This window comes from Nostoc sp. 106C, from assembly GCF_002154725.1.
Taxonomy (GTDB): Bacteria; Cyanobacteriota; Cyanobacteriia; order Cyanobacteriales; family Nostocaceae; genus Aulosira.
In genome coordinates, this window is the sequence record NZ_MTAW01000053.1 from 1 (window position 1) to 57,671 (window position 57,671).

General features: G+C 40.7%; 43 protein-coding genes and 1 pseudogene. 18 read left to right on the forward strand and 26 right to left on the reverse strand.

Going from position 1 to position 57,671, the window contains the following annotated elements; all coding sequences use genetic code 11:
* Positions 1-278: 278 nt before the first annotated feature.
* The 3 genes and pseudogenes from BV375_RS04510 to BV375_RS04520 form a co-directional block, all read left to right on the forward strand.
* Positions 279-797, forward strand: a pseudogene (locus tag BV375_RS04510) (DUF6745 domain-containing protein); the annotation flags it as partial.
* A gap of 231 nt (positions 798-1,028) precedes the next feature.
* Positions 1,029-1,340 carry an RNA-binding protein gene (locus BV375_RS04515; RefSeq protein ID WP_086757719.1) on the forward strand — a complete coding sequence of 104 codons (312 nt, stop codon included), beginning with the start codon at positions 1,029-1,031 and terminating at the stop codon, positions 1,338-1,340.
* A 406-nt stretch (positions 1,341-1,746) separates the two neighbouring features.
* Positions 1,747-3,309 carry an NAD(P)H-quinone oxidoreductase subunit N gene (locus BV375_RS04520; RefSeq protein ID WP_086757721.1) on the forward strand — a complete coding sequence of 521 codons (1,563 nt, stop codon included), beginning with the start codon at positions 1,747-1,749 and terminating at the stop codon, positions 3,307-3,309.
* Between the two features lie 35 nt (positions 3,310-3,344).
* On the opposite strand, the gene BV375_RS04525 is transcribed toward BV375_RS04520, so the two are convergent.
* From BV375_RS04525 to BV375_RS38995, 3 genes are all read right to left on the reverse strand, one after another.
* Positions 3,345-4,637 carry a response regulator gene (locus BV375_RS04525; RefSeq protein WP_086757723.1) on the reverse strand — a complete coding sequence of 431 codons (1,293 nt, stop codon included), beginning with the start codon at positions 4,635-4,637 and terminating at the stop codon, positions 3,345-3,347.
* Between the two features lie 8 nt (positions 4,638-4,645).
* A complete protein-coding gene (locus tag BV375_RS36520; protein ID WP_347812724.1) occupies positions 4,646-5,041 on the reverse strand; it encodes a HAMP domain-containing protein in 396 nt (131 codons plus the stop codon).
* Between the two features lie 150 nt (positions 5,042-5,191).
* Positions 5,192-5,290: a histidine kinase dimerization/phospho-acceptor domain-containing protein gene (locus BV375_RS38995; protein ID WP_347812723.1), complete on the reverse strand. Its 99-nt coding sequence runs from the start codon at positions 5,288-5,290 to the stop codon at positions 5,192-5,194.
* Positions 5,291-6,967: 1,677 nt separating this feature from the next.
* Here BV375_RS38995 and BV375_RS04535 point away from each other — a divergent pair.
* The 4 genes from BV375_RS04535 to BV375_RS04550 all read left to right on the forward strand — a co-directional run bounded on the left by BV375_RS04535 (position 6,968) and on the right by BV375_RS04550 (position 11,968).
* Positions 6,968-7,702: a hypothetical protein gene (locus BV375_RS04535; RefSeq protein WP_339376839.1), complete on the forward strand. Its 735-nt coding sequence runs from the start codon at positions 6,968-6,970 to the stop codon at positions 7,700-7,702.
* A 67-nt stretch (positions 7,703-7,769) separates the two neighbouring features.
* Entirely contained in the window at positions 7,770-9,434 is a 1,665-nt protein-coding gene (locus BV375_RS04540; RefSeq protein ID WP_086757727.1) for a tryptophan halogenase family protein, read from the forward strand.
* A 195-nt stretch (positions 9,435-9,629) separates the two neighbouring features.
* Positions 9,630-11,171, forward strand: coding sequence for an NAD(P)-binding domain-containing protein (locus BV375_RS04545; protein ID WP_086757730.1), 1,542 nt, complete (start codon positions 9,630-9,632; stop codon positions 11,169-11,171).
* Between the two features lie 32 nt (positions 11,172-11,203).
* Positions 11,204-11,968 carry a glucose 1-dehydrogenase gene (locus BV375_RS04550; protein WP_086757732.1) on the forward strand — a complete coding sequence of 255 codons (765 nt, stop codon included), beginning with the start codon at positions 11,204-11,206 and terminating at the stop codon, positions 11,966-11,968.
* Between the two features lie 11 nt (positions 11,969-11,979).
* Here the strand turns inward: BV375_RS04550 and BV375_RS04555 are convergent, their stop codons facing one another.
* Positions 11,980-17,598 (reverse strand): ATP-binding sensor histidine kinase, encoded by a 5,619-nt coding sequence (locus BV375_RS04555; protein ID WP_086757734.1) that lies wholly within the window; start codon positions 17,596-17,598, stop codon positions 11,980-11,982.
* A gap of 469 nt (positions 17,599-18,067) precedes the next feature.
* Positions 18,068-18,703, reverse strand: a complete 636-nt coding sequence (locus BV375_RS04560) for a response regulator (protein WP_086757736.1) — start codon at positions 18,701-18,703, stop codon at positions 18,068-18,070.
* A 246-nt stretch (positions 18,704-18,949) separates the two neighbouring features.
* Here BV375_RS04560 and lipA point away from each other — a divergent pair, with 246 nt between their 5' ends.
* Together lipA and BV375_RS04570 are read left to right on the forward strand one after the other, a co-directional pair.
* Positions 18,950-19,855 carry a lipoyl synthase gene (lipA, locus tag BV375_RS04565; RefSeq protein WP_086757737.1) on the forward strand — a complete coding sequence of 302 codons (906 nt, stop codon included), beginning with the start codon at positions 18,950-18,952 and terminating at the stop codon, positions 19,853-19,855.
* 200 nt (positions 19,856-20,055) lie between these two features.
* Positions 20,056-20,193, forward strand: a complete 138-nt coding sequence (locus tag BV375_RS04570; RefSeq protein WP_086688331.1) for a photosystem I protein PsaX — start codon at positions 20,056-20,058, stop codon at positions 20,191-20,193.
* 22 nt (positions 20,194-20,215) lie between these two features.
* On the opposite strand, the gene BV375_RS04575 is transcribed toward BV375_RS04570, so the two are convergent.
* A complete protein-coding gene (locus BV375_RS04575; RefSeq protein WP_086757739.1) occupies positions 20,216-21,082 on the reverse strand; it encodes a branched-chain amino acid ABC transporter permease in 867 nt (288 codons plus the stop codon).
* 183 nt (positions 21,083-21,265) lie between these two features.
* Between BV375_RS04575 and hrmK the strand changes: the two genes are divergently transcribed.
* Positions 21,266-23,065, forward strand: coding sequence for a hybrid histidine kinase/response regulator HrmK (hrmK, locus tag BV375_RS04580; protein ID WP_086757741.1), 1,800 nt, complete (start codon positions 21,266-21,268; stop codon positions 23,063-23,065).
* 215 nt (positions 23,066-23,280) lie between these two features.
* A complete protein-coding gene (larE, locus tag BV375_RS04585; RefSeq protein ID WP_208099054.1) occupies positions 23,281-24,108 on the forward strand; it encodes an ATP-dependent sacrificial sulfur transferase LarE in 828 nt (275 codons plus the stop codon).
* Between the two features lie 101 nt (positions 24,109-24,209).
* On the opposite strand, the gene BV375_RS04590 is transcribed toward larE, so the two are convergent.
* Together BV375_RS04590 and BV375_RS04595 are read right to left on the reverse strand one after the other, a co-directional pair.
* Positions 24,210-24,572, reverse strand: coding sequence for a DUF4864 domain-containing protein (locus BV375_RS04590; RefSeq protein WP_086757833.1), 363 nt, complete (start codon positions 24,570-24,572; stop codon positions 24,210-24,212).
* 26 nt (positions 24,573-24,598) lie between these two features.
* The gene (locus BV375_RS04595; protein WP_086757746.1) at positions 24,599-25,666 is read right to left on the reverse strand and encodes an SGNH/GDSL hydrolase family protein; all 1,068 of its coding nucleotides are present in this window, start codon (positions 25,664-25,666) and stop codon (positions 24,599-24,601) included.
* A 555-nt stretch (positions 25,667-26,221) separates the two neighbouring features.
* Here BV375_RS04595 and BV375_RS04600 point away from each other — a divergent pair.
* Together BV375_RS04600 and BV375_RS04605 are read left to right on the forward strand one after the other, a co-directional pair.
* Positions 26,222-26,434: a helix-turn-helix transcriptional regulator gene (locus BV375_RS04600; RefSeq protein WP_086757749.1), complete on the forward strand. Its 213-nt coding sequence runs from the start codon at positions 26,222-26,224 to the stop codon at positions 26,432-26,434.
* A 202-nt stretch (positions 26,435-26,636) separates the two neighbouring features.
* Positions 26,637-26,831, forward strand: coding sequence for a hypothetical protein (locus BV375_RS04605; protein ID WP_015130880.1), 195 nt, complete (start codon positions 26,637-26,639; stop codon positions 26,829-26,831).
* A gap of 174 nt (positions 26,832-27,005) precedes the next feature.
* Here BV375_RS04605 and BV375_RS04610 read toward each other — a convergent pair whose 3' ends face one another.
* The 7 genes from BV375_RS04610 to psaA form a co-directional block, all read right to left on the reverse strand.
* Complete coding sequence (locus BV375_RS04610; protein WP_086757753.1) at positions 27,006-27,911, reverse strand: site-specific DNA-methyltransferase; 906 nt, start codon at positions 27,909-27,911, stop codon at positions 27,006-27,008.
* Positions 27,912-28,044: 133 nt separating this feature from the next.
* Positions 28,045-28,485 carry a cyanase gene (gene cynS / locus BV375_RS04615; RefSeq protein WP_086757755.1) on the reverse strand — a complete coding sequence of 147 codons (441 nt, stop codon included), beginning with the start codon at positions 28,483-28,485 and terminating at the stop codon, positions 28,045-28,047.
* A 199-nt stretch (positions 28,486-28,684) separates the two neighbouring features.
* The gene (locus BV375_RS04620; protein WP_086757757.1) at positions 28,685-29,167 is read right to left on the reverse strand and encodes a hypothetical protein; all 483 of its coding nucleotides are present in this window, start codon (positions 29,165-29,167) and stop codon (positions 28,685-28,687) included.
* Positions 29,161-29,712, reverse strand: a complete 552-nt coding sequence (locus BV375_RS38020; RefSeq protein ID WP_243713844.1) for a hypothetical protein — start codon at positions 29,710-29,712, stop codon at positions 29,161-29,163. Before BV375_RS38020 ends, BV375_RS04620 begins: the two co-directional genes overlap by 7 nt.
* Positions 29,713-29,723: 11 nt before the next feature.
* Positions 29,724-30,407 (reverse strand): hypothetical protein, encoded by a 684-nt coding sequence (locus BV375_RS04630; protein WP_086757759.1) that lies wholly within the window; start codon positions 30,405-30,407, stop codon positions 29,724-29,726.
* A gap of 243 nt (positions 30,408-30,650) precedes the next feature.
* Positions 30,651-32,882, reverse strand: a complete 2,232-nt coding sequence (gene psaB, locus BV375_RS04635) for a photosystem I core protein PsaB (protein WP_086757761.1) — start codon at positions 32,880-32,882, stop codon at positions 30,651-30,653.
* 161 nt (positions 32,883-33,043) lie between these two features.
* The gene (psaA, locus tag BV375_RS04640) at positions 33,044-35,302 is read right to left on the reverse strand and encodes a photosystem I core protein PsaA (RefSeq protein WP_086757763.1); all 2,259 of its coding nucleotides are present in this window, start codon (positions 35,300-35,302) and stop codon (positions 33,044-33,046) included.
* A 672-nt stretch (positions 35,303-35,974) separates the two neighbouring features.
* On the opposite strand from psaA, the gene BV375_RS04645 reads away from it, so the two are divergent.
* Positions 35,975-37,675 carry a hypothetical protein gene (locus BV375_RS04645; RefSeq protein WP_243713845.1) on the forward strand — a complete coding sequence of 567 codons (1,701 nt, stop codon included), beginning with the start codon at positions 35,975-35,977 and terminating at the stop codon, positions 37,673-37,675.
* 84 nt (positions 37,676-37,759) lie between these two features.
* On the opposite strand, the gene glsA is transcribed toward BV375_RS04645, so the two are convergent.
* Positions 37,760-38,674, reverse strand: a complete 915-nt coding sequence (glsA, locus tag BV375_RS04650; RefSeq protein WP_086757765.1) for a glutaminase A — start codon at positions 38,672-38,674, stop codon at positions 37,760-37,762.
* 204 nt (positions 38,675-38,878) lie between these two features.
* Positions 38,879-40,189: a dihydrolipoamide acetyltransferase family protein gene (locus BV375_RS04655; RefSeq protein ID WP_086757767.1), complete on the reverse strand. Its 1,311-nt coding sequence runs from the start codon at positions 40,187-40,189 to the stop codon at positions 38,879-38,881.
* Between the two features lie 221 nt (positions 40,190-40,410).
* Here BV375_RS04655 and BV375_RS04660 point away from each other — a divergent pair, with 221 nt between their 5' ends.
* Positions 40,411-40,620, forward strand: coding sequence for a hypothetical protein (locus BV375_RS04660; RefSeq protein WP_086757770.1), 210 nt, complete (start codon positions 40,411-40,413; stop codon positions 40,618-40,620).
* Positions 40,621-40,637: 17 nt separating this feature from the next.
* Positions 40,638-41,198, forward strand: coding sequence for a hypothetical protein (locus BV375_RS04665; protein ID WP_086757773.1), 561 nt, complete (start codon positions 40,638-40,640; stop codon positions 41,196-41,198).
* A gap of 169 nt (positions 41,199-41,367) precedes the next feature.
* Here the strand turns inward: BV375_RS04665 and BV375_RS04670 are convergent, their stop codons facing one another.
* From BV375_RS04670 to BV375_RS36525, 3 genes are all read right to left on the reverse strand, one after another.
* Positions 41,368-41,820 carry a YlqD family protein gene (locus BV375_RS04670; RefSeq protein WP_086688317.1) on the reverse strand — a complete coding sequence of 151 codons (453 nt, stop codon included), beginning with the start codon at positions 41,818-41,820 and terminating at the stop codon, positions 41,368-41,370.
* A gap of 40 nt (positions 41,821-41,860) precedes the next feature.
* The gene (locus BV375_RS04675; RefSeq protein WP_086757776.1) at positions 41,861-43,837 is read right to left on the reverse strand and encodes a long-chain fatty acid--CoA ligase; all 1,977 of its coding nucleotides are present in this window, start codon (positions 43,835-43,837) and stop codon (positions 41,861-41,863) included.
* A 201-nt stretch (positions 43,838-44,038) separates the two neighbouring features.
* Complete coding sequence (locus BV375_RS36525) at positions 44,039-44,215, reverse strand: hypothetical protein (RefSeq protein ID WP_166507369.1); 177 nt, start codon at positions 44,213-44,215, stop codon at positions 44,039-44,041.
* Positions 44,216-44,783: 568 nt separating this feature from the next.
* Here BV375_RS36525 and BV375_RS35760 point away from each other — a divergent pair.
* Complete coding sequence (locus BV375_RS35760; protein WP_143841991.1) at positions 44,784-45,017, forward strand: hypothetical protein; 234 nt, start codon at positions 44,784-44,786, stop codon at positions 45,015-45,017.
* Between the two features lie 813 nt (positions 45,018-45,830).
* Here BV375_RS35760 and recQ read toward each other — a convergent pair.
* The 4 genes from recQ to BV375_RS04700 form a co-directional block, all read right to left on the reverse strand.
* Positions 45,831-47,993, reverse strand: a complete 2,163-nt coding sequence (recQ, locus tag BV375_RS04685) for a DNA helicase RecQ (RefSeq protein ID WP_086757780.1) — start codon at positions 47,991-47,993, stop codon at positions 45,831-45,833.
* 159 nt (positions 47,994-48,152) lie between these two features.
* Positions 48,153-48,791: a histidine phosphatase family protein gene (locus BV375_RS04690; RefSeq protein WP_086757782.1), complete on the reverse strand. Its 639-nt coding sequence runs from the start codon at positions 48,789-48,791 to the stop codon at positions 48,153-48,155.
* 64 nt (positions 48,792-48,855) lie between these two features.
* Positions 48,856-49,227 carry a hypothetical protein gene (locus tag BV375_RS04695; protein WP_086757839.1) on the reverse strand — a complete coding sequence of 124 codons (372 nt, stop codon included), beginning with the start codon at positions 49,225-49,227 and terminating at the stop codon, positions 48,856-48,858.
* Positions 49,228-49,432: 205 nt separating this feature from the next.
* On the reverse strand, positions 49,433-50,668 hold the full coding sequence (locus BV375_RS04700) for an LL-diaminopimelate aminotransferase (RefSeq protein WP_086757785.1): 1,236 nt from the start codon (positions 50,666-50,668) through the stop codon (positions 49,433-49,435).
* Between the two features lie 671 nt (positions 50,669-51,339).
* Here BV375_RS04700 and BV375_RS04705 point away from each other — a divergent pair.
* Entirely contained in the window at positions 51,340-56,547 is a 5,208-nt protein-coding gene (locus BV375_RS04705) for a malectin domain-containing carbohydrate-binding protein (protein WP_086757788.1), read from the forward strand.
* 149 nt (positions 56,548-56,696) lie between these two features.
* On the opposite strand, the gene BV375_RS38620 is transcribed toward BV375_RS04705, so the two are convergent.
* Together BV375_RS38620 and BV375_RS04710 are read right to left on the reverse strand one after the other, a co-directional pair.
* The gene (locus BV375_RS38620; RefSeq protein ID WP_279432899.1) at positions 56,697-56,822 is read right to left on the reverse strand and encodes a hypothetical protein; all 126 of its coding nucleotides are present in this window, start codon (positions 56,820-56,822) and stop codon (positions 56,697-56,699) included.
* Positions 56,823-56,840: 18 nt separating this feature from the next.
* Positions 56,841-57,416 (reverse strand): Uma2 family endonuclease, encoded by a 576-nt coding sequence (locus BV375_RS04710; protein WP_086757791.1) that lies wholly within the window; start codon positions 57,414-57,416, stop codon positions 56,841-56,843.
* Positions 57,417-57,671 lie beyond the last annotated feature (255 nt).

Genomic DNA, 57,671 nt, shown 5'->3' on the forward strand with positions numbered 1-57,671 from the left:
TTTAACATATTTTGGGTTATTTTTATCAGGTTTTTCTTAACATTCAACGTTTCTGCATCAAAATATATCTGAATGAACAACTACAAAGTGAAGATTGGCAAAAAATAAAACTGCAACTCGGAAGTCGGCTATCATCTTCTTTCCATGCCTATTTATACTCTCAAATAAATTATTTATTTGGGCAATCTTTTCAGCCAGAAGAAGAGTGTAAGATTAATAGTTTGAGGGATTTTATTATCACTTGTGTATCGTTTTCTGAGATTTTCGCAGAATGGTTAATCTATCAATCTTTAATTAAAGAGTGCGGATGGATTTTTGCTTTTGATAAAGCTGCAATTATATGCGATCGCCCGCTTCATCTTCGCTTTGATAATCAAAATCGCCTCCACGCAGAAGGGGAACCTGCAATAGAGTATGCCGATGGATTTAGCCTTTACTCTTATCACGGTGTCACCTTACCTGAAAAATACGGTAAAGTTCACCCGCAGCAATGGCAAGCACAATGGTTGTTAACAGAGAAAAATGCCGAACTGCGGCGAGTGTTAATTCAAGGTATTGGTTATGCCCGAATTTGCCAAGAATTACAAGCCATTGAATTAGATACCTGGGCAGAATATACCCTATTAAAAATTGATGCTGATATCGATGAAGAATCAATTTACTTATTAAAAATGACTTGTCCCAGTACTGGATTCATCCACGCTTTGCGAGTTCCACCAGACATGAAATCAGCACATGAGGCAATTTGTTGGGTAAATTGGGGAATTGCTCCAGAGGAATTTGCTACTCAAACCTGAATTCTTGATTTGATAGGCATCTGAGAAATTTAGTAGTCAAAATAATAAAAATCATTCTATCATAGCACACATTATCACTAATGGATAAGATTTATAGCTTTTCTAGAAAAAAGTTGTGTTAGCATAAAATTGGAGAAGTTAAATTCGGTGATTAAAGATCTTGTTTTTAGTCATAATTGCAAGCTGCTCTCCGGATAAGCATCTCTGCATCAATGGATTTTGGAGAGTTTCATGTCTATTTACGTAGGTAACCTATCCTACAGCGTCACACAAGACGACCTCACTAAGGTATTTTCTGAGTACGGTGCTGTAAAGCGAGTTCAATTACCAACAGATCGGGAAACTGGACGCGCCCGGGGCTTTGGTTTCGTAGAAATGGAATCATCAGCCGCAGAAGATGCAGCTATTCAAGCTCTAGATGGTGCCGAATGGATGGGGCGTGTAATGAAAGTTAACAAAGCTAGACCACGGGAGGAGAAAAGTACTCGCTCTGGCGGTGGCAATTGGGAAAAAAATGCCAGTGGATACTCCAGACGTTATTAAGTCTTGAGATTATGCATCAAGGCAAAACGATAAAAACCATTAGCTAAACAAAAATTATCTCATAATAAGCAGATTCAGTAGCTCACTGGACTGCTTGTTTGTATATTAAGCAGTTCAGCTTTATATTTGAACTGCTTATTTTTCCATGAATGATATCATGTTCGCTCGCTGATAAAACGTCATTGCGAGCGAAGCGAAGCAATCCCAGCCTTTGCGATTGCTTCGCTCCGCTCGCAATGACAGGTTGCAAATATACCAGTTCAATCGGCACGATCTGAGGGATGTCTGCTGACAAGAGGCTAATCTATGGAATCAGATAGAAAGGTTTATGGAACTTTAGTTCAGAACAATAGATAGAATGAACAAAGTTAGCCTTGATGTCTAATCGCCAAAACCTATACAACTCATGGATTTTGCTAATCTTGCATCCCAGTTAAATGCTGGAACGATTTTGCCAGAGGGAATTGTCATTCTCACCCTCTTGGGGGTTTTGATTGTTGATTTGATTTTAGGGCGTACATCTTCACGCTGGATTGGGTATCTAGCGATCGCAGGTTTACTTGCTTCGATTGTCGCCCTGTATTTTCAATGGGATGCTACCAATCCCATCTCCTTTAGCGGTGGCTTTAATAGTGACGACCTTAGTATCGTCTTTCGCGGTATCATTGCCTTGTCTGCCGCCGTCACCATACTAATGTCCATTCGCTACGTGGAGCAGAGTGGCACTGCTTTAGCAGAGTTCATCGCGATTTTGCTCACTGCTACCCTAGGAGGAATGTTTTTATCCGGGGCTAGCGAGTTAGTGATGATTTTCATCTCCCTAGAAACCCTGAGTATTTCCTCTTATTTGTTAACAGGTTATACCAAGCGTGACCCGCGCTCTAATGAAGCGGCTCTGAAATATCTGTTGATTGGAGCTTCCAGTACAGCAGTATTTCTATATGGAGTGTCGCTGCTGTATGGCTTATCGGGTGGACAAACAGAACTGGGTGCGATCGCCAATGGCATTGCGACAGCTCGGATCGGTCAGTCATTAGGTGTAGTGATTGCCCTTGTGTTTGTGATTGCAGGGATTGGCTTCAAAATTTCTGCTGCACCCTTTCACCAATGGACTCCAGACGTTTATGAAGGCGCTCCCACCCCAGTGATTGCCTTTTTATCTGTGGGTTCCAAAGCCGCAGGTTTTGCTCTAGCTATCCGCTTATTAACCACAGTCTTCCCCTTTGTTGCTGACGAGTGGAGATTCGTCTTTACTGCTCTTGCTGTTCTCAGTATGGTATTGGGTAACGTAGTGGCCCTAGCACAAACCAGCATGAAACGGATGCTAGCTTATTCGTCAATTGCCCAAGCGGGGTTTGTGATGATTGGCTTAATTGCTGGTACCGAAGCTGGATATGCCAGTATGATATTTTACTTGCTGGTCTATCTATTCATGAACCTGTGCGGCTTTACCTGCATCATTCTGTTTTCCCTGCGGACTGGAACCGACCAGATTGCTGAATACTCTGGTTTGTATCAAAAAGATCCACTCCTGACATTGGGTTTGAGTATTTCCCTGCTGTCTTTAGGTGGTATTCCGCCACTAGCTGGGTTTTTTGGCAAAATTTACTTGTTCTGGGCTGGCTGGCAAGCAGGTCTTTACTGGTTAGTCTTGTTAGGCTTAGTTACCACTGTTGTCTCCATCTACTACTACATTCGTGTAGTCAAGATGATGGTAGTCAAAGAACCTCAAGAAATGTCTGACGTGGTGAAGAATTATCCCGCAGTAAATTGGAATTTACCTGGATTTAGACCATTACAGGTAGGGTTGATAGTAACTTTAATCGCCACTTCCATTGCTGGGATTTTGTCAAATCCTCTGTTTACCTTAGCTAACAATTCAGTTGCTAATACTGCTATATTGCAAGCAAGTACTGTTGTTAGCACTCAGGCAAGTGCCGTTAATATCGAGCATCCAGAAGGATTATAAATTAGTTATATGTAATGGGTAATTCAAAACAGTAATTACCCATTACTTAGGTCTATGATAGGAAGAGTAATCACAAATTCTGTACCTTCATTAAGTACTGAATTTACTTCTATACTGCCGCCATGTTTTTCTACAATAATTTGACGAGTAATTGATAATCCCAAGCCTGTACCTTTTCCTACAGCTTTAGTTGTAAATAAATTATCAAATATTTGGGATTTTATTTCATCTGGAATACCTAACCCATTATCTTTAATCATAATTAAGATATAATTTTCATCTTGATTTAACTTAGTTTGAATTTTAATAAAATTTGGATGATCTGCGATTTCTTGATAACTACGACTTATATTTGACTCTTCTAAAGCATCAATAGCATTAGCTAAAATATTCATAAATACCTGATTTAATTGTCCAGGAAAGCATTCCACTTCCGGTAAATTATCATAATCTCGTATAACTTCAATAGCCGGGCGAATATTAGAAGCTTTCAATCTATGCTTAAGAATTAAAATAGTACTGTCGATGCCATCGTGAATATTAAAAGGAATTTTTACTGCGTTATCGGCACGGGCAAAAGTGCGTAGAGAAACACTAATATCGCCAATCCGTTCTATTCCTTCATGCATTGAAGTCAGAATATGCGGAAAGTCTTTAAGAAGATATTCCAAATCAATTTTTGCTGCATGTCGGGCGATTTCTGCTGCCGAAGCCTGATTTTTATAAAGATGAATGTGCTCGATTAGGTCTTGCATATATTTATGAGCATAAATGAGATTGCCTTTAACAAAGCCAGCAGGATTATTAATTTCATGAGCAATTCCTGCAACCAACTGCCCTAATGAAGACATTTTTTCACTTTGCACTAACCGCAACTGCGACTGTTGGAGTTGTTCCACAGTCGCAGTTAGCTCTGCTGCTCGTTGTTCCAGTTTTTGGTTGAGGTGGCACAGTTTTAGATGAAGATTGATTCGAGCAAGTACATCTTCTGGCTGAAATGGTTTGGTAATGTAATCTACTGCACCGAGAGTTAGACCTTTAACTTTATCTACCACATCTGATAGAGCCGTCATAAAAATAACTGGGATGTCTCGGGTAGCTTTTTCTTCTTTTAAGCGACGGCAAGTTTCAAAGCCATCAATTCCCGGCATCATGATATCTAATAATATGAGATCAGGAGATACTAGTTGCAGTTGCTCTAGAGCACTCTCGCCACTGTTGGCAACTAAAACGCGAAAACCGGATGCTTGTAAAAAATCAAACATTACCTTGGCATTTGTTGGTTTATCTTCAACAATCATAATGAGATTTTGTTTATTATTAAACATATTTAAGGCTATAAAATGTATTGTTTAAGTAGCTTGGGAATAGCTTCTTTATTGAGATATTGAGTGAGTTTCAAAAGCTTGCCAGTAAAGGCTAGATATTTAATATCTAACTGGTGTAGTCGTGGAGTTTCCTCTTTAACCCCTGCAATATCGCCAATGGTCGTAGCAGTCCCAAGATTTTGTATATCAGTGATGATTAACTCAGGGTGCCAAGCAAGGGCTTTATTTAATTCTTGTTTTCCGTTGACTGCTTCCATTAGTACGAAACCTAGAGGTTCTAACAGATTAACAATAGTAGTACGGTTTTCAACTCTGGTTTTTAGTTCTAAAAAAGATGCTTGCAACTGTGCGGCCATTTGATTAAAAGATTGTGCCAGACTTTTTAGTTCATCTCTACCCCTAATTTCAACTTTTTAGCCTAGTTTTCCGGAAGCGATCGCCATAGTCGCAGGCTGCAAGCGTAGAATTAGTCTTGTAATCCAACGAGAAGTTATTAAAACTTACTTCCAGCGCTCATTTGAAAAGTAAAAAATGAGGATAATGCTAATTCCATCCTATTGCTTGGGACTAGCATTTTTATCAAGTTGTAGGATTTTGGCGTAACTGAGAATGATGTTGAGAGGAGTACGAAGTTGATGACTCCTTATGCGCATCTATAAAACAGAGATATTTCACTAATTCCACTGCGGCGAAGATTTGGTTCATAAAGGGAAGAATCAGGATGAGTTGCAGGAGTAATTTTTAGTAATCGTTAACACCGAGATGTGTTATGATTTTTACTTTTGCACAGCTTGGTAAATGTGGAGTAAATCTCCTGCATACCTAAGTTTGCCCATTATCCTGGCATAGTTCTCATCAACCTGATTAAGTTGCAACCTCAAAGTGTTTTCCCACATATCAAGTTTTCCTGTTTGTCACAGTTTATTAGAGGTATATTTGCCTGATATTACAAACATATTTGCCTACTGGTTATATTTACTACTTTTGAAAGATGCTTAATTTATGCATCTGCAATTTGATAGAAAATTTTGTATACATTTTGTTTTTATTTGTGAACAGCTATCCATAAGCTGGATATCTCTCAAACTTGAAAGAGTGATTTCTAAGAACAAGCTGCACTAACTTTAGCCTTTATCCTAAATTTATTATGTCAACGAATCATAACAATTATGTAATTTACTACATTTTGTTTGTGATCTAAATAACTACTTAATATTAATGAATTTTATGTAAAACTATAAAATATTAAAGTAAACTTTATAATAATGTTGTTTAGCATACATAATATTGAGTTAATTTAAGCAAAACCTGTAATATTGGTTTAAGTAAAACGAATGTATGTAATACTTCTAAGCTTGAAGGCTCAATAGTATCCAGTTTGATCAATAATTCGTACTTTTTATTACAAAGTATTTAAATTAAATAAATCTGTTTAGTAATTCCAGGTAATTACGGATATATTTTTTAATAAAAAATTAAAGAATAGTTACACAGATTAAGTGTTGGAAACATTAAATTTAGCTCTTAAACACAACTCACAGTGGCAGTAAATATTGTTTACACACTGTCTAAATCTTGTTTTGGTTGACTACTGTACAGGACAATGGGTTCAAGTTCCTGTAATTCTGATTCTTATGATCGCTTGAACTTGTTCAGTGATTATAGAGAGATTAAGATTATAGACTGTAAGTTAAAGAATTTCAGTGCAATAAAGCGCTGTTGGGCAGATCTCTTTGTAGGAGAAAAAGAAGTAAGAGTAAAATGAAGTTTTTAAGTATCTCCCACCTTTGTGAGATGGTTGGATAAGGCAAATTAAATCCATCAAGCTCACTTTAAGCATTTTTGGGTGATAAATAAGTATGTTGAAGTTCTAGAAGTTAATTCTCTAGAATGAATGCTTAACTTCAAACTACGAGAAAATTAATCTCTTATTTCTAAGAAATTGATGCTCTTGGCGTTTCTGTATTACAGTCTTTAGGCTGGTGATAGTTGCGTTGCCTACGCTGACTTAAAAATAGATATAAAGTTGTCGGATTATAGTGATTTAGCTTGAGAAATCTTTTGCATTCAGTGTGATGATTTTTTCATTTTAACTGTTTTGTAATGGCAAATAAGTGTTTCTCATCTAATTACTATCAAGCCATCTTCCCAACTGCATATCTAACCATCTTTTATTGAATTAATATCAATTCAATAATCAAAAAATGCTGGCATCGTCATCAAAAATATCAACAGATATTTATTGTTTGGTAATGAAGTTTTGCATTCAATACTTTCACATACTTGCACAAGACTGTAAAAGTAAAGTAAATCTTCTCACATATTAACCATTGAAATTTGGTGCAATAAACATGAAAGAAGTTCTAGCATTAATTCAAAATAAAAAGCAGGAATTTTCTCAGTTGCCATTATTTAAATTTATGCAAGATCAAAGCATAGACCCTAAACAAAGGCTGGCTTGGGCACCATGCGCTGCTCATTTTATTATGAATTTTGGAGAGCTGAATAAGTATTTTTTACGAGTAGAACCAACTAGCGATCCTATTCAAACACTAATTAACAAACATACTTATGAAGACGATCACCATTGGCTGTGGTTTTTGGAAGATTTGAAGAATTTAGAACTTGACAAATCTTTGAAATTTAGTGATGCATTAAAATTTCTTTGGAGTGAAGAAACTAAGAATGCTCGCTGGTTGAATTATCAACTCTATCGATATACTTCACAAGCTACTCCTCTGCAAAAAATAATAGTTATTGAAGTTACCGAAGCAACAGGTAATATAATGTTTTCCATAGCAGCAGAGATTGGCAAAGAAATTAAAGCAATTACTCAAAAACCATGCCGATATTTTGCAGATTTCCATTTGGATGTTGAAACTGGGCACATGACAGGTTCATCTGGAATAGAGCAATTGTTACAAGATATTCAACTATCAGAAGCAACGCGACAAGAAGCTCTGGAATTGGTAGAGAACTTATTTACAGTTTTTACCCAATTTACAAATGGGCTTTTAGTATATGCCAAAAGCCATAAAATTGAGCAGCCATTGAAAGTTGCATAAATGAACGAACAAGCTCTTTGAAATTGACAATTAACACCTAATTCAAGTCAGAAGGATAACTTTTACTATGTCACAGTATGTACAAAATATTGTAATTGTTGGCGGTGGTTCAGCAGGTTGGATGACGGCAGCTTATTTGAGCAAAGCCTTGAAAAAAAATGTTCATATTACGCTAGTAGAGTCTTCTAATATTACAAAGGTTGGAGTTGGCGAAGCAACTTTTAGTAGCATCAAATCATTCTTTGATTTTCTGGGATTACAAGAGTATGAATGGATGCCAAAATGCAATGCTACTTATAAGATGGGGATTAAATTTGTTGATTGGAATTCAGATAGAAGACATTTTTACCATCCTTTTGAAAGATTTGATTTTATTGACGGATTCAGTATCTCTGAATGGTGGTTAAAACTTAAGAGTTTCAATGAGCCATTTGATTACTCCTGCTTCATGGCACCGACACTGTGCGATCATCAGAGGTCTCCTAGATATCTTAACGGCAAAATTTTTGATGACAGAGTTGAACATTTATTCTCAGAGAAACATTTTTCTGAAAAGAATCTAATAACACTTGCTGATGCTGAAGGGCAGTATCCTTACGCCTACCATTTTGATGCGAATCTAATTGCTAGGTTCTTAAAAGATTATTCAAGACAGAGGGGTGTGAAACAAATTGTTGATGATGTGGTAGATGTAAATTTAACTGAGGATGGAAGCATAGATAGTCTCAATACCAAAGAGCATGGCATTGTTAGTGGAGACCTTTTCATTGACTGTACTGGTTTCCGTGGTCTTTTGATTAACAAAGCTCTTGGTGAACCATTCATTTCTTATTCAGAATCGCTGCTGTGCGATCGCGCGATCGCTATGCAGATACCATCCGATATTCAGAAAAATGGCATCAACCCTTATACTACAGCAACCGCGCTCTCGTCCGGTTGGGTCTGGGATATACCTTTGTATGGTAGAAATGGTACAGGGTATGTTTACTCCAGTGCATTTATTTCTGCGGAGGAAGCAGAACAAGAATTTCGCCACCATCTAGGAAATGTCGCACATAATTGCAAAGCCTCTCATATCCACATGAGGATTGGACGTAATAGAAACTCATGGGTAAAGAACTGTGTGGCGATAGGACTTTCTAGCGGATTTGTTGAACCATTAGAATCTACTGGCATATTTTTTATTCAACATGGAATTGAAGAGCTAGTCAATCACTTTCCAGGCAAGTCGTTCAATGAAGAGCTGATCTGCAACTATAATAAAGCGGTTGCTAATTGCATAGATGGTGTTCGGGATTTTTTGGTACTCCATTACTTTGCCAGCGATCGAGCAGATACAAAGTTTTGGCAAGCAACTAAGCAAGAAATTAAAGTTCCTGCGGAACTGCAAGAAAAGTTCAAGTTGTGGAGAAGGAGGTTACCAAATAAAAAGAATATCAATCCATATTTTCATGGCTTCGAGACATACTCTTATTCCGTAATGTTGCTTGGACTTAATCATAAGCCTGAAGGTAGTCTACCTCTGCTCGAGCATCTTGACAACGAGAAGGCGCTAGCTAAATTTACCGCAATTAAGGAGAAAGCTAGGTACCTGAGCACAAATCTGCCCTCTCAGTATGAATATTTAACTTATGTAATCAAGTCTCAAGAACATTCAGAGTATCTCAGCGAAAATCATTTACCTGCTTCATTTGTCAGCGATAGTGCACATCAAATTCCAATAGCAAGTTAATAATTGAGGAACACGCAAGATGACAGTGAAACAATTCTGCCTAATGAAGGCTGGAGCTAGGATTTGGGTATGATTCATTAATTGCGTTAGGTTTGATGTTTCCACTTTTTAGCAATTGTTGGGATGCTTGCAGAGTTATCTTACTCAATCGATAACTCTGCTGTAAGTAGTGTAATATACCTTCACACTGTTAACATGAATATTCAACGTATTGGCGTTATTGGCGCTGGTCTTAGTGGTCTAGTCGCAGCTAAGACTTTCATTGAGGAAGGTTACGAAGTCACAGTATTTGAGAAACAGAAAGGACTTGGTGGCGTATGGGAAAAGTCGAGAAGTTATCCAGGAGTAACCACCCAAAGCCCTCGTGATATGTATGCTTTTTCTGATTATCCCATGCCTACATTCTATCCTGAGTCTCCTACTGGTGAGCAGGTGCGGAATTACCTAGAGTCCTACGCGCAACATTTTGGGATTACAGAGAAGATTCACTTCCAAGCAGAAGTTACTCAGGTAGAAAGGAAAACCGCAAAGCAACCAGGATGGGTTGTGAGCGTCAGCTATAAAAACAACCTTCAAGGGAAGATAAGACTGGAAAAACAAGAATTTGACTTTATTCTTATATGCAATGGCACTTGCAATATCCCAAAAGTGCCTTCTTTTCCTGGTATGGCAGAGTTTATCGACTCTGGAGGATTGGTGTTGCATTCCACCAATATTAACGATGATTCTCTGATCCAAGGTAAACGGGTTGTTGTTGTCGGTTTTGCGAAATCGGCTGCTGACATTGCAACCTTCGCTGTTGACAAAGGTTCTAAATGTACGCTTGTTTTCCGCCAAGCATCTTGGAAAATCCCTAGATACTTTCTAGGATTCATCAACATCAAATATTTGATGTTAACGCGCTTGGGACAGGTTTGGTTTCCATACCGCAAATTTCGTGGAGTGGAGCAGGTGTTGCACACAGTAGGCAAGCCTTTAGTATGGGCTTTTTGGCGAACTTTGGAAATCCTACTACGCCTACAGTTACGTTTAGATGCTTGTGGAATGTTACCTGACGAACCGATCGAGGGATTTATCAATTGTCCCTTAAGCATAGCTACGAAAAACTTCTATAAATATGTGCGTCAGGGCAAAATACGTGCCAAAAAAACAACCATAGAACGGTTTGTCCCTGGTGGTGTGGAGTTGGCAAATGGTGAGCGGTTATCAACAGATGTAATGATCTTTGCAACCGGATTCCACCAGAATATCCCTTTTTTGGAGGAGCAGTACCGTCAGCAAATTATTGATAACCAAGGCACCTTTCATCTATACCGCAATCTTATTCACCCAGATGTTCCTGAAATGGGTTTTGTCGGCTACAACAGCACTTTTTCTGGGACGCTATCATCGGAGATTGGCTCTCGGTGGCTAGTTGAATCTGTCAAAGGCAACTTAGTTCTACCCTTACGTTCAGAGATGCTCAAGGATATAGAAGCAGAGTTGAACTGGAGGCAGACTAAAACGCCAAGAGGTTTATACAGTGGAACATGCTTTTTCCCGTTTAGTTTTCATTACTTAGACTATCTCATGCGCGATCTGGGTGCTAAAATCCGCCAAACAGGCTCGATCGCGGAAATTGTGAAGCCCTTAAGTCCATCTGCATACAAAAACCTCCGGCAGGAATTGCACGCAAAAAGGCTGATATCTATCAATGATTCTAGGATTGGTGAACCAGTAGAATCAAAGAATTCTTAAAACCAGATTTTGATACTTAAGGATATTTAATTATGCAGTTAGCCAATAAAATAGCCCTAATTACAGGAGCTAGTTCTGGTATAGGTCGAGAGACTGCTAAGCTTTTTGCCTCAGAAGGAGCCAAGGTAGCGATCGCAGACGTAGATACTGTCGGTGGACAAACACTCATCGATGAAATCAAAGCATTTGGTGGTACTGCTCTATTTCATCAAGTGGATGTTTCTGTAGAAAGTGAGGTTCAGAATTGGGTAGCTGGAGTAGTTCATGAATGGGGCGGTGTGGACATCCTAGTTGCTAACGCCGCCGTGATGGTTATCGGCACTGTAGAGCAGGCAACAGAGCTAGATTGGGATCGGGTTTTGGCAGTAAATGTCAAGGGTTATGCTTTTTGCGCCAAGTATGTAACTCCCCAAATGCGCCAACGTGGCGGTGGAGCAATTGTGAATCTTGCTTCTATCAGTTCATTTGTTGCTGTACCAGCATTTGCACCCTATAACACCAGTAAAGGAGCGATTTTACAACTAACTCGAAGCCTAGCCTACGATTTAGCACCTGATAATATTCGTGTTAACTGCGTTTGTCCAGGACCGATTTATACTCCTGCTGTACAAAAAGTTGCCAATTCTCTAGGTTTGAGCGATGAAGATATAGTCAAGCAATTCGCACCATTAATTCTCTTGAAGCGTATGGGAAAACCACAGGAGGTCGCAAATGCGATTCTCTTCTTAGCCTCTGATAAAGCCTCGTTTATTACGGGAACGCCACTCATGGTAGATGGCGGCTATACTGCCTACTAAACAATAAAAATTTACTGTTGCATGGGGATTTCAATTACAAATTCAGTCCCTTGTCCAGGAGTTGAATCACAGCTTAATTGACCCTTGTGTTTATCCACCACAACTTGATAGCTAATTGACAACCCCAACCCCGTACCGCTTCCTACTGCCTTAGTGGTAAAAAATGGGTCAAATATTTTCTGCTGTACATGCGCAGTCATACCATGACCGTTATCAGCAATCCGAATCTTCAGTGTGTTTGCTTCTCCTAGTTCAGTGCGAATGCGAATTTGAGGATTTTTAATTGGAGAATCTCCTTCATGCTTGTACTCCTCTAGAGCATCGATCGCATTACTTAAGATATTCATAAATACCTGGTTGAGCTGACCAGCATAGCAACTAACATTTGGCAGTGGTGCGTATTCTTTGATGACCTTAATTTCCGGGCGATCGCTCTTTTCCTTGAGCCGATGCTGCAAAATCATTAAGGTACTGTCGATTCCCTCATGAATATTTACAGGCTTCATTTCCGATTCATCTAGACGAGAGAAGTTACGTAAGCTCAGGATAATATTCCGGATACGAGAACTTCCAAGCTTCATAGAATCGAGAACTCTCGGTAGGTCTTCTGTCAGAAAATCCACATCTATGTCCTGAATTTTTTCCTCCAGTATTGCCGATGGATGAGGATATTCTTGCTGATAAATATTAATCAAATCAAGCAAATCTTGAACATAGTCACTTGCATGAGAAATATTACCATGAATAAAGTTAATCGGGTTGTTAATTTCATGGGCAATTCCGGCTATCATTTGCCCTAAGGAAGACATTTTTTCACTTTGAATTAATTGACTTTGAGTACTTTGTAATTCTTCTAATGCTGCTTGCAGATGTTTATTCTTTTCGTTAATTTCTGCCGTTCTTACTACTACTCTTTCCTCTAATATATGGCTGTATTCTTCCAAGCGCTCATTAGCTTCAGTTAAGTTGTTGTAAAGAATAGCATTTTCTAAAGAGATTGTCGCTTGGATAGTTAAGAGTTTTAGAAGTTCTAGGCGATCGTGTGTAAATGCTTTTGTAGTTAAATTATTTTCTAGGTATATAAGTCCCAGCAATTTGCCTTGATTAAGCATCGGAATACATAATATACTTTTTGGTTCTTCACGGGTAATATAACTATCTACCGCAAAAGAGGCTTGAGCTTTGATGTCATCAATTACTAATACTTCTTGAGTACGTTTGACATAATTAATCAAAGAAATAGGAACACGATCGCTGGACTCTAAAGGAATAGATAAAAACTCCGTGTGAGTAGCTCCAAAAGTTGAACCGGAACTAACTGCGGTAACAGTTAAGTCTAAGTTATTAGCTTCACTCAATATCAACACAGATTTAGAAGCTCCCGCATTCTCCATGACAACTTGCATTAAAGTAGAAAGAAGCGCCTCTAGTTCAATTTCTCCTGAGACTGCTTGAGAAGCTTTAATGACAGTTGCCAAATCCAACATATCTGAAATACTGGTGTTGGAGCCAATAACAGTTTCATTCGTAACTAAAGTAGATTTATTGCTGAGTGTAGATAGGTGTAAGCTCAGTTCAGGTAGGTTTTTTTCACTGCAAGAATGGCTAAGTTTTTCTTGCTGAATTATGGGAACCAGTAATTGAGGATAGCGTTTTTGTAAATCATCAACTTTGGCTAATGCTCCCCAACCAATGTAGCAATAATAAGCATCAGTGAGGTAGAGTTGGGCGATTCTGTCTTTACCCCATTCAAGATAGAATTTTGCGGCCAGTTCATAAGCGAGTGCTTCTTCATGAATAAACTCATTTTCTTTGGCAAGCTTGATGGCGCGATCGTATGCTTCTATTGCTTCAAGATATTCACCTTTAATCCGATGTATCTCAGCCTCTACCAAATAGAATTTATGCAAGTAATTCATAGGAGCATGATACGCATAGTGGCGCATTTTTTCCTGATTAATTGTAACCTTCAGCAGAATCTCTTTCTGTTCCGATTCTGCGCTATTAGGATATAATGCCAGCCGTACCAATGAATCATATAAATAAAATTGAGGAATAAATAATGTTCCTACTCCAGCATATAAGTACTTTTCTGTTTCTACCGCACGATCAAGGGCTTTATGATAATTAACAAACAGATAACAAAGTTGAAGCTTACATAAATGTAAGCGTAAAAGTGCTATGCCATCATTAGCTGTAACATGAAGTGGGAGTTGTTTGACTTCATCATAAGCTTCACCGATTAAATCACAAGGACTTTCAACGCTTTTCAGCAAATTTAACACTGTTTGGCGATATATTTCATTCCATTGCAATACCATCTCTTGCTTCAGATGGCTTATAGCATTGCTGTATACTGCCATTTCCTGTTGCAGTGCCGTCAGTTCCCTACCCATAAAAAATGAAGCATAGCAATAAGCATTAATAGAATATACTGCAAATTCTAGATCTCCAGTTTCCAGTGCAACCGAGTAAGCCTCTAAAAAAGGCTTGATTATTTCTTTGATATGCTCTTTTCCATGCTTGATATGAGCATTAAATGTTTCGATAATTTTAGCGGTGATTTTTTTATCTTGGAATTTATCTACAAGACTTTCAGCAAGTTTGCCAAATTGATAACCAGATTCAATATCTTCTACTACTCCACAAAGAATCAACCCGTAAACAACATAACCAAAAGCGGATAAAGGAGCATTGCCATATTCGAGCGATAAGTTTACTTGTTTGAAAACAATTAGTGAGAATAGCTCGGGAAAAGCTTGACTAGCAAAAACAATGATGCTAGATAAGATACGCATGACTGCTAGCGTTTTATCTTCAGTCATTTCTGGTAGGTGAATTAAGTCTTCAATGCATCGATTTGCCAAACTTAAAGTGATTTTTTCCATTTCCTGCCGAACATCTAACTGACTGGGATTTTTCGGAAACTCTACTCCAAGTAACTTCAAAAATCCTAGTGCAGTATTGATCGCTTCTAATATTTTATTCTGCGCTCCATAAGCCTGAATTTTTACTTCATAGACTTTGACTTTTTCTAAAAGTGTTTTAGCTCTTACTAATACCACCTCTGTTAATTGCTCCATCTGCTCAAAGTCACCAGCCAAGTATGCTGCTTCTACTGCTACTTCATACAAAGCTAGAGTTAGCCCATACTTTATCTTCCAAGTATCATCTCCTAGTAGCTCAATTCCAGTAGTTAAATACTTAAGTGCAGATGAATAAGCTGTTGATACCAAAGCTTTACGCCCAGCAATCAAATTCATTTGGGCTAGCTCATCACGTTTAGCTTGTTCGGTAATAAATTCAACTGCAATATTGAACTGATTTACAAGCTCAAAAATCCTTTCTTCTTGTTCAGCAACTGGCGTATTCTTAAAAAGAAGCTGCCCAATTTTTAAGTGAATTTTCTTTATTTTGTCTTGAGGAATTAGAGAATAAGCTGCTTGTTGTACTCGGTCATGTACGAATTTATATTTAGGTAATTGGGAATTAGTAATTGAGAAATTTTCTGATTCTCTATTTGAAAGGCTTAATAGTTGCCTCTCATCTTCTGGTATAAGATTATAACCATCTTTCTGAGGTACGATTAAACCTTCAAGTAATGCTTCCCATAAGTCTGATGCAGTGTCTATTACAGATTTTTCATTAACAATTGCCAATGTTTTTAAGTCAAACTCATTACCAATACAAGCAGATATTTTTAATACATTTTGTACATTCTTGGGTAACTTTTCTATTTGGATACCCATGAATTCTACTACATCATCTGTAAGAGACAGTGTTTTAATTTTGGTAATGTCGTACTGCCAATAGCCAGCATCAAAATTTAATTTAATTAGTCCATCATCATATAATAACTTGAGAAATTGAGATGCAAAGAATGGGTTACCTTTAGTTTTAGCAAACACCATTTGAGTCAGAGGCACAGCAATGACCTCTCGGCAACGCAGCGTATCAGCAATGAGATGGTTCAAATCAACTTGACTTAAGGGTGAAAGTTTAATTGTATTAATTACTGCTCCTGTTTTGGCAATTTCTTGTAGTATCAAATGTAATGGATGTAGATTTAAGACTTCATTATCTCTATACGCCCCAATCATTAGTAGACTAGCCTTAGTCTCAAATATCTCCTCTGTGTCACCTGTAAGGCGAGAAGAAGTTCTACTAACTAATAATTCAATAAACTTCAAGGAAGCCGTATCTGCCCATTGCAAATCATCCAGAAAGATTACCAGAGGATGCTCTTTAGTAGTGAAAACCTGGATAAATCTCTGAAACAATAAATTGAAGCGATTTTGAGCAGCGCTACCAGCAAGTTCAGTAACTGAAGGTTGTTTACCAATAATTCTTTCGAGTTCAGGAATTACATCAATGATTACCTGAGATTGTGTACCCAATGCCGATATGATTTTAGTTTTCCACTGTTGAATTTGGGCATCTGTTTCTGACAGTATTTGCCCAATTAAATCCCGCAAAACTTGCACCAATCCTGATAATGGAATGTCACGTTGGAACTGGTCAAATTTCCCTTTGATGAAGTAACTACGCTGTCTTGCAATAGGTTTATGGACTTCGTTGACCACAGCAGTTTTACCAATCCCTGAATAACCAGCGACTAAGATCATTTCCGTGCTTCCGCTCGTCACCCGGTCAAAAGTAGTGAGTAGAATTTCAATTTCTCTTTGACGACCATAAAGTTTTTCAGGAATAACAAAATGATTTGAAATATCCCGAATTCCTAATTCAAATATCGTAATGTCTCCTTTGTCTTGCCATTGGTTTTGACATCTCTCTAAGTCATATCTGATCCCATGAGCACTGTGATATCGGTCTTCGGCATTTTTTGCCATTAGCTTGCTGATAATATCAGATAAAATTGTAGGAATATTGGAGTTAATACGGCTGGCTTTTGGCGGTTCTTTGGCAATGTGAGAGTAGACTAACTCCATTGGTTCAGGGGTATTGAAGGGTAACTGCCCAGTCAGGAGTTCAAAGAAGGTGACACCCAAGGAATAAAAGTCGGTACGGTAGTCTATACCTCGATTCATGCGTCCTGTTTGTTCAGGAGAAATGTAAGCTAGAGTGCCTTCTAGAACGTTAGGATTTGTGAGAAATTGAATTTCTTTTGGTAATAGACTAGCAAGACTAAAATCGATAATTTTAGTCTTACCTGTTATAGGATGAATCAGAATATTGGCGGGTTTGATGTCTTTGTGAATGATACGATGGCAATGTAGCCCTTCTAGTGTTGCACTAATTTCCATCGCAATCTCGAAGAATTTACTCAATGAAACAGAATTATTCCCCTTTTTATGCTCTTCTAGTTGCCATATATTAAGGGCTATACCACCAAAGTCTTCCATTACTAGAAAATATCTATTGTGGTAGTTTTCTATGCTTATTGGTTTGACTATACCCGGAAGTTGAAGATTTTGGGTAATCGTGTATTGATTGCGGAACTGATTAATTTCAACGAAGTTAGGATCTTCAGTGCGCATCAATTTTAAAATAACTGATTGCTGGTCTTTTTCTCTGATAGCTCGATAAACTAAGGTTTTTTTACCTGAATATAATTGCTCAATAATGCGATAGCCAAGTATAGGAGATAATATTTCTGATACTATTAACATTGCATCTGCTTCTCATAATTATATTTCTATGCTTCAGTATGCCCATGTCATAGTTACCACTATCATTAAATAGTTATATTTTTGTTTGTTATGTATACTTTAATGTTGGATTTAGCAATAAATTAAAATAATTAACTTAGTGTAAGATAGGTTAATTAGAAAAATAGCAAGCGCGATCGCTCTGTAATCGATTTCTAAATAACTAAATAAAAAAGCCTGCCTTTATTCTTATTAAAAGAAACTTTGGCAGGTCTATTATGTCTATAGCTGCTTTGCTTAACATAGCAGTTGAGATTACTAATCTTTTGCAGTTCGCTCGACCATAAGTATTGATATAAACTTCATCCACTTGCGAGATTAAGCAAAATTTATTACTCTACTAGCACTAGGAATTTTTAACCAGATGCGATCGCGTATTGGTTATTGAGTCAAGTAATCAGGGTGTTCAAGTTCATATTTAGCGCCAACGCTACTTAATTTTCTGTTTAATAAATGTCACAACTTGAGCTAGCTGTTTCTTTAAACCATCAATTTCTACTTGCATTTTGACAATTTTTTCATTGAGGAGCTCAATTTCCGTAGCAGAAGCGGACTCAACAACAGAGGATTGAACTGCACTATTGACACTACCAGAAGTGGTGACTGTGCCATTACCGTAATTAGAAGTTGAGACTGGACCATTGTTAACAGCAACACCTGCTCCAACTAAAACTGGTTCTGGGCGTACCTGTTTGGATTTTGCCATTGCTGATTTAATTGCACTAATTAATTGCTTCTGGTCAAATGGCTTCCCAAGAAATTCAAAATATTCAAAAGGTTCTGGAATTTTCTCCGTCACCTCTTCCTTACGACCAGACATCATCACTAAGGGAATCTTCCTTAACTCTGGCTGGGCTTGAATTTGCTGAAAAACTTCCCAACCACTCATTTTGGGTAATAAAAAATCCAACATGATCAAGCTAAATTTTTCCTGAAGGATGAAATTGAGTCCTTCCAAGCCGTCTTTTGCTTCTATAACCTCGAAATTGCCAGGAGGCAACATTTCTCGTACTTTTACCCTGACAACTGTGGTGTCATCAATAACTAGAATCTTGTTACTTGCCACGACTGATTACTCTAAGAGAAACTATAGGTGTAGATGGCAGTTTTGCCGTTGAACCTTGAGAATTATCCCACTATATCCAAAATTTCTCTTGATTGGGGGAGAGTATATTTCGGTATAAGTGATGTTGCTAGATGTATTTTAAGAAACTTTTGCTTGTGTTCTTTTCAATTTATGTCATGGTGATATTTAAGGCTTTAACCTTGCTCTAGAGCATAGGAAACTTGCCTTACATTACCTTTGATGTCTATGACTTCGTCACAACAAGCCCAACTCAAGTCAGAAATTATGGCAATGCCTAGCTGGTTACGTCGCTCAATCGGCAAAGCCAGTGAAATCTCTACCGTACAACGCATTATCAAGCAGCGCCAAATTCATACAATTTGCGAAGAAGGACGCTGCCCTAACCGCGGGGAATGCTATGCCCAAAAAACTGCAACTTTTTTATTAATGGGTCCTACCTGCACACGCTCTTGTGCATTTTGTCAAGTAGATAAAGGTCATGCACCAATGCCTGTTGACCTAGAAGAACCACAAAAGGTGGCAGAAGCAGTGCAACTGTTGGGATTACGTTATGTGGTGCTGACTTCTGTCGCCCGTGATGACTTAGATGATCAAGGAGCCAGCCATTTTGTCCAAACGATGGAGACTATCCGTCGGTTAAATCCGGAAACTCAAATTGAAGTGCTGACACCAGATTTTTGGGGTGGTGTGGGGGCTGGGGAAGAAGGTCAACGCCAACGAATAGCAATGATTGTCAGGGCGAAGCCAGCCTGTTTTAACCACAATATTGAGACGGTGCGACGCTTAACTGGACCAGTGCGCCGGGGAGCGAAGTACGATCGCTCGTTGCATGTGCTTTCAATCGTCAAAGACATAGATTCCTCCATGCTTACAAAATCAGGTTTGATGCTAGGACATGGAGAAACCAGCGATGAAGTCATCGCAACAATGGCAGATTTAAGAGCCGTTGGATGCGATCGCCTAACTATTGGTCAATATATGCGACCTTCTTTAGAACATCTGCCAGTCCAAAAATACTGGACTCCAGAGGAATTTGATCAACTCGGCAGCGTAGCATGGAAAATGGGATTCAGCCACGTCCGTTCTGGACCTCTGGTTCGTAGTTCCTACCATGCAGGTGAAGAGGCTTGAGTGAACAGAGGGACAAGGAGGACAAGGGAGTGTGGGGAGTTCTTCCCCCAATCCCCAGAGGGGGCCCCGAGTCTCCCATCTCTTCCCCATGCTCAATGCCCCAATCGCCACCACTACACAAATATTTTTAAAGAATTTGGGTAATCGGTACACCTGTTTGGTATGTCTTAAAAAGTCCTGAAATTTAGGAGAACAGACTAATGGCTGATAAAACTGCTAATTCCCCGGTTGCTAACAGTGGTGCTAAACCTCCATACCCCTTCCGTACTGGTTGGGCATTGTTTTTGTTAGCAATCAACTTCGTAGTTGCGGCCTATTACTTCCATATCATCGAATAACTTAGAAGTTAAGCGGTGCTGCTCAAATCGTGCCTTTGAATAAACCTTTGGGGCGAATGAGCAGCACCAAAATCATAATTAACAGCGCTACACCTTGTTTATATTGAGATCCCAGCCAAGGGGTGCTGACTTCTTGAGCTATGCCAATAATAAAAGCTGCGGCGATCGCACCATAAGGATTACCAATTCCACCCAAAATCACTGAGGCGAATAGGGGCAAAATCAAAAACCACCCCATATTCGGACGCACAGCAGTAATTAACCCGTACATACTTCCCCCTAAGGAAGTAAGTGTGCCAGCAATTAGCCAAGTCCAGAGAATCACTTGATCGACATTAATACCAGAAACCCTAGCTAAGTCCAGATCGTCAGCTACCGCTCGCATCGCCTTGCCAATTTTAGTGTTTTGCAAAAGGTAATGCAGCGCCAAAATTGCCAGTACTGCTAAACCCAATACCAACAATTGATTTTGCGGCACCTTTAAGCCCCAGATGTCTAAAGCTGGAGTAACAGGGACACTGTAATTTTGGTTCTTACCACCCCAAATGAGGATAATGCCATTGCGTAAGAATAAGGCGAGTCCGATGGAAATAATAATCAACGTAGTGGAAGTAGCACGGAGATTCCGCATTCTTGACCACAGCAACTTTTCTGATAACAGCATCGTAGCTACTGTTCCCGCCGCAGCTAGTATCATCGACAACCAAATATTTATACCAGTGGTATTCACTAGCAGCGTCAGGTAGGCCCCCAAAGTTAGAAAGTCACCGTGGGCAAAATTTGACAACCGTAAAATTCCATAGGTAAGAGTAAGTCCGACTGCGGCTAGAGCAATAATACTCCCTACAGCAATCCCATTGATAATTAATTGAGCAAGTTGTATATCCATAGTCTTAAGTTGGTCTTAAGAAATTTCGAGCTTAGTGATTTCGTACATTAGATTGTGGGATCTTCGTCACATTCGACACTATAGGTTATGCTTTATAAATAGAAAACAAATGTGCGCTAATATACATAAGATCCTGTTCGCACTCTTGTGCGAAGCTAAACTTGTTCAGCGGTCTAGTTGACCATGCAGCAGTATTCAAGCTTACCAGAACAGAACTCACAGATAGATGCAACTCAAACACTTTTGACCACAATCCAGCAACTTCGGGCCGAGTTGTGGCTGGAGAGCAGCTTGAACCAGTTGCAAAGCCATCTTAATGATTGCCTGCTTTCTGCTTGTACTACTTTGCCACAGCAAAGAAGCACAGAAGCAGATATTTTTCAAATTTTGGTCAACGATCTCAACCATGCTTTAAATAGCACTCAGGTGGCGATCGCTCTGTTCCAACCACAAGAAATAACTGGTAAAGTTTGTTATCTTTCTCCATCCCCATCTCGGCGTTCACAACTTCTACACCTAGAAGCAATCTCCAAGAAAGGCAGAAAGCTGCACTTGAGATTGAATGAGCCAATAGAACTCGAAGATTTGCAGCACCTTGAGAATCAAGAAACGCCCAGCGCTTGGCAATTGAGCGACGATTATGGTGGCATAATAGCTTGGCTAATTATTGCTAGGATACCGATTAGATCGGATTGCGATTCATTTCCAGCATTAAAAGCTCAATTGGGATCGCAACTAGTTGCACGGGCCGTTAAGTACTGCAATGTAGTGTTGGCACAGCTCAGACAAATACAATCTTGGCAACAAAAGACCCAATACTTGGGGAGTTCTAATCGGGAACTGGAGCGTACCAATCAACTTAAAAACCAGTTTTTGGCAAATACCAGTCACGAGATCCGCACACCGCTGAGTTCCATCATCGGTTTCACCCACCTGCTTTTAGCTCAAGGCTACGATCCAACTAAAGAACGTCATCAAGAGTATTTAAATATTATTCAGTCCAGTGGCAAGCACCTGCTAGCGCTCATAAATGATATTTTGGATCTCTCTAAAATTGAAGCAAATCAGCTGGAAGTGCAGTGGGAAATAGTGGACGTACCAGCACTATGTCGTAATGTTTTGGCATTAGTGAAAGAAAAAGCTGCCAATAAGGGTTTAAAACTACTCTTAAATCTAGATACAGATGTGACAACTCTAGTAGCTGACTCCTTACGTCTTAAACAAATGCTGTTGAATTTACTTTTCAACGCTCTCAAGTTTACGACTACAGGAACTGTTGGTTTACAGGTTGTTGCTAAAGGTAGTTTTGTGCATTTTACAGTTTGGGATACTGGCACTGGTATATCTAAAGCAGACCAGACTCAACTATTTCAACCATACTTCCAAATTGCCAACTCCACAGTTAGTCGTAACGAAGGTACTGGTTTAGGTTTAGTTGTGACTCGCAAACTCGCAGAAGTTCACGGTGGTTGTGTGGAAGTTGAATCTGAGGTTGATTGCGGCTCGCGTTTTACCATCATACTGCCCCTAAATCCCGTTGGGGAATTAGAAGGAATTGAGGGTGAAGTTGTTGACTCATCTTCCTCACTGCCTTTGCCTAACGCTCCTAGCTCTTTTGTAGAAATTTTGCTGGTGGAAAATGACTTAAACAACGCCAAGTTGATGCAAATTTATCTAGAAAAATTGGGCTATCAGGTAACTTGGGCAAAGAATGCTGCCGAGATGTGGGAAGCTTTGGAAAATATACATCCAGCAGTGGTTTTAATGGATGTGAACCTACCGGATGATAACGGTCTAAACTTAGTACGGCAGTTGAGAGAAAATCAGCAATACCGCATGACTCCGGTAATTGCCCAAACAGCAATGGCAATGAAAGGCGATCGCGAAACTTGTCTAGCGGCTGGAGTAAATGACTATATTTCTAAACCTATTGATTTACCCTTATTAGCCAGTCTGGTGGCAAAATACAGCAAACCATTATAGGCAATTCAAATTTCCTCTTGAAAGTCTAAAAGCAGGAAACCGCTGCTTAGACTTTCCAAAAAATTTAAAATTGAGAAATATATATATTTAAGCTAGTCATTCCAGCATCTGTTGGCTAATGCTGTTGCCCCCTGAGTTTTGAGCAATAACTATTGACACCTGACTAAAATAGAATTTGTTGGGTGCTATAAGATTTCGGCAGGACTCTAAAAATGATGCTGACAGAAAAACTTGAGCAACTAAAAGCTTTATTTGCAGAAATGGAGCAGGCACTAATAGCCTATTCTGGCGGTGTTGATAGTACTTTGGTTGCCAAGATTGCTTATGATGTTTTGGGCGATCGCGCTTTGGCTGTGACTGCTGTTTCGCCGTCGCTATTGCCGGAAGAGTTGGAAGATGCAAAAATTCAAGCGGCAACTATTGGGATTAAGCATAAAATTGTCCAGACAAACGAAATGGACAATCCTAATTACACCTCTAACCCTGTCAACCGCTGTTATTTTTGTAAAAGTGAATTGCATGATACTCTCAAACCTTTAGCTAGGAATTTGGGTTATCCCTATGTGGTGGATGGAGTGAATGCCGATGATCTACACGATTATCGCCCAGGAATTCAAGCAGCCAAAGAAAGAGGTGCGCGATCGCCTTTAGCGGAAGTCGGTGTTACTAAATTGGAAGTCCGCCAACTTTCACAACAACTGAGTTTACCTTGGTGGGATAAACCTGCTCAACCTTGTCTCAGTTCCCGTTTTCCCTATGGTGAAGAGATTACTGTAACTAAGTTACAACGAGTTGGTAGGGCAGAAATTTACCTGCGAAAGCTGGGTTTGAAGAATTTACGCGTGCGTTCAGAAGGAGATACAGCACGTATTGAACTGCCGCTAGAACAAATCAAAGAGTTTGTGTTGACGACGGATTTACAGCAAGTAGTGTCTGCTTTTCAAGAGTTTGGGTTTATCTACGTAACATTAGATCTGGAAGGTTATCGTAGTGGCAAGTTGAATCAGGTGTTACAGCCACAAGCCTCAGGCGTTAAAGCATAAGATTTTGTTGGCGAATTCATCAACTAGTACAGCAGATGCGGAATAATTATCTAGTTGAAAAGATCGTAAAAGTCTACTTTCCTGCCATCTGCCTTATCCTACTATTTAATTTCAGCTTCCACAGGAATCAGAACGCACCCGTTAATCTTCCAGGTGGTATCAGACTGCTTTTGCATTAAATACAATGCCCTTACAGGAACTCCATCAGGCCCAAGTAGCAGTACTAGTTGAGTTATCTTTCCGTGAATGGTTGTTATTTTATCAAAGAATACAGAGCGAGGACGATACACAGCTGGATAACCAAGTCGCACCATTTGTATAAAGTTTTCTGGATTGCGGAATTGGGCTTGGATCTCTGGACTGGCAAAGGCGAAAGCACCTGCGGTATCATCCTTTTGAAATGCTTCTAATTGACGTTCAATAACATAACGTATGGCGACGGAATCGCTATCAGTGATTTTCATAAATCTAAAATTGCGATCGCGATCGCTCAATTATTGCGCTGAGTTACTCTTAATTCTATCTGCTCTAGTGCTGCTCGCCAAACGTCATAACCATCTGGCGACAGATGTAACCCATCTGTGGTTAACTCTGGGCGTAAATTGCCTTCAAAGTCTGTAAACCACCTATAAATATTTATATAAGTAACTTTTTCTTGTTTGGCAATCAGTGCAAGTTGTGTATTGAGATGACGAATGCGCTGGTTAGAAATTGTTGGCAGGCGAGCAGGTAAAATTGATTGAATAATTATCTGAGCATTTGGGTGAGCCTGCCGTAAGCTGCGCATAATTCGGCGATGATTGCGCAAAATTACTTCATCACTGGCACCTTTACGGATGTCGTTGATTCCAGCCATAACATAGATTACATCTGGCCGCGTTTCTGAAAATGCAGCCAATCTTTTTAACACACCACTGGATGTATCTCCAGAGATTCCCTGATTTAACCATAATTTACCAGCAGGCAGTTTTTCTTTTGGAAACCACATGCTCAAAGAATCACCTACTAAAATGCCCAGACGATTTGCGCCTTTGCTTTGAGCGATCGCTTTGGCTTCCAAAGCTAATAAACGTTTCCAATCGTCATAAGTTAGTTGACGTTTCTTAGCTGACTCCGACACTGATTGCAAGCTATCTTCATCCAAGCGTTTATTAATTTGGCCTGTTTTTAAAGCTGCTAATCTTTGGTAGTAAAGCTGACTATTTGAAGCTAGCGTACGGTTAGCGCTTAGGGACGTAGGATTGAGTGATGGCTCTACTGGCGTTAGCAAAACCTGGTTGGTGAATTCTGGTAAAGCAACACCAAAGTTGGGGATGATTTTCTCACCTACTCTGGGCGGCGAACTTTCTAAAGTTTGCAAAGCTTGGCTGTAAAATTCTGGTAAGGAGATGTCAACACTGGGGATAGTTTTCTCACCTATTGTTAGTTGCGAACCCTGTTTTAAATCCCAATGGAATCTAGAATTTTCTGGCAGAATAATCGACATCTGTGGAAGAGCTGATGCTGGTATTGCCAATCCTGTTAACAAGCTTGCTGCCAACAGATAAGGGTCCCTCATCGTTTTTTCTCTCCTATACTCATTGCTTTCTCTTATGACAGTGGTAACTGGCTAAATTCAGGAAAATTTTACTTCGGTATAAGTTCTTATTTTGATTTACTCTGTCTATGTCTGTAAAGCAGGTTCACGGGGTTCAGTTTGACAATTTACAATCTCTTTAAACCGAATTTTTACGGATATCTAGCCCATTCTCTCTGTGGGAATACTTTCAATACATACATAGATTTTACTGACCCTACCGCTTTCCCTTTTGAAAGTTAGGTGTTGTAGCGCTCGCTTGGCTCTACAACAAACTCAAAAACCACAATTTCATTTGTATGCTATTACACTAAAATTTTATGTAATTCTACTGTTAATGATTGGAAAATAATTTTTGATTTTATCATCAAGGAGGCTGTTAGCTTTAATGTTGTTAGCATGGTAAATATCTAATTAACTTTAAGCTCTGTAATTTAGGGAATTTTACTGATTGCCTTGATTTTGCTAGAGCAAGAGGCTATCTATTTTTATTTTCTCATATAAAATTCAACGATGCTAACGCATCATGTGTCAAATATGGGATTAATCAGATTAAAGATTCGAGAACTCGCACAAGAGAAAGGATGGACTTTGAAAGAAGTTTCCGATCGCTCTGGGGTGATTTACAGTACAGTGAGAAGTTATGCTCGCCGTTCTGGGATGACAACTGTGGATTTTACGGCTATCCACAAATTGGCTCGAACATTTGATGTGATGATTGAAGACTTAGTTGAAATTCTAGAGGAATAGTTAACTTTTTTGAATATTATAACCAGAGGAATAGGAAATTTAAATATTTTTCTGCTACTAAGATTTTGCAAACATTGCTAATAATGCTTAGATTGTAAAATCTGCATTATATTAATTTAAATTGATTACTATAGTTATATAGAAGAACTCCGTTATAAATGCTAAGATTTAGGCGAAGTCATTAATATTTACTTGTTATTTTGTGGCTAGAGCTAGTACTGCGATCGGTGTCAGTCCCATTATTAAAGAGATTGTGCAAAAACAGGCACATTCGACACGTTTAACTCTGAAAGAGGTTATACTTATGGGGATGTTAGCAATTGATAAACTCGACGATCAAAGTCGTCAAGAGCTAGCAGACGAAGTTCATAAAATGCAGGTTAACGGTGAAATATAAATCTGCTTTTTGGAACTAAGAATTAAAAGTCCAAAGCGAACATTTTAACTATTCCAAAAGTTATGATTTGTTAGTTATAAAAATTTGAATTAGAGATTTATACCTCAAAGAAAGTAACATTTGTTGAGGTGAAAAACTCTAAATTCAAATCTAAAAATTGTCACAGTTGGCTGATTATTGGCTAAAACGGTAACGGCTTCCCATAACATAATCCTCATTGATTTCAAAAGCAATCCATTGACGTTGCAAAATCTCAGCAACAAACCCAGTTGTGTTAGATCCTGCAAATGGATCTAACACTAGATCACCTTCATCAGTCAAAAATTTAATAAAGAACTCCGCGAAAGCTTGAGGAAAACGTGCTGGATGGGATTTAATTCCTGCTGCTTTACAGCGTCGTAAATATAGACTATTTGATTCAGTATTAGCCATTTCTAGTAAGTTTGGTGGAATTGCACCTTGGTTATCTTTTTGAAATTTATCAGAAATATCATGTCCACTAGGACGTATTTTTGCTTTATAGCCATTTTTGAGTAATTGCTTCATACTCTGGCTATAAGGTTTTAATACCTTTCTATTGTCTGCTTTAGGATTTGGGGTTTTAGATAACCACCAAACGACATTTACTGAATCTTTTACACGTATTCTTCTGATTGTTACCCACTCAGCAGGAGTAGGTAATCTTGCCGGATTATAGTGGTAGAATTCTTGCGCGAGAAAAAAGCCAACTTCTTTGCACAACCGCACCAAAAGTTCGTATTGGTAGATGCTCCGCACAGGATTACCGGGGAGATAAGCACCACCTAAATCTAAAATAAATGAGCCATTTTCAGCCAGAACCCTTTTGAATTCGTATGCAAAAGGTAGAAACCATTCTATATATTTTTCAGCGCTTTCGTTACCATATTCTTTTTTGCGTGTAAGAGCAAATGGTGGCGAAGTTAGAATTAAATTAATACTGTTATCAGCAATGAATTTGAGCAGTTCTATACTATCACCTAGATATACTGCTCCGTTATTTTGAGTATAATAAGGGTTAAAGTTAATAAATGCCTGTGTTTTATTTATTTTGGCTGTCAAGACTAGTTAATATTATAAATTTATCGCGTTTTTATATTTATAACTTTTTTAAATTTAAAAGTATTAAGTTCAAGAAAATAGTATTTCTTGGTATGAGGATAGAAATAAAGTCATCCTATCCAAAAATGGAATCTTACCATTTTTTGTAAGGTAAAAATTTCCCAGACATAATAATTTTCACTCGCTCGCCTTTTGGGTCTTCTTCTTTTTCCACATCCAGGGTAAAGTCAATCGCACTCATAATCCCATCACCAAACTTTTCCTGAATTACATCTTTAATGGGAAAACCATACACCTGCATAATCTCGTAGAAACGATAAATCAGTGGATCAGTTGGCACAACTGGGCCTAATCCTTTTACAGGGTATTCGGTCAACTCTTTAATATAGATAGGTTCTAAATCCAATGCTTCCACCAGCAACTTCGCCTCATCCTCAGAAGCACTGGCTTGACGATAGAATACAGCAGCAATCCAGACTTCATCGCGTCTGAGAATTTTTTCTAAATCCGCAAAGCTTAGACCTTTGTCTTTTTTGGCTGTTAATAGCGTTTGCGTAATTTTGGGAATAGACATCTGGTAATTTTTTAAGAACTTAATTTGTAAGAAGAAATTCTATCATTATTATCTGGAACAGGCGATCGCTTTTTGGTCGAGATTATGTCAGTTGGAAAGTTTGAATCATTAATCTATTCAATTGCTGAAGCTTATTAGCTCTAACTAATACAAACAAAATATAAAAAACTACTTACTAAACGAAAAAGGAAATTTTTATTCATAGAACCCTGGTAATTAGTTTTTTCATAATACAGGCTACCTCACCATAGCCAGGATTGCCTATTAAACCTTGTAAATTGTTATGCTCTATATCTTCATATTGGCCTAACTTACTTGTCCATTTACCATCAGGTAATTGCCTAGCAACATGGGTTGGTATCTTGTTGGAATTGCTGTATATAGCTACTTTTTGAAAGCCCTCTTCTAAGGCATCACTTTCACAGATTTCATAATTAAGTTTTTGATATGCTTCTTGAAAAGCCTCTAAAGTCTCTTCTCTGGGAATATCTGGTGGCCAGTAGTGTTGATTTTGAGCATCTGGCCACCACCAGGTTTCATCATCTTCTGCTGCCCAGGCTACGCAATTATAATCTATTGTGTCTTGACTTGTAATTTTGTAGCCATATATTACTAGATTTGGATAATTCGATTCTATCCAAGGAACCACATCAGACTTAATCCAAGCATTATTACTTACCACCGATAGCCCCTATCCCTACCCCAATCAAGCCAAGCTTTAATCATCTTGTTGACTTTTCCCCTATACTCTGGAGGTACAGGATCTTCTCTAGTAATAGATTTCAATGCCCAGAACCAGTGTCCAGATTTCCTCTCAAGTTCTCTTAAAAGTAGTGGGATTACTACTTCCCCCATGCCAATAATTTGTTGATACGCAGGGTGCATTGACATTTGATTAATAGATGACATACCACGCGTTTCCTCTAGCCATTGATTAACAAGTGCTGTAAAGGTGGCTTCTATATCTATTTGTCTCGATAGAGAACGATGTTGAGAACGAGCAGTTTGTTCATGTTTGAGAGTTTTAGTGCTTCTAAAAAAAATTAAATTATCATTGTTATTTTCATTACGTACTTTTCTTTTATCGTCTAAACAATTCCAGTCAGAGCCAGCATTGAAATTGATTTTGCTTTTCTTACTAAATCTTGGTAAATAAAGGAACTCAGATTGCTTTAAATTTTCTTGCTCTTTTGGAAGCCAAGGAGCAAATTTTTCAGCTACTACCATTTTTATAACCTCTACTCTATGTTTTTGTAATTCAAATATGGAATACTTGTTCTTTCGAGCATCAACTCAATAGCTTTTGCTTTTCTTTCTGCTCTATCTAATTGTTCACTTAGTTGTCCTATATCTATTGAATCTAAAGCTACAAAAAACTCATGTGTACCATTTAAATCAGCATATTCAATTTTTAGCATATGAACTATTGCGACTCCTGCTGGGCCTTTCTCTATATCTGGTTCAAAAACAGGGCGCATATCTGTTAAAACACGAGAACGTGTGAACAACCGTTCATGATCACGCATTACATTGATTGCTTTAGACGTAACACTAAGTACACCGTCAAACTCTAAAAAAGTAGTTAATCTTTGCTCAAATTTGTGTTTTTGTTCTTCAGTAAGGTTTGGAAGTTCCTCATCATCCTGAACAGCCTGACTAATTTTTTCTACGATTTTATTTATCGGTGCATCAAAATAGTCTCGAAGATTGTAAAGGGAAATCAATGTTTCTATCAAATCTTCTACTTCTTCTACGGTTAAAGCCTTTACCTGCGAAGCTACTGCGGATGCTAACTCTTCAACCAGTAGCGATGGTGGTGCTTGGCTTAAAGCATTTATTAATTCATTTACAGTTGTGCGATCAATGTTGACAAGTTGTTCAAACCCAGGTTTATATTTTTCTGGAATTTCCAGTTCTGCCATATTATTCCTACTGCCCTAAAAAGACATAAAAGTCTCATGTAATCGAAAGATAAGTTGAACCCCAATAAAATTTTGTGAGATTAATCAATAAATGACAGTTTTTGAGTTAACAAAACTTTATTTTGGTCTATCACTGCAATTTTATCTCGGATTATTCACAAGCCAACAATGCTAATCCTATAAGAAATCCCCCACGTTGCGGCGGGGGATTTTGATTAATTACCTAGAACACTACTAGCCGGATCAACCGAACTTACCAGCGGTGGAGGCAATTAGGAATGCTGCGTAGGTGAAGACGTAGCCAACAGTAAAGTGAGCTAGACCAACCAAACGACCTTGAACGATGGAGAGAGCAACGGGCTTATCTTTCCAGCGAACTAGGTTAGCTAGAGGAGTGCGCTCGTGTGCCCAGACAAGGGTTTCAATCAACTCTTGCCAGTAACCTCTCCAAGAGATAAGGAACATGAAGCCTGTTGCCCAAACTAGGTGTCCGAACAGGAACATCCAAGCCCAAACAGACAAGTTATTCACGCCGTAGGGGTTGTATCCGTTAATCAACTGAGCAGAGTTAGCCCAGAGGTAGTCACGGAACCAGCCCATGAGGTATGTGGAGTTTTCGTTGAACTGAGCAACGTTACCTTGCCAAATACCCAGATGTTTCCAGTGCCAGTAGAAGGTTAACCAACCTACTGTGTTTAACGCCCAGAACAGAGCTAGATAGAAGGAATCCCAAGCGGAGATATCGCAAGTACCGCCACGACCAGGACCGTCGCAAGGGAAAGCATAACCGAAGTCCTTTTTATCGGGCATCAGCTTGGAACCACGGGCATCCAAAGCACCCTTAACGAGAATTAAGGTGGTGGTGTGCAGACCTAAGGCGATCGCATGGTGTACCAAGAAGTCGCCAGGGCCAATTGTTAAGAACAAGGAGTTAGTGCCAGAGTTAATGGCATCTAACCAACCAGGTAACCAAACGTTAGCGTAGTTGGGATAGGCTGTATAAGCAACGCTATCAGAGTTAGACAGTAGGGTGTTTAAGCCGTACAGTACCTTACCATGTGAAGCTTGGATAAATTGAGCAAATACTGGCTCAATTAGGATTTGCTTTTCAGGAGTACCGAAAGCAACTACTACGTCGTTGTGTACGTACAAACCTAGGGTGTGGAAGCCTAAGAAGAGAGATACCCAGCTGAGGTGGGAAATAATCGCTTCTTTGTGCTTGAGCACACGGTCGAGTACGTTACCTTTGTTTTGTTCGGGGTCGTAGTCACGAACCCAGAATATTGCGCCGTGGGCGAAAGCACCTACCAACAGGAATACAGCAATGTATTGGTGGTGAGTATATAGCGCTGCCTGCGTTGTATAGTCCTTAGCAATAAATGCGTAAGGAGGCATGGCGTACATATGCTGCGCCACTAGGGAGGTAACTGTTCCCAATGCAGCTAGGTGAAATCCTAACTGGAAGTGCAGAGAGTTGTTATAGGTGTCGTACAACCCTTGGTGAGGCAGGTTGAACTGACCTTCGCTCTTGCTACCGGGTACTAAACCAGACTTGGAGTTCAGCATTTCTTTGATGCTGTGACCAATTCCAAAGTTAGTCCGGTACATGTGTCCGGCAATGATGAAGATAACAGCGATCGCCAAGTGGTGGTGAGCAATATCAGTCAACCACAGGGATTCTGTTTGGGGATGGAAGCCACCCAAGAAAGTCAGGATTGCAGTACCTGCACCTTGAGATGTGCTAAATACATGACCTGCTGTATCAGGGTTTTGGGCGTAAACACCCCAGTTACCTGTAAAGAATGGTGTTAAGCCTGCTGGGTGGGGTGCGGTAGTTAGGAAGTTGTCCCAACCTACATGCTGCCCGCGAGCTTCAGGGATAGCAACGTGGATCAAGTGACCGGCCCAAGCCAAAGAGCTGACGCCAAACAAACCTGCCAAGTGGTGGTTCAGGCGGGGTTCAGCACTCTTAAACCAAGAGAGGCTAGGACGGAACTTGGGTTGCAAGTGCAACCAGCCAGCAAACAGAAACAATGCTGCTAACAGTAGGAGGAAAACGGAACCGGTGTAGAGTTCGCTGTTTGTCCGCATACCGATGGTATACCACCAGTGGTAAACACCAGAGTAAGCAATGTTTACAGGATTGCTAGCGCCAGCTTGGGTAAAAGCCTCAATCGCTGGTTTACCAAAGTGGGGGTCCCAAATTGCATGAGCGATTGGACGGATGTGAATGGGATCTTTAATCCACTGTTCAAAGTTACCTTGCCAGGCTACGTGGAACAGGAGGCTGGATGCCCACAGGAAGATGATTGCCAGGTGACCGAAGTGAGTGGCGAAAATCTTTTGGTAAAGATTTTCTTCGGTAATGCCATCATGGCTTTCAAAATCATTACCTGTAGCGATCGCATACCATATCCGACGCGTAGTCGGGTCCTGTGCGAGATCCTGGCTAAATTTTGGAAATTTCGTTGCCATAGGTTTTGATAATTCCTCTGACCTTTAGCCATCAGGTTTCAGCTTTTAGAGTCCTGAGTTTTGAGTTTTCACTGATTACTCAGCACTCAGCAACGCCAGTCCGCTCAAGTCGGGAGACCCGCCCAAGCGGCTGGCTCCTCAGCACTCTATATAGCTGATTGCTACCCTACTGAAAGAATGTGTGCGTGGAAGAATGCCCAGGTGGTAGCAATTCCTCCTAAGAGGTAGTGAGCTACACCTACTGCCCGACCTTGAGTGATGCTCAAAGCGCGAGGCTGAATTGCTGGTGCTACCTTAAGTTTATTATGCGCCCAAACGATGGACTCAATCAGTTCTTGCCAGTAGCCACGACCACTGAACAGGAACATCAAGCTGAATGCCCATACGAAGTGAGCGCCCAAGAACATGAGTCCGTAAGCAGACAGCGCACTTCCGTAGGAGTTGATTACTTGTGAAGCTTGCGCCCACAAGAAGTCACGCAACCAACCGTTGATTGTGATGGCACTTTGGGCAAAGTTACCACCAGTAATGTGAGTTACATTACCTGCTGAGTCTACAGTTCCCCAGACATCCGATTGCATCTTCCAGCTGAAGTGGAAAATTGCGATGGATATGGTGTTGTACATCCAGAATAGACCAAGGAATACATGGTCCCAACCAGACACTTGACACGTACCGCCACGACCAGGACCATCGCAGGGGAAGCGGAAGCCTAGATTAGCTTTGTCTGGAATTAGACGAGAGCTACGGGCAAACAAGAATCCTTTTAACAGAATCAAAACGGTGACGTGAATTTGGAATGCATGAATGTGGTGGATCAGGAAGTCTGCTGTTCCCAAAGCAATGGGCGCAGCTGCTACCTTACCGCCTACAGCCAGAATTCCACCACCAAAGACATAGCTAACAGGTTCTAAGGCATTGGGGGCAGTTGCACCAGGAGCTAAAGCGTGGATATTTTGTACCCACTGAGCAAATACTGGCTGCAACTGAATTGCTGTATCGGAGAACATATCTTGGGGACGACCCAATGCACGCATTGTGTCGTTGTGGATGTACAGTCCGAAGCTATGGAAGCCTAGGAATATACATACCCAGTTGAGGTGAGAGATGATTGCATCTCTGTGACGAAGCACCCGATCCAGCACGTTGTTTTGGTTCACTACCGGATCATAATCCCGCACCATAAAGATGGTAGCGTGAGCCGCGCCGCCTACAATCAGGAATGCTCCAATCCACATGTGGTGGGTGAAGATACACAACTGAGTAGCGTAGTCGGTTGACAGATATGGATACGGAGGCATTGCGTACATGTGGTGCGCGACGATAATCGTCAGCGAACCCAAGAAGGCAAGGTTAGTTCCTAACTGCGCATGCCAAGATGTGGTCATGTTTTCATAAAGACCTTTGTGACCTTCGCCAGTGAAAGGACCTTTATGGTTTTCGAGGATTTCTCTAATGCTGTGACCGATACCCCAGTTGGTGCGGTATTGGTGACCTGCAATAATGAACAGTACAGCGATCGCCAAGTGGTGATGGGAAATATCTGTCATCCACAAGCTGCCTGTAACTGGGTTCAGACCGCCCTTGAAGGTGAGGAAGTCAGCATACTGACCCCAGTTCAAGGTGAAGAAAGGTGCTAAACCATTGGCAAAGCCAGGAAATAGGTCGATCAACAAGTCTTTGTTCAGGATGAACTCGTGGGGCAAGGGGATATCTTTTACAGCTACCCCTGCATCCAACAGCTTGTTGGTAGGTGCAGACACGTGAATTAAGTGTCCAGCCCATCCCAAGGAACCACAACCTAGCAATACTTGCAGGTGGTGATTCAGCATCGATTCCACATTCTGGAACCATTCCAGTTTGGGAGCGCGCTTGTGGTAATGGAACCAACCAGCAAACAGGAACAAGCCTGCTAATACCAAGCCGCCAATAGCAGTTACGTAGAGCTGGAATGAGTTGGTAATACCCCAGCCACGCCATACGTGGAACAAGCCAGAGGTGATTTGAATACCGTGGAAGCCACCGCCAACATCACCATTTAAAATGTCTTGTCCCACAATGGGCCAAACGACTTGAGCACTAGGCTTAACATTTAGAGGGTCGCTCAGCCAAGCTTCGTAGTTAGAAAACTTAGCGCCGTGGAATATCATCCCGCTCAGCCAAATCGTCACTACAGCTAAGTGGCCGAAGTGTGCTGCAAATATCTTGCGGGAGATATCTTCTAAATCGCTGGTATGTGTATCAAAATCGTGGGCGAGGGCGTGCAGGTTCCAAATCCATGTGGTGGTTTTGGGACCTCTAGCTAAAGTTCTGTCGAAGTGTCCTGGGGTTGCCCATCTCTCGAATGAGGTAGGTACAGGATCTTTATCAACTATCACTCTTGCCTTTTTTTCCTCTCGCTCCGGAGGACTAATCGTCATTCGACCTCCTCTCTAGATAAGGAATGAGGAATCAGGAAACCACAAAGTTAACCATTATCGCATTCTCCAGAATTTTTCTGGAGGGCGATTTAGACCCGATGTGGAAGTTTGTTTCTGTTGAATTATAAAGTCTTCACTTGTACATTGTTGGAGAGAATTTAACAATAATTCAAAATCACTGAAATAATTGTCCAATCTGCCTTTGAACTTCAAAGCAATGGGCAAAAAGTCAATAGATTATTCATTTTATTTACAAAGCAACACAATTCGTAAAACTTATGGTTTGAAACCGTGTAATCAGCATTTCGGCAGTTGGAGTTGTGGCTATTGTGTTTAAATTACTGTTGGCAAAAAACTGTCCAAAAAACTCCACCAAAGACAAAGTAAAAATCCCTATTCTCTTGTAAGTAGGTTTTTTCAGTAGTCAGTGGTCTGTTGCATTCGTGCAGCGTGTCGTAGCGGGGCAAAAAATCTATATGCTGCTACGCGAGGGGATGGCGCATTGAACCATATTCAAGAACAACTGACAATTAACAGATAACAAATGACACGCGTAGCGTAGTAAAAATTATGTAGTGTGAAGCAGATTTCATCTTTTGGGCTATAGTTCCCTATGGACAGTTTGAGCCACAATAATCTGGCAGTTGTTAAGACTATCACTGGGTGGAAGGCATGAACTCTTGGCAGAAGACGGTGTTAGAGAATCTCCTCCCCAGGAGGTTCGCTGTTTTTAGATGGCTGATGACATTGTTAATAGTCTTGAGTTTGGCAAGCTGCGGCGAGAAAGCTGTTAGCCAAGATATATCTGCTGGTTATACAGACAAGCCACAACAGATTTCTAAAGAATTTTCGGAAGTTTCTCCACCAGCTACGATCCAAGAACTGCGCCCAGCTTTGGAGAGTTATCAGCCACAGGTTTCGATAGTTACACCTCAATCTGATGAAGTCCTCCAAGACAATAAAGTTACAGTTCGCTTTCAGGTTAAGGATCTACCAATATTTAAGAAAGCGCAACTAGAATTAGGTCCTCATCTCCACGTAATTCTTGATAACCAACCATATATAGCTGTTTACGACTTAGATCAGCCTTTGGTTTTCTCAGACTTAGCTCCAGGGACTCACACCTTGCGTGTTTTTGCCTCTCGTCCTTGGCATGAAAGTTTCAAAAATGAAGGCGCTTACGCTCAGACAACATTTCACATTGTTACCAAAACTGAAGATAATAACCCAGATCCATCTCTACCTCTGCTAACCTACAGCCGTCCTAAAGGTGACTACGGAGCAGAACCAATATTACTGGACTTCTATTTAACAAATGCGCCCCTCCACCTCGTCGCTCAAGACAACCCCAACGACAATATCAGTGATTGGCGAATTCGTTGCACAATTAATGGTGAAAGCTTCGTTCTTGATCGCTGGCAAGCAATTTACCTCAAAGGCTTCAAACCTGGTAAAAATTGGGTAAAACTGGAATTTCTGGATAACCAGGGTAATTCTGTGAAAAATGTTTTCAACACCACGGTTGGACTGATTAATTATCAGCCCAAGGGTAAAGACACACTTTCGAGAATTGTAAGAGGAGAACTGACAGCTGATGAGGTGCGTGGTATTGTAGACCCGAACTATACGGCTAAGATAGCACCTGCTGAACCAGCTTCCACACCTACCCCTACAGCCACACCTCAAACACAGCCAACACCGGAAATTGAGATTCCACAAGTACCCGTAACACCGCCAGCTGAGTTAAAGCAGCCAGAAGAACCAAAGTCAACATTACCAAGGTCTGTACCATCGCCAGAACCACAGCTACAGGTAACGCCAACACCTTCTGCTACTGAGTTACCTGAAACAGTCTCTCCTAAACCAGAAAAACCAAAGTCTGGCGGATATTTCCAGCGCCGTCGCTCTTCCACTGCTACACCATCTCCAAGCGTGTCACCAAGGTTACCAGAAATTATCAAGACGCCTCAACCCGAATCAACTGTATCTCCAGAGACAACATCAAAGCCACAACTAGAAATAACGCCAACACCTGAAGCTACTGTATTACCTCAACCACAGCCAGAAGTAACGCCAGTACCTTCTGCCACTCCATCACCCCAGCTACAGATAAAACAGCCAGGAAAAACCGGATTTAGCAGATATTTCCAGCGTCGTCCACGTCCCACACCTCAATCATCGCCCAGTTTACCGCCCACGCTACCAGAAGTTATTGGCTCTCCAGCACCGCAACCAACAGCGCCGTCACTAGAGACTACGCCAACACCTCCAGCCATCGAAGTACCTCAACCACAGGTCGAAAATACCGAAGAACAACCAAATTCTTCAGAGACAGTATCACCGAATTTATTGCCTACGCCAGTAGCGCCATAAATTCGGAATTATACTTTTTTGGGCAAGTTGAAAAGCTCAGAGGTATTAAATCTATCAGTTCGTCTAAAGCTGCGCGATCGCTGATCATCCAAAAATACTTAACTCTAGCTCTTGTGCTAAATTTTCCACAAAAGCTAGCCCCGCTACTGGGTTTCCCACTGTATCCAAGGCGGGGCTGTAGCAAGCGATCGCTCCTTCATCTGGTACTATTGCTAAAAGCCCACCACCAATCCCTGATTTCATCGGTAGACCAATTCTGACGGCAAACTGGGCAGACGCCTCATATAAGCCACAAGTTAACATCACAGCATTAACAATCCGACGGTGTTTTGATGATACTAAGCGATTTTCGCAAGCTAAGAGTTTTCCGAGCAGAGCTAAATCTTCCACTTTCCCTGATAGACAGCATATTTGCTCGTAAGTGTCAAGAGATATTTCCAGATTTTCTAAATGCTGGGTTTTGGCAAGATAATTAGCGATCGCTTTATTAGCAGGAGAACGAGTTAATCGTACTGAAGCTAGCATAAATTCATCCAACTTTAGCTGACAACCTGCTAATTGGTTCAACCAATTACAAAACTGCTGAGTGCGATCGCTGGCATTTCTTCCTGGTAATTTATCGGCTAGGGTAATTGCTCCACTATTAAGCATCGGATTGCGGGGATATCCGCGATCGGCAATGAGTTGATCTAGGGAATTAAATGGTGCATCCGATGGTTCAACCCCTACCCATTGTAAAACTGTCTCTGCTGTGAAATTTTCTAACAGATACAGTAGTGAGAATACTTTGATCGCACTCATCAGTGGAAATACACAAGCCGTATCACCTGTACTGTAAGTTTGTCCTGTTGCACAACAGATGTGAACCCCAAACCAATAAGGATTAGCCATATTTAATCTTGGAGTGCGATCGGCAACTCGTCCGCGATCAGCATAGGGTTTGGCTTGTTGTACCCAAGCTGATAAATCCGTAGTGGTGATTGCTTGAAGTCCTTTCAAAATTGATCTAGCCCTTACAAGATTTCTCGATAAAGTAAAGTGATGAATTAACACTCAAAGCCAAGAATACCCTAGGGTGTCACGGATTTGATTTGTATTCTAGAAAAGCAAAACGCTATAAATATTTTCTAATCAAATAGAAAGGCTTAGAGTTGATCTAACTCCAAGCCTTAAATGTAACTTTCTTTTTTTAAGTAATCTTTGTTACAGTGTCAAAGATTGAGGATTTGTTTCAATTAACTTAGCTAAATCTTGCAAGAATGCTGCTGCATGAGCACCGTAAATAATGCGATGATCGGAAGTGATATTCACCTGCATTTGTTGCCGCACACCAAACAAACCATCAGATGTTGCTACAACTTGTGGACGTGAGGCTCCGATCGCTAAAATCGAACCCTGTCCTGTGGGTAAAATCGCGTCGAATGTGTCTACGCCAAACATCCCCAAGTTAGACACGGTAAAAGTGCCACTATTGTATTCATCTGGTTGCAGTTGTTTTGCTCTAGCACGTTCTACTAAGGACTTCCAAGTGCGGGATAGAGAATAAATATCTACTATGTCTGCATTCTTTAATACAGGTGTAATCAATCCGCCATCATCCATCGCTACAGCTACGGAAATGTTGATATCAGAATGATAAACAATTCCTTGGTCTGAGTAGCTGGCATTAAGTAATGGGTGTTTTTGCAGCGTTACTGCTACGGCTTTTGCCAGTAGCGCTGTCATTGTCACTCCCTTGGATTTAATCTGTTTATAAAGCTTGTCAAGTCCATCAGTGGTAATTGTGTAACCTACACGGAAGACAGGTACAGATAAGGTAGCTACCATGTTCCGTACTACTGCATTTTGGAAGGTAGTTAAAGGTACTACCTGTCCGGGAACAGCAGTGGCAGTGGGGACGGGTACTGGCGCGGGTACGGGAGTCCGAGGTGCTGGTGCAACTGGAGTGGTTGTTGGTACAGATGGTGGCGGTACAACTGGTGCAGTAGCGGCTGGCTTACCTTGGTTTGCTGCTGCTTCTACATCTTCAGCAACAATACGACCATAGGGGCCACTGCCTTGTAGCGTTTTCAAATCAACTTTTAACTCTTTCGCCAACTTGCGGGCACGAGGTGAAACTACGAGCCTGCCTTCTCGGTGGTTTGAGCCATTTTGAGATGCTAAAGCTGGTACTCCGGCTGAGACAGTTGCGGCAATGGGTTCGGGAGAGGCGGTAGCAGGCGCAGCAGCGCTACCTGAATTGGCAGCAGACTTAGCAGTTTCGATTTCAGCTTCTGTTTCAGCGATGAAAGCGATCGCATTTCCGACAGCCGCACTTTCACCTGCTGGCACTAAGATGTGAGCCAGATATCCTTCATAAAAGGATTCCACATCCATATCTGCCTTATCTGACTCGACAACCACCACTGTTTCGCCTTTTTCCACTTTATCGCCTGGCGACTTCACCCAAGAAACAATCTTGCCTTCGGTCATGGTGGAACTCAGCGCCGGCATAAATACTTCGTAAATGCTCATAGGGTGGTTTCAGAATCAATGAATTTATGGACTTTAACAGCTTTTACCAGATCGAATTGTATCTTGGCACGAGAATTTTAGGTTCGAGATTTTTAACTATGGGGAACTAAAAATTGTGAACTAGGGATCGGGGAAGAGTTTTCTCAATGCCCCATAGCCGATTACAAATCATCTCAGGAACCTAAAGACGAGATGAATGTCTATGTGTATAGCAATTCTCAATGCTTCCTTACGATGCAATTGCGATCGCTGAGTATGAGTTAACAGCCAATAGCCGCAGCGAGTTGTTCATCAATCAAATGAGTTTGTTATCTATCTTTATTTTCCGTATAATCACTCACCAAAATATAAAGGCTGCTGATAACCAGAAGGTAGAGGCTCAGCGGTTAAGCTTCAATTTAAAATTCAAAATTGATCATTTACTTGTTTAAAATTTTTGTTTAATTTTATGGCAGTAAAGTGGAAATTGTTCTTGATTGTGATAATAAGTATGTTTGCCACTGCTGGCGCGGGAGTTTATCTGACTCAACACCAGCCATCTGCACAAAGCCTTGAGACTAGAAATGGGCAAGCACAGCAGGTAGCAGCAACTCAGATATCTCAGGATATTGAAACTTATCCAGAGCGTAGCCACTATAAAACTATACCGCTTGAAAGTATTAACTCTACTCTCCAAGGTAGCGATCCTGCTACTCTCGCCTTAAGTGCTTTTGATGATACCGCCTCAGAGACAGGAACACGTAAGGTAGAGGTAGTTTATCCGCAACGCAATCAGGCTTTGGTAACGATTACGCAAATTCAGCAGAATGATCGTTTAGTTGGTGCAGTTAAATATCGAGTTGAAATGACCACTTTTGGGCGATCGCTGTTAATTAGCTCACCGCCTGTATGGCAAATTATCTGGGCTGGCTCCCAAGCAAAATGTGGTACTGAAAATCGGCCCAAAAAGAATTTAATCCTAAGCTGTAAACCCCCTTATGAGGAATTCAAAGCTAGACATTCGTCTTAAAAATACGGTTGGGTTGAAAAATCCACACCACATGCAGTTTTCCCAATTTTCGCAAGTGGCATGGATTAGAAACAAGAGTGCTAAGTAACGTCAGTAGATACCTTTGTATAATTCATTGGTTTTTGGTCAGTAGAACAAAAACAATGAACAAAGAAAAAATGACAGATTTTTAGATATCGCCACGAATTTCTTCTACAATGCCATCGCGCAAAACAATTTCAACCTGAGTTTTACTGATTAGGTTATCACCTGTTTCTATGCGGAAAAAACCTTCCATTTGGAATTGGTTGACTTCCTGATCTAACTCAAGAAACTGTACTTGCTGGAGATTTTGCAGGAATTGATTTTTTTGCTCTAGCAGTTCGCTTTTCTTTTGATTAACTTGAAGTTGAATATTATCAATCTGTTGGAGAGTTTGGGGCCCTGGTGGTTGCAGACTCTGCTTTTGAATCGCAGTGATCGCTCTTTGTCCTTCGATGTCTAGTTGTTGTAATTGCTGATCGGTTTGATTGATCTGGGCTTGCAGTTGCTGTTGTATTTCCTCTTTCCACAGAGGAGTAACAATGACTTTGACATTAACGATCCGTTTCAAAAGCAATTGTTGAGATTTGGAGACATCCATACAGTTTCACGTTCACTCTATATTTTGGTCAGTGGAATTATCAGGCAAACATGGCGTTAATGATATCGCGATAGCGTTCTGCAACGACATGACGCCGGATTTTTAGTGTTTGGGTCATCAAGCCATTTTCAATGGAAAACGGCTCGGGAATAAGTTTGAATGGACCAATGCGGTCATCGACTCGATAGCCTGGACGATTTTGCACTTCCCGATTCAATTCTTTCCGATATAATTCCTGGATTATTTTACTCTCCATGTCAATTTTTTGACTGGGTGAGGCGGTAAGATTGTCACCTGGTGTACTCAAGTTGAGGTTTTGAGTTTCTGCCCATTTTTCTAAAGCTTCGATATTGGGGACAATCAAAGCGCCAAGGCTTCGCTGGTCCTGACCAACAAGCATAATCTGATCGATGTAGGGCGATCGCAAACAGGCATCTTCTATCGGCTGCGGCTCGATATTTTCGCCGTTAGTTAATACAATTGTATCCTTGGCTCTGCCAGTCAGCACTAAGTCATTTTGAGGTGTCAGCCAACCCAAATCGCCGCTATCAAACCAACCTTCAGCATCAATCGCTTTCGCTGTCGCTTCTGGATTTTGGTAATAGCCTTGCATAATTTGTGGACCCCGCAACAACACCAAGCCTCGCTCCCCAACTGGCAGAGGTTTGCGAGTCTCTGGATCTACAATTTTAATTTCTGTAGCAGGTAGTGTCGGGCCAGATGAACCGCGCACATTGTGCCAAGGACGGCGCACATTAGTTACAGGAGAAGTTTCTGTTAAGCCGTAGCCTTGCAAAATTTCTACACCAATAATTTCAAAAAAGCTATCGATGTGTTTAGGAAGTGCGCCACCACCGCTAATTACATGCTTGATTCGTCCTCCCGTGGCTTCTCGGACTTTAGCATACACCAGTTTTTCTCCTAAGGCATGGATAGGAAACAAACTAGAAGCGAGTAATCTTGCGGATAATCGCTCCATCGCTGAAGAATCAAGATGTTCTAAACTCAGTCCCTCGGCAATTCGCTGTGCTTTAATATAGCGATCGCTATTGCTTAGTAAAAAGTTAATTAAACGTTGTTTATTAGCTGGTTGTTCGCGAAACTGCTTTTGTGCTCCTTCATAAATTGATTCCCATAAGCGGGGTACAGCCACCATATAATGTGGTTTAATTTCTTTCAAATCCCGTTTAACAGACCGCAAATTAGTGTAAACCTGTGTGCAACCTTGAGATAGTAAAAAGTACTCCACTGTCCTTTCATAGCTGTGCCAACTAGGAAGAATACTCAGGGCAATATCACCTACTTTAGGTTGTACTACTGTCCCCATAGTTGTTATTTGGTGAATTAAATTGCCATGAGACAGCATTACACCCTTGGGTTTACCTGTAGTACCCGAAGTATAAATAAGCGTTGCTAAAGTATCGTAGTTTTGTTCAACTGGTTCTAGAGAATGGTTAGAGCCAATTTCGATCAATTGTGAAAAATTCAGTACTTTCAGGCTTTCCTCTGTTGGTGCTGCTTCTTGTGAAAGCAAGATTACCAGTTGCACAGGTAAATCCTTGAGCCTGTCTTGCAGTTTCTTCAGCGTCTTTAAATCTTCAACTACTAGTGCCGTGCTGCCACTGTTAGCCACAATAAATAGTAATTCTTCCTTTTCTGCTTGGGAGCTACGCACCGCATCAACGGCTCCAGCCGTCATTATCCCTTGATCGGCAATAAACCACCTGGGACTATTATCGGCAATTAAGGAAATGCGATCGCCTGCCTTGACTCCTAATGCCTGTAAACCAGCAGCAAATTTTTGAATTTGCTCTGCTAATTGGGTGTAATTAATCACTACCTCTGGTTGGGCATGGGGATTGTGTAGAGCAACGGTATTATTAAATAACTTTGCTGCTAATGGCCAAATTTCTGGCAATGAATTCAAATTTGTATAATCAGCTAAACGCTTTAATGCTAAGTGTTCTCGCTCGCTGATATTAGCTAAATAAATAGATGCGGATTTGGTTTTTGACATAACACATCACCTAAATAGTAAATGGCTACTTTTTGATAAATGCCTTCAATATACACAATGCCTTCTGGTATAGCATTTTCGGAAAACTCACGCTTCCATTTACAAAAATTTATGATAATCTTAATTTATATAGTTGAAAAGCAATGGATGTGCTTGCAATTGCATATACTTTGCAGACAGCTAACAATAGTGACCACCTATTTATACAGGGGGGTGATTACCTGTGGTTTTAAAGGATGCCGCATTACTAACGTTGATCAATACTGTTGCTTGTCTGGCATTTCCCAAGCTTCTATCTATCATTCTCTCACCTAAACCCAAACCTACTGAACCATTAGCTAAAGCTTCAAGTTCGCAAAAAGCTAGAGTCCCAATCACTACCTTTCCTTATTGTACTGCTCACCCACTGACAGGCAGCCCATTCTGTCGATTCCGTCCTCACTTTTGTGCTAGGTGTACGCCAAATTAACAATTATTTGAGGGTAGCAGGATTGAGTTGAAAATTTCAAGAAGAAGTTTTGGAGCAGGAAAAGAATACGCAGCTGCATTCCTATCCTTTTAAAATTTTATTTTAAAAAGTCAATATTAAAACATTAATATAATTCTTACTTTATTTTTCAAATAAACGTAAATTTTTCAATATTCAAATCTGATTTCTATATAGAATTTCCAATATATATTCAACAAAATTATAATAAACTCAGATATTAATAATTCGTTTATTGTCAATAAATGAACTAAATTTGATAATTAGTAAAAAATAGTTGTTTACTAATCAAGGATTGAGGTTTAGATTCAGGTTTATTCTATCTGTAACTTTTACTTGAAAGACGGTAAAGTTTTCAATACAACACCAAAAGTTGCTTTTAAGTTGTCTATTTACCTTATAGCATTTCCTAATCTACTGAGGTACAAATTTGTCTGCATTCATCTAGCTTGAAAAGTTTTGCGCCGGGAAACCCGGACGCGCAACGCCAGTTGCTTTAAGCCAGGGAACCCGACGCCAGTTGCTACAACGGAGGGAACCTCCCTCCGGGTTCACCAGTCCCCTACGGCGGGAAACCCGCCTACCCTTCGGGAACGGCTTCGCCGAACAGGGCTGGATTCACCGCAACGCACTGGCTCAACTTTTCGCTGCGTCCATCCTCATTTATCGGCGGTTAATTCTTTCTTGCTGTAACTCACCAACGTGGGAATCGCTATAAACGCTACTTTAAATCTGTAGCTAGCTTACCTAGTAGATTCTCTATAGTAAGCAGTTAAAATCAATATATTTACTTAGCTTATATCAATTAGAAGAAATCCAAAATTGTAAATGTAGTTGAAAGTACAGATTTTGATTCAAAATAAGAAATAGAACCATAAAGTGTCAATTAAGGAGGCGATAATCTATGAGTTTCATAGATTGTATATTATTAACGCTCATCAATACTGTTGCCTGCCTTGCATTTCCCAAGCTGCTATCTATGATTTTGACACCCAAAACCAAAAAAGCTGCTTCATCTCCAACTCCCATAACGGCATCAGAATCTAGTTCTGAAATACCTAGTTTTTCCTAATACAGACTAGTTGTGTATAGGTGCGTTTTGACTAGTGCAATGAGGTAGAAAGCAAAAGTTTTGACGTTTTTCATAAATGCATAGTTGTTTTCACCAACCTGCACTAAATACTAGAATATTATCTTGATGAGAGTGCAATCCAGCTAGCTTTCGGAAAGCGATTGCATTGAGGGAAAATGAACGCAAGTGGAAAAACCGAACTAATACCTTAATCCTTCTCTCTCAACGCGAACTTACGAATCTCGTAATTTGCGCGATCGCCAATTAGCCATGATTAATTACTTTGTCTGAGTTAGGTAGGTGAGTAAGAATATTTCCAAGGATGTTAAAAATTCAAATGCGGTGCGTTACGCTAAAGCGATAACACACCCAACTTCATATTTACCGAAACAATTTTAGCTTAGGGAATGTGAAAAGTTATCTTCTTGGCTTTGCTACTTGCGATTTTCGCGCCGCCACTTTCCCCTAACTAAGCGAATTTCATCATAGCTATAACCTTCACCAAGTTGCTCCCGAATTGGAGTTAGAGAAATATCACCTAGCACTTCTAAAACTTGCCAGATTTTTTTCTGTCTTTCTAAAGGAACCAACTGATTTAAATCTACAGGCTGATTTTTCTCAATTAAATCTGTAAGGTGATTGATAATTGTAGTAGAGCGAACATTTCTTTTTTGAGCAATTTCGTCAACGCTAAAACCTTGTTGATGTAATTGTAATGTTAATAATTCAGTGTTGGAAGGTAAACCAAGGCTGACAATAGGTTTGGAATTATCCTGCGGATCTATTACACCTTGTTCTTGACGATAGGCGCGAATTTCTGCGAGGAACTTCTCACCATATTGCGCAAGTTTGTGGCTACCTACGCCAGAAAGTTTCGCAAATTCAGTGAGGTTTTTTGGTTGTACCTGAGCCATTAATTTCAAGGTAGAATCTTGAAAAACAACGTAAGGTGGTACAGACTGTTCATCTGCTAATTGTTTGCGAAGCGATCGCAACCTTTGCATGAGCATTTCCACTTCAGCAGCTTTTTCACTACCCTCTTCCCAGGTAATCTTTTGTACCACAGGTACAGCTAGGTTAACTGTGCGCTGTCGCTGCATGACTTCCCAACTCAAGGCGTTAAGTTTCAATACTGAATAACCATCGCTGGTTTGTTCTAATAAGCCTTGATGTAAAAGCGATCGCCCCAACATTCGCCACTCATCAACACTTCTATCTTTACCAATACCGTAAGTAGAAAGCTTGTCGTGTTCGTTTTGGGTAATTTTCTGGTTTTTTGCTCCTCGCAACACATCAATAATATGTAGCATCCCAAATCTTTCTTTACAACGCGCCACACAAGATAAGAACTTCATGGCTTCAATTGTCCAATCTTGCATTGGTTTGGGATGACGGCAATTATCACAGTTACCACAGTTCCCAGCAAACCGTTCCCCAAAATAACCTAGTTGAATCGTGCGCCGACAATCTGTACCTTCGGCATAGTCTATCATTTGCCGTAATTGTTGCTTGGCAATCAACTGCTCTTGCGGATCGGTTTTTTGGTCAATACTCCATTCAATTGTTTTAATATCACCAAAGCTGAAAAAGATTGTACAGCGCGATGGTTCACCATCTCTACCTGCTCTACCTGATTCCTGATAGTAACTCTCTAAATTCCGGGGAATATCAAAGTGAACTACCAGCCTCACATCTGGTTTATTAATCCCCATACCAAAGGCAATGGTTGCTACCATGACGCGCACATCATCCCGAATAAACCGCGTTTGATTCTGGCTGCGTTCTTCGTCAGGTAATCCGGCATGATAAGATAAGGCAGCAATTTTATCATTTTGCAGTTTAAAGGTAAGTTCCTCAACTTTTTTACGAGTTAAACAATAAATAATTACTGAACCTTCTGTTTCTCGAATTAATTCTAATAACTCAGCGTAAGCATATTTCGTTTTAGAACGAACTTCATAATAAAGGTTTTGGCGATTGAAGCTAGCAACATGGATACTAGGTTGCTTTAACCCTAGCTGTTGGATGATATCACTACGAACGCGATCGGTTGCTGTGGCGGTAAGCGCAACAGTAGGAACATTCGGATAACGTTTACGCACAGATCTTAACTGGCGGTATTCTGGGCGGAAGTCATGTCCCCACTCAGAGACACAGTGCGCTTCATCAATGGCAAAGGTTGAAATACCGATTTGGTGATTTACTAAATCTAGAAACGGAAGAAATCTTTCACTAAGAAGACGTTCTGGGGCGACGTAAAGTAATTTAACTCTACCGTTGAGGATGGCTTCTTCCCGCGATCGCACCTTATACGCATTCAAACTACTATTGAGGAATGTGGCGCTAATATTATTGTTTCGCAGTCCTTCTACCTGGTCTTGCATCAAAGCAATCAGTGGCGACACTACCACCGTTAAACCTTTCTTTAACAGCGCTGGTAACTGAAAGCACAAAGATTTACCGCCACCTGTAGGCATCACCACCAGCAAATCTCGATTTTGCAGCGCATCTTCGATAATTTGCCGTTGTCCAGGGCGGAATCGGTCGTAACCGAAGTGATATTTCAGCGCTTGTTCGAGATTGGGATACTGAAGCATAGCGATCGCTTTTTTTGGAGCCTTCTGCGTGAGTAGTTATGAGGATAACAGGATTTTAACAATCTCCCTGATTGAAGTAGCAACGATCTAATTGCACTCATCGCAAATAACAGCGATCGCTTCTTGAGAAAGACATGAGGATGAGGAGTAATATGAATCTCAAGTTCCAGGTAGATTTCGTAACCGTTCGTTCAAATGTGTACGGTCTGCCATAGACCGCAAGAGCGGGCCGTGAGAAGTAAATTCTACAACACTGACAGAAGCAACTGGGCAGCCAATTCGATAGCGGAAGCGTCCTACATCAATACCTAATAGACTGCACAAGATAATTCTGATGGTTGCTTTATGAGAAACTACTAAAATATTGCCACTAGTGTAAAGCTGCTTGATTTCTTCAATTACCTGCATGGCACGATAAGCTATTGTCACTGCCATTTCTCCACCTGTTGGAGCATACCATGCCGGATCGGCTGACCAACGCAGATAATCATCATGATATTCTTGGCTGATGATTTCTGGCGATTTTCCTTCCCACTTACCATAATTAATTTCCTTCAACCCTTGCCGCAGTTCTGGTTGGATCTCTAACGCTGCACAAAGGGGTGCTGCTGTCGCCACAGTTCGCTGCATAGGACTGCAAAAAACTGCTCTCCAGGGGGTAGAAGTGTATGCATCTGCAAACGCTTTCGCCATTTCCAAACCCTCTGGAGTAAGTTCTGAATCTATCGAACCGCAAAAGGCATTTTTAAGGCTGCATCCTGTTTGTCCGTGGCGGAGGAAATAAAGAGTTAGGCTCAAGATAGTTTCCCTCTATTAAAAAAATAGGGTCTTGGGCATGGTAACAAAGTTTTTCATAAATTGTTTATCCAGCCTTTTGGGGGATCTGTTGTTGGATACGAGCTTTTAGTTCAGCCATCAGATTTTCCCCACTGCGACGAGCTTCCCAAGGCCCAAAGTGGTGACGACCAATGTTCCACTGTCCCTGTATATAGTCCTCATTTTCTGAGAGGGTGCCAATGTATTTAATGGGAGCGGGTGAGGTAATTAAATAGCGCTTGGTAAAACTAATACTACGCCCATTAACCTCCCCACTGATTTGGGCTTCTCCTAAATAATTGTCATCCAAAATAGAGCCACTTAGAGCATTGCCACTTTGAACAAAGACTGCTTCAAAGCGGCTAGGGACTCCTTGTTGCCAGTACGTTCCTAGCCAAGTACCATTCAGGTCTGCCATGAGATTTTTCCAGTACTTATATTCCATTTAAGGGTATTCTCATGTCAGAGAACGTAAATATTACAACTTTGAAAGACCAAGCTTGCGATCGCTAACTTAACTCTATCAATAGACTTGTCGCTAAATCAGAGCTTAAAAGTGGCAAAGATCGGCAGGCGATCGCATATGCTGGCGATGAGCTACTAATATGCGATCTTGCCATAGCCTACAAAGACAAGCGGGTTGTAATTCGATGCATTGCTTCTTCTACATTCTCTCGACTATTAAATGCCGAAATGCGGAAGTAACCTTCACCAGCAGCACCAAAACCAGAACCAGGAGTTCCCACCACGTTGACATTTTGCAGTAGCTTATCGAAGAATTCCCAGCTCGATAAACCATTGGGAGTTTTCACCCAGACGTAAGGTGCATTCACGCCGCCATAAACTGCTAATCCTGCGGCTGTTAATTTCTCACGAATAATTTTGGCGTTTTCTAAATAGAAACTAACTAGTGCTTTGATTTGCGCCTGTCCTTGTTCAGAGTAAACTGCCTCTGCACCGCGCTGCACGATGTAAGAAACACCATTAAACTTGGTAGATTGGCGGCGATTCCAAAGTTTCCACAGTTCTACATCGGAACCATCAGCCGCTTTGGCTGTCAGCGTTTTGGGTACGACGGTTAAAGCGCAGCGGGTTCCTGTAAAACCTGCATTCTTCGAGAAAGAACGAAACTCGATCGCAACTTCTCTGGCACCTTCTATCTCATATATAGAGTGAGGAATTTCCGGATCGGTGATGTAAGCTTCGTAGGCGGCATCAAAGAATATGATCGAGCCATTAGCTTTAGCATAGTCTACCCATGCCTTGAGATGTTCTTTGCTCGCAGTTGCACCGGTGGGGTTATTGGGGAAGCAAAGATAAATTAAATCAACTTTTTGAGCAGGAATCTCTGCGGTAAAGTTGTTCTCTGCGGTAATGGGTAAATAGACTAAGCCTGCAAACTCGCCTTTATCGTTAGCGTTGCCTGTATTCCCTGCCATCACGTTAGTGTCTACGTAGACAGGATAAACCGGGTCTGTAACGGCGATCGCGTTGTCATGTCCAAAAATTTCCAGAATATTGCCAGTATCGCACTTGGAACCGTCAGAGATAAAAATTTCCGAGGCGTCTATCTCAGCCCCCCGTGCTTGAAAATCTTGGGCAGCAATTTTTTCCCGTAACCAAGCATAACCTTGTTCTGGGCCATAGCCTTTGAAGGTAGCGCGATCGCCCATTTCTTCTACAGCTTTAATCATCGCTGTGCGACAAGCCTCTGGCAGAGGTTCTGTAACATCGCCAATACCCAGGCGGATGATCTTAGCATCAGGATTGCTTTCAGCAAAAGCATTTACCCGTCGCGCAATTTCCGGAAACAAATAACCTGCTTTCAGCTTGAGGTAGTTGTCGTTAATCGTTGCCATAGTAGATTGTGAAAAACGCCCTCACACAGCTTACTGTAATTGACAGGCGCGATCGCATTCCGTGCTGATGTCTTCTGAAAAAATAGTGTAGACGCCGTGGACGGGTTCTCTGGCATAAAGGAGCCTGCGCCGTGGGCAGCTCCGCCGACTTGAGGCGACTGCCGTTAACGAGCGTCACCCATAGGATTTGTTGCAGACATCGTCCTCAAGACTGGTGTAAGTCTGTGTTTGTTCTGACAACGATTCTTAGCTAAATAAACTATATGTGTTGGACTTTCTCCTATTAGGTGAGCAGCTTAATGTTCATCTTCCCGGTCGAGAAATAGTCTAGGGATTAGGTATTATCTGGCGATTTATACAATTAGTAAATTGCCACAGAATTGTCAAAAAACTCCTGTTGGATTTTAGAGTAATTTAATTGCTCATCCAAAATCAACTTTACCAAAGAAAACTTCATCAAATATTTAAAATTTTCTTATATAAATTTCAAACAATAGCCAAAAATTTCTTATATCTCTTCATGAAAAATTTATAAATATTTCATTTATATAAAGCTAGAAATTCTTAATTTAAGGTTTAAAGAAAAAATATCAAAAGTTTACAAAAGCTCTTGTGTAAAATACATATTTCAGTGAAATTAAGTAAGCGATTATTCGTAAATATAAAAAAATATGGTTGCTAAGGCTTCTTTTATTATTAATCCAGGTTCTAGTAACATCAATACAAGTACTTATAATCCAGGCTCTTTTAAAATTACTAATGATTCGACTACAGGGCAGAAAATAACAAAAGTACTGATTGACATCAGTTCTAGTATTCTAAAAGACTTGGTTTTTGATCCTGATGGAGTAGCTGGAGATGTTGTAGCGAAGAATTTTACAGTAGATAGTGAGGGTGGAACAGGCTTTGCTTCCTATCAATTTCTCAAGGCACATGATGGCGGCTTTGATGCATTAGAAATAACCTTTAATAGTTTCGATTCAGGTAAAACTTTTACCTTTTCTGTAGATAACGATCCAACAAGTATTAAAGGTACACAATCTCCAGGTCCCAACGAGTCAGGTAGTGTGTCTGGACTGGAATTATTAGGTTCCAAGGTTACAGTTGATTTTTCTGACACTACTAGTTATACAGCGCAGACTTATAGAATTCCCAACAGTGTGGGTGGCTCACAAATTGTTCTTCAAGCAAACGCACCATCTCCGCCAACAATTCAAGTTCTAGATTTAGCTTCCTCTGCGCCGACAACTGTCTCTACAGCCAACCAAACAGTGAGAGTTAGCGGGACTCCAGGTGCTTCAGTCAGCTTGCTAGTTTTAGAAGCGGGCTTATTCATCGCTAATGGTGGCTTTGATATCGATCCTTATGAAGCTAATTCAGTTATCGCTGTTAATGAACTGTCTGCCACTATTGGGTCACAAGGTTATGTCGATGTTCCTGTAACCCTCACCCGTTCTCATACAAATGGTGGACTAAACCATATCGTTGCAGCAATTAAAAATGCTGATGGTACGACTAGTTCTCCTTCTCCTGTGCAGGTTTTAGAGTATAACCCTAACGCTACACCTACTGCACAGGTAGTTGTGCAACAGACAGGGGGTAACACTGCGGTTACAGAAGGTGGCGCTACTGATAGTTACTCGTTGGTTCTCAATTCCCAACCTACAAGCAACGTCACGATTAGCCTGGTAACAAATACTAGCCGACTAAATCTAGATAAGACCACCCTAACCTTCACCCCTAGTAACTGGAATCAAACGCAAACAGTGAGTATCAATGCTGTTGACGATGCTATCGTCCAGGGAAATCAGACAGTCAATATTACTCACACCGTTAACAGTACAGATAACCAGTACGACAATCTTGCTGTCCCCGCTATTGCGGTGACAGTTACCGACAACGACACTACACCAACACCAACACCTATGGCAACAATTCGTATTGACGCAGGCGCAACTAAGTCTTACACCGATAGTCTAGGTAATCTGTGGAGTGCAGATCAATACTTTATCGGCGGTAATGTTTACTCCACAACAGCGGCGATCGCCAACACAACCGATGACCCACTGTATCAAACAGAACGTTACCTCAAAAACCTTTCCTATGCAATACCAGTCACGAACGGTGACTACACAGTTAACCTCAAGTTTGCAGAAATTTACTTTACTGGTAGCGGACAACGGGTTTTTAGTGTCGATGCAGAAAATCAGTCAGTTATCAGTAACCTAGATATTTTTGCCCAAGCCGGAAGCAACAACACTGCTTTGGATAAGTCCTTCAATGTCAAGGTTAATGATGGCACGCTGAATTTGGATTTTTTAGCCAGCACTAACAATGCCAAAATTGCAGCAATTGAAATAATTCCCGTTAGCACAACTCCTACTGCACAGGTGATTGTGCAACAGACTGGTGGTAACACGGCGGTGACAGAAGGTGGAGCTACTGATAGTTACTCGTTAGCTCTTAGTTCCCAACCAAAAGCGAATGTCACAATTAGCTTGGCAGCGCCTGGTAATCAACTAAGTTTTGATAAAACCACCCTCACCTTCACTCCGACAAACTGGAATACAGCACAAGTAGTCACAGTCACAGCCGTTGATGATACTGCTGTTGAGGGAACACAAACAGTCAATATTGCTCATACCGTTAGCAGTACAGATAGCAAATACAATAACCTCGCTGTTGGAAATGTTGCGGTTACTATTACCGATAACGACACTGCACCGATACCCACAGGAAAAGCGATTCGCATTGATGCAGGTGCGACTAAGGCTTACACTGATAGTCAAGGTAATCTCTGGAGTGCAGATCAATACTTTATTAATGGTAGTACCTACTCGACAACAGCAGCGATCGCCAATACTGTAGATGACCCGCTTTATCAAACAGAACGTTACCTCAAAAACCTTTCCTATGCGATCCCAGTCACGAACGGTGACTACACAGTTAACCTCAAGTTTGCAGAAATTTACTTTACTGCTGCCGGACAACGGGTTTTTAGTGTCAATGCAGAAAATCAGTCAGTTCTTAGTAACCTAGATATTTTTGCCCAAGCGGGAAGCAACACTGCTTTAGATAAAGCCTTCAACGTCAAGGTTAATGATGGCACGCTGAATTTAGATTTCTTAGCCAGCACTAACAATGCCAAAATTGCAGCAATTGAAATAATTCCCGTCAGCACAACTCCTACTGCACAGGTGATTGTGCAACAGACTGGTGGCAACACTGCGGTTACAGAAGGTGGTACTACTGATAGTTACTCGTTAGTTCTCGGTTCCCAACCAACAGCGAATGTCACCATTACATTGGCAGCGCCTGGTAGTCAACTAAGTTTTGATAAGACTACCCTCACCTTCACCCCGACTAACTGGAATACAGCGCAAACTGTTAGTGTCGCAGCCGTTGATGATACTGCTGTTGAGGGAACGCAAACAGTCAATATTACTCATACCGTTAGCAGTACAGATAGCAAATACAACAACCTCAGCACTCCCAACGTTGGAGTCACAATTACCGATAATGACAGCGGTACACCCACAGTCGGAGCCATCCGGATTGATACAGGTGCAACTAAAACTTACACCGATACTAAGGGTCAAGTATGGCAAGCTGATAACTACTTTGTAGGAACCAGTAGTGTCTACAACACAACTGCACCAATCGGTAAGACTGAAGATGACGTTATCTACCAAAGCGATCGCTTTGCCAAAAACCTGGCTTACCAGATTCCGGTAGCAAACGGCAACTATACTGTAAATCTCCACTTTTCTGAAAATTACTGGACTGATTTCAACAAACGGGTATTTGATGTCTCTCTGGAAGGTGAGAAAGCGTTTTCTAATGTCGATATCTTTGAACTATCAAAAAATGCTTTCTTTACAGGTAATAACTCTGCCCTAGTTCTATCTGTACCAACTCAGAATGTGAGTGATGGCGTACTCAATATTAATTTAGATGCCAGTGTTGATAACGCTACCATCTCAGGGATTGAAATCGTACCACTGACAGCGCCACAAGTAATTTTGCAGCAAACAGGGGGTAATACCGCAGTTACTGAGGGTGGTGCTAGTGATAATTACTCGTTAGTTCTCAATACTAAACCCACAGCTGATGTCACAGTTAAACTGGCAACTAGTGCTGCTAACCAAATTACCACAAACAAGACTAGCTTCACCTTCACTCCAACTAACTGGAATGTTGCCCAAACAGTAACTGTCAATGCTGTTGACGATACTTTGGCAGAGGGTGCTCAAACAGTCAACATCACTCATACTGTTACCAGCACAGATAGTAATTACAACAATCTCAGCACTCCACAGGTTGCCGTCAACATCACAGATAATGATATTGTTGCTGTCAGCTTTACCCAGAAAACTGTAGCAACCTTATCTGGTCATAACCCTACTACAGGAGCTTGGGGTCCAGACGGCAGACTGTATGTAGCTTCTTATGATGGTGAAATCAGAGCTTACAGCTTTGATCAAAACTACAATGTTACTAATACCCAAATCATCAACACAATCAAGAATTTATCTAACAGTGATATCTTAGGTATCGCCTTTAACCCTTATGATACCTCTGATTCACCAAGTATCTACGTTGCCCATACTAAGCTCTATGGCAATGGTGGTGGAGCTTTTCCAGACACTGAGCTTTCTGCTTATACAGGTGAAATTTCAATTCTCCAAGGAGCGAATTTCTCACAGAGAACCTCTCTGATTACAGGACTACCTACTTCCAACCATGACCACGGTGTTAATGGTATGTCCTTTGATAATAATGGCGATTTATATATTGGTATTGGTGGAAATACTAATGCAGGTATTACCAATGACAATATAGGTGGTATTCCAGAATCTCCTCTTTCAGCTGCCATCCTCAAAGCTGAGATTTCCAAACCTGGCTTTAATGGCAAGATTAAATATTCTCTGCCATCTGATTTTAAACCACCAAGTGGAATAACCTTTGACCCAGCTACAAGTCAGAAATTTGGAGATAAGGCAACTGTACAACCTGGTGTTGATGTGTCTGTCTACGCTGCTGGACTTCGTAATCCTTACGATTCTGTCTTCACCACAAAAGGATTACTTTATTCAACAGACAATGGGCCAAACCCAGGCTTTGGGGATGTCTCTACCTCAGCAACAACTCAACAACCCACTTATGGTGACAAAGATGAGCTCAACCTGATCAAACAAGGTCAATACTATGGTCATCCCAATCGTAATCGCGGACGTACTGATACTCGCCAGAATGTTTATCATGGAACATCTGAAGCTAGTATTCCTGGGGTATATACAGCGCCACTAGCGACTTCAGAGTCATCAACCGATGGCATTGATGAGTATCGCGCAACAACATTTGCAGGTCAACTGCGAGGGCATTTACTCGCCCAGAAATGGAATCAACAACTCTATGACTTCACCCTATCGCCAGATGGCTCAAAAGTAACAAAAACTAATACCTACACTGGAGTTACAGATGGTCTGGATGTAGTGACTGGCCCTGGGGGTGCGATCGTTGGTATTGATTATGCTGATAGTAGAGTTACAGTCGCAACTCCTAACGATGCAGCAGCAATAGGTGTCACTGCTTACGATATCTTCCCCTGGAGGGCACCAGCAAATAATGATGCTGGTAAAAATACCTTCGTTATTGGTGGTAAGAACTTTGGTACTTTAGCAGATACCCAAGTAATTATCGGCGGTAAAGCTGCAACTCTTACCGAAGTTACAGGACAAAGAATTAAAGGTATCCTACCAAGCTTTAGCAACCCAAATCCCAATAACCTACTTGATGTGATTGTTAGCAGTCATGGTCAATCTTCAACAATCGAAGGTGCCTACTTACCATTGCCTGGTTATGCCACTTTCGTTTAACCAGGTCAGCATGATAGTAGTTAGATTTCGATGAAGTGACAGTTGTAATCTGGCAGTTTTAGATTACTAATTATGCAGAGTAGGGGTACAAAAATTTTGTGCCCCTTTTTTCCTAAATTTGAAATAATTTTGTTGTAATTGCAATAAACTCAACCGTGAGTAATTATCTGATTACTAAGATGATCGCCTGTTGTGGAAAAGTGAGCGATACCTGCGGTAAGCTCTGCTAAGGCACTGCACACACCCAAAATTACACCCTTAAAGTGCGATCGCACTTTCTATTTTCATCAAATTTACCAGATGTCTACAAGATTAAGCACAAATCCAGGTAGTATATCTTCTCCTGATAAACTAGCAGGAGATTGCAGTACTTCAACATCTTGATTGTGGCGATATATTTCAACTCGTTGAGTTTCTAAATCAATTAACCAGCCCAATCTAGAACCGTTATTTAGATACTCTTGCATTTTGTTCTGTAGCCTTTGCAAACAATCACTAGCAGAACGTAATTCCACTACAAAATCAGGACATACTGGAGCAAATCTTTCTTTTTGTTCCTGAGTAAGTGCATCCCATTTATCGCTCTTTAACCAAGATGCATCAGGAGAACGAACTGCTCCATTTGGTAAAGTAAAACCAGTAGAAGAACTAAAAGCAATACCTAGCGATTCATCACGATTCCACAACCAAAGTTGAGTAGTGATATTGGCATTGCGGTTACTAGTTAAACCTCCTAAAAGAGGCATTAATAGCAATGTTCTATCAGTATTACGCTCAAATCTGATTAGTTCGTTTATCTGACAGATCTGAAAGAATTGCTCATCTGTAAGTTGAATAACTGGGCTTAAATTGAGAGTTAGAGCATCCATTATCACCCAAATAAAATAATAATTGGCTAACTGGAATAGTTAATTCTATGATGGCACGACAAGCGATCGCACTTTCTACAATGCTTATCAATTTGAAGAAGATGTAGTGTAGCTGAAGCGATCGCACAATACCTAAAAGATAAAATACGCAAGGAAATATAATGAAAGCGATCGCTTGTTGCGGAAGAGTAGTGCGTAGGCATAGCCCATCGTAGATATCGCTTTGCAGAAAACCTCAAACATAAAGCGATCGCA

Excerpts from the sequence above, each read along its gene's own strand:
- BV375_RS04515 (WP_086757719.1), top strand. The coding sequence starts at position 1,029 with ATGTCTATTTACGTAGGTAACCTATCCTACAGCGTCACACAAGACGAC.
- BV375_RS04520 (WP_086757721.1), top strand. The coding sequence starts at position 1,747 with ATGGATTTTGCTAATCTTGCATCCCAGTTAAATGCTGGAACGATTTTG.
- BV375_RS04525 (WP_086757723.1), bottom strand. The coding sequence starts at position 4,637 with ATGTTTAATAATAAACAAAATCTCATTATGATTGTTGAAGATAAACCA.
- BV375_RS38995 (WP_347812723.1), bottom strand. The coding sequence starts at position 5,290 with ATGCGCATAAGGAGTCATCAACTTCGTACTCCTCTCAACATCATTCTC.
- BV375_RS04540 (WP_086757727.1), top strand. The coding sequence starts at position 7,770 with ATGTCACAGTATGTACAAAATATTGTAATTGTTGGCGGTGGTTCAGCA.
- BV375_RS04545 (WP_086757730.1), top strand. The coding sequence starts at position 9,630 with ATGAATATTCAACGTATTGGCGTTATTGGCGCTGGTCTTAGTGGTCTA.
- BV375_RS04550 (WP_086757732.1), top strand. The coding sequence starts at position 11,204 with ATGCAGTTAGCCAATAAAATAGCCCTAATTACAGGAGCTAGTTCTGGT.
- BV375_RS04555 (WP_086757734.1), bottom strand. The coding sequence starts at position 17,598 with ATGTTAATAGTATCAGAAATATTATCTCCTATACTTGGCTATCGCATT.
- lipA (WP_086757737.1), top strand. The coding sequence starts at position 18,950 with ATGACTTCGTCACAACAAGCCCAACTCAAGTCAGAAATTATGGCAATG.
- BV375_RS04570 (WP_086688331.1), top strand. The coding sequence starts at position 20,056 with ATGGCTGATAAAACTGCTAATTCCCCGGTTGCTAACAGTGGTGCTAAA.
- BV375_RS04575 (WP_086757739.1), bottom strand. The coding sequence starts at position 21,082 with ATGGATATACAACTTGCTCAATTAATTATCAATGGGATTGCTGTAGGG.
- hrmK (WP_086757741.1), top strand. The coding sequence starts at position 21,266 with ATGCAGCAGTATTCAAGCTTACCAGAACAGAACTCACAGATAGATGCA.
- larE (WP_208099054.1), top strand. The coding sequence starts at position 23,281 with ATGCTGACAGAAAAACTTGAGCAACTAAAAGCTTTATTTGCAGAAATG.
- BV375_RS04590 (WP_086757833.1), bottom strand. The coding sequence starts at position 24,572 with ATGAAAATCACTGATAGCGATTCCGTCGCCATACGTTATGTTATTGAA.
- BV375_RS04595 (WP_086757746.1), bottom strand. The coding sequence starts at position 25,666 with ATGAGGGACCCTTATCTGTTGGCAGCAAGCTTGTTAACAGGATTGGCA.
- BV375_RS04600 (WP_086757749.1), top strand. The coding sequence starts at position 26,222 with ATGGGATTAATCAGATTAAAGATTCGAGAACTCGCACAAGAGAAAGGA.
- cynS (WP_086757755.1), bottom strand. The coding sequence starts at position 28,485 with ATGTCTATTCCCAAAATTACGCAAACGCTATTAACAGCCAAAAAAGAC.
- BV375_RS38020 (WP_243713844.1), bottom strand. The coding sequence starts at position 29,712 with ATGGTAGTAGCTGAAAAATTTGCTCCTTGGCTTCCAAAAGAGCAAGAA.
- BV375_RS04630 (WP_086757759.1), bottom strand. The coding sequence starts at position 30,407 with ATGGCAGAACTGGAAATTCCAGAAAAATATAAACCTGGGTTTGAACAA.
- psaB (WP_086757761.1), bottom strand. The coding sequence starts at position 32,882 with ATGGCAACGAAATTTCCAAAATTTAGCCAGGATCTCGCACAGGACCCG.
- psaA (WP_086757763.1), bottom strand. The coding sequence starts at position 35,302 with ATGACGATTAGTCCTCCGGAGCGAGAGGAAAAAAAGGCAAGAGTGATA.
- BV375_RS04645 (WP_243713845.1), top strand. The coding sequence starts at position 35,975 with ATGAACTCTTGGCAGAAGACGGTGTTAGAGAATCTCCTCCCCAGGAGG.
- BV375_RS04655 (WP_086757767.1), bottom strand. The coding sequence starts at position 40,189 with ATGAGCATTTACGAAGTATTTATGCCGGCGCTGAGTTCCACCATGACC.
- BV375_RS04660 (WP_086757770.1), top strand. The coding sequence starts at position 40,411 with ATGCTTCCTTACGATGCAATTGCGATCGCTGAGTATGAGTTAACAGCC.
- BV375_RS04665 (WP_086757773.1), top strand. The coding sequence starts at position 40,638 with ATGGCAGTAAAGTGGAAATTGTTCTTGATTGTGATAATAAGTATGTTT.
- BV375_RS04670 (WP_086688317.1), bottom strand. The coding sequence starts at position 41,820 with ATGGATGTCTCCAAATCTCAACAATTGCTTTTGAAACGGATCGTTAAT.
- BV375_RS04675 (WP_086757776.1), bottom strand. The coding sequence starts at position 43,837 with ATGTCAAAAACCAAATCCGCATCTATTTATTTAGCTAATATCAGCGAG.
- recQ (WP_086757780.1), bottom strand. The coding sequence starts at position 47,993 with ATGCTTCAGTATCCCAATCTCGAACAAGCGCTGAAATATCACTTCGGT.
- BV375_RS04695 (WP_086757839.1), bottom strand. The coding sequence starts at position 49,227 with ATGGCAGACCTGAATGGTACTTGGCTAGGAACGTACTGGCAACAAGGA.
- BV375_RS04700 (WP_086757785.1), bottom strand. The coding sequence starts at position 50,668 with ATGGCAACGATTAACGACAACTACCTCAAGCTGAAAGCAGGTTATTTG.
- BV375_RS04705 (WP_086757788.1), top strand. The coding sequence starts at position 51,340 with ATGGTTGCTAAGGCTTCTTTTATTATTAATCCAGGTTCTAGTAACATC.
- BV375_RS04710 (WP_086757791.1), bottom strand. The coding sequence starts at position 57,416 with ATGGATGCTCTAACTCTCAATTTAAGCCCAGTTATTCAACTTACAGAT.